The 57,671-nt window shown below is 67.7% G+C and carries 48 protein-coding genes (2 of these 48 cut by a window edge); 23 read left to right on the top strand and 25 right to left on the bottom strand.

The annotated features are described in order from the left end of the window. From OVY01_RS02265 to OVY01_RS02220, 10 genes are all read right to left on the bottom strand, one after another. Positions 1-312 carry the beginning of a putative bifunctional diguanylate cyclase/phosphodiesterase gene (locus tag OVY01_RS02265; protein ID WP_267845331.1) on the bottom strand. 2,040 nt of this gene lie to the left of the window's left edge, so only the first 312 of its 2,352 coding nucleotides appear in the window; its start codon is at positions 310-312; its stop codon lies beyond the left edge, outside the window. A gap of 265 nt (positions 313-577) precedes the next feature. Then, positions 578-2,626, bottom strand: coding sequence for a M3 family metallopeptidase (locus OVY01_RS02260; protein WP_267845329.1), 2,049 nt, complete (start codon positions 2,624-2,626; stop codon positions 578-580). 188 nt (positions 2,627-2,814) lie between these two features. After that, the gene (gene mdtD / locus OVY01_RS02255) at positions 2,815-4,185 is read right to left on the bottom strand and encodes a multidrug transporter subunit MdtD (protein ID WP_267845327.1); all 1,371 of its coding nucleotides are present in this window, start codon (positions 4,183-4,185) and stop codon (positions 2,815-2,817) included. A gap of 21 nt (positions 4,186-4,206) precedes the next feature. Further along, positions 4,207-5,937 carry a hypothetical protein gene (locus OVY01_RS02250; protein WP_267845326.1) on the bottom strand — a complete coding sequence of 577 codons (1,731 nt, stop codon included), beginning with the start codon at positions 5,935-5,937 and terminating at the stop codon, positions 4,207-4,209. A 90-nt stretch (positions 5,938-6,027) separates the two neighbouring features. Beyond that, positions 6,028-6,813 carry an SDR family NAD(P)-dependent oxidoreductase gene (locus tag OVY01_RS02245; protein WP_267845325.1) on the bottom strand — a complete coding sequence of 262 codons (786 nt, stop codon included), beginning with the start codon at positions 6,811-6,813 and terminating at the stop codon, positions 6,028-6,030. Between the two features lie 81 nt (positions 6,814-6,894). Beyond that, complete coding sequence (locus OVY01_RS02240) at positions 6,895-7,557, bottom strand: amino acid ABC transporter permease (protein ID WP_267845323.1); 663 nt, start codon at positions 7,555-7,557, stop codon at positions 6,895-6,897. Between the two features lie 38 nt (positions 7,558-7,595). After that, positions 7,596-8,405 (bottom strand): transporter substrate-binding domain-containing protein, encoded by an 810-nt coding sequence (locus OVY01_RS02235; RefSeq protein WP_267845321.1) that lies wholly within the window; start codon positions 8,403-8,405, stop codon positions 7,596-7,598. Positions 8,406-8,475: 70 nt separating this feature from the next. Continuing rightward, positions 8,476-9,549: a hypothetical protein gene (locus OVY01_RS02230; RefSeq protein ID WP_267845319.1), complete on the bottom strand. Its 1,074-nt coding sequence runs from the start codon at positions 9,547-9,549 to the stop codon at positions 8,476-8,478. Between the two features lie 211 nt (positions 9,550-9,760). Continuing rightward, entirely contained in the window at positions 9,761-10,510 is a 750-nt protein-coding gene (locus OVY01_RS02225; protein WP_267845318.1) for an SDR family NAD(P)-dependent oxidoreductase, read from the bottom strand. A gap of 36 nt (positions 10,511-10,546) precedes the next feature. Next, complete coding sequence (locus OVY01_RS02220) at positions 10,547-11,041, bottom strand: acyl-CoA thioesterase (protein ID WP_267845316.1); 495 nt, start codon at positions 11,039-11,041, stop codon at positions 10,547-10,549. A 153-nt stretch (positions 11,042-11,194) separates the two neighbouring features. Here OVY01_RS02220 and OVY01_RS02215 point away from each other — a divergent pair, with 153 nt between their 5' ends. The 4 genes from OVY01_RS02215 to OVY01_RS02200 all read left to right on the top strand — a co-directional run bounded on the left by OVY01_RS02215 (position 11,195) and on the right by OVY01_RS02200 (position 15,872). Continuing rightward, complete coding sequence (locus tag OVY01_RS02215; protein WP_267845315.1) at positions 11,195-12,400, top strand: CaiB/BaiF CoA transferase family protein; 1,206 nt, start codon at positions 11,195-11,197, stop codon at positions 12,398-12,400. A gap of 73 nt (positions 12,401-12,473) precedes the next feature. Further along, positions 12,474-13,985 carry an MFS transporter gene (locus tag OVY01_RS02210; protein WP_267845313.1) on the top strand — a complete coding sequence of 504 codons (1,512 nt, stop codon included), beginning with the start codon at positions 12,474-12,476 and terminating at the stop codon, positions 13,983-13,985. A 58-nt stretch (positions 13,986-14,043) separates the two neighbouring features. Then, positions 14,044-14,898 (top strand): citryl-CoA lyase, encoded by an 855-nt coding sequence (locus OVY01_RS02205; RefSeq protein WP_267845311.1) that lies wholly within the window; start codon positions 14,044-14,046, stop codon positions 14,896-14,898. Continuing rightward, on the top strand, positions 14,895-15,872 hold the full coding sequence (locus tag OVY01_RS02200) for an SMP-30/gluconolactonase/LRE family protein (RefSeq protein ID WP_267845309.1): 978 nt from the start codon (positions 14,895-14,897) through the stop codon (positions 15,870-15,872). The genes OVY01_RS02205 and OVY01_RS02200 overlap by 4 nt, the downstream gene beginning before the upstream one ends. 58 nt (positions 15,873-15,930) lie before the next feature. On the opposite strand, the gene OVY01_RS02195 is transcribed toward OVY01_RS02200, so the two are convergent. Both OVY01_RS02195 and OVY01_RS02190 read right to left on the bottom strand, forming a co-directional pair. Continuing rightward, on the bottom strand, positions 15,931-16,779 hold the full coding sequence (locus tag OVY01_RS02195) for an IclR family transcriptional regulator (RefSeq protein WP_267845308.1): 849 nt from the start codon (positions 16,777-16,779) through the stop codon (positions 15,931-15,933). Between the two features lie 61 nt (positions 16,780-16,840). Beyond that, positions 16,841-17,737: a LysR family transcriptional regulator gene (locus tag OVY01_RS02190; RefSeq protein WP_267845306.1), complete on the bottom strand. Its 897-nt coding sequence runs from the start codon at positions 17,735-17,737 to the stop codon at positions 16,841-16,843. 97 nt (positions 17,738-17,834) lie between these two features. On the opposite strand from OVY01_RS02190, the gene OVY01_RS02185 reads away from it, so the two are divergent. The 13 genes from OVY01_RS02185 (at position 17,835) to OVY01_RS02125 (ending at position 32,728) form a co-directional block, all read left to right on the top strand. Beyond that, positions 17,835-18,854, top strand: a complete 1,020-nt coding sequence (locus tag OVY01_RS02185) for an NAD(P)-dependent oxidoreductase (RefSeq protein WP_267845304.1) — start codon at positions 17,835-17,837, stop codon at positions 18,852-18,854. A gap of 14 nt (positions 18,855-18,868) precedes the next feature. Then, positions 18,869-19,567, top strand: a complete 699-nt coding sequence (locus tag OVY01_RS02180; protein WP_267845303.1) for an RraA family protein — start codon at positions 18,869-18,871, stop codon at positions 19,565-19,567. Positions 19,568-19,676: 109 nt separating this feature from the next. Continuing rightward, the gene (locus OVY01_RS02175) at positions 19,677-21,155 is read left to right on the top strand and encodes an MFS transporter (protein ID WP_267845302.1); all 1,479 of its coding nucleotides are present in this window, start codon (positions 19,677-19,679) and stop codon (positions 21,153-21,155) included. A 56-nt stretch (positions 21,156-21,211) separates the two neighbouring features. After that, positions 21,212-22,408 (top strand): SMP-30/gluconolactonase/LRE family protein, encoded by a 1,197-nt coding sequence (locus OVY01_RS02170; protein ID WP_267845300.1) that lies wholly within the window; start codon positions 21,212-21,214, stop codon positions 22,406-22,408. A 388-nt stretch (positions 22,409-22,796) separates the two neighbouring features. Further along, the gene (locus OVY01_RS02165) at positions 22,797-23,702 is read left to right on the top strand and encodes a DoxX family protein (protein ID WP_267845298.1); all 906 of its coding nucleotides are present in this window, start codon (positions 22,797-22,799) and stop codon (positions 23,700-23,702) included. A gap of 72 nt (positions 23,703-23,774) precedes the next feature. Continuing rightward, positions 23,775-24,287, top strand: coding sequence for a GlcG/HbpS family heme-binding protein (locus tag OVY01_RS02160; RefSeq protein ID WP_267845297.1), 513 nt, complete (start codon positions 23,775-23,777; stop codon positions 24,285-24,287). Positions 24,288-24,403: 116 nt separating this feature from the next. Beyond that, the gene (locus tag OVY01_RS02155; protein WP_267845295.1) at positions 24,404-24,901 is read left to right on the top strand and encodes a sugar dehydrogenase complex small subunit; all 498 of its coding nucleotides are present in this window, start codon (positions 24,404-24,406) and stop codon (positions 24,899-24,901) included. A 6-nt stretch (positions 24,902-24,907) separates the two neighbouring features. Continuing rightward, complete coding sequence (locus OVY01_RS02150) at positions 24,908-26,521, top strand: GMC family oxidoreductase (protein WP_267845293.1); 1,614 nt, start codon at positions 24,908-24,910, stop codon at positions 26,519-26,521. Then, entirely contained in the window at positions 26,521-27,927 is a 1,407-nt protein-coding gene (locus OVY01_RS02145; protein ID WP_267845292.1) for a cytochrome c, read from the top strand. Before OVY01_RS02150 ends, OVY01_RS02145 begins: the two co-directional genes overlap by 1 nt. A 49-nt stretch (positions 27,928-27,976) precedes the next feature. Beyond that, on the top strand, positions 27,977-28,708 hold the full coding sequence (locus OVY01_RS02140) for a gluconate 2-dehydrogenase subunit 3 family protein (RefSeq protein WP_267845290.1): 732 nt from the start codon (positions 27,977-27,979) through the stop codon (positions 28,706-28,708). A 121-nt stretch (positions 28,709-28,829) separates the two neighbouring features. Beyond that, positions 28,830-30,602 carry a GMC family oxidoreductase gene (locus OVY01_RS02135; RefSeq protein WP_267845288.1) on the top strand — a complete coding sequence of 591 codons (1,773 nt, stop codon included), beginning with the start codon at positions 28,830-28,832 and terminating at the stop codon, positions 30,600-30,602. Next, the gene (locus OVY01_RS02130; RefSeq protein ID WP_267845286.1) at positions 30,602-31,984 is read left to right on the top strand and encodes a c-type cytochrome; all 1,383 of its coding nucleotides are present in this window, start codon (positions 30,602-30,604) and stop codon (positions 31,982-31,984) included. The genes OVY01_RS02135 and OVY01_RS02130 overlap by 1 nt, the downstream gene beginning before the upstream one ends. Before the next feature lie 135 nt (positions 31,985-32,119). Next, complete coding sequence (locus OVY01_RS02125; RefSeq protein ID WP_267845285.1) at positions 32,120-32,728, top strand: LysE/ArgO family amino acid transporter; 609 nt, start codon at positions 32,120-32,122, stop codon at positions 32,726-32,728. A 15-nt stretch (positions 32,729-32,743) separates the two neighbouring features. On the opposite strand, the gene OVY01_RS02120 is transcribed toward OVY01_RS02125, so the two are convergent. Together OVY01_RS02120 and OVY01_RS02115 are read right to left on the bottom strand one after the other, a co-directional pair. Continuing rightward, positions 32,744-33,898 (bottom strand): NADH:flavin oxidoreductase/NADH oxidase, encoded by a 1,155-nt coding sequence (locus OVY01_RS02120; protein WP_267845283.1) that lies wholly within the window; start codon positions 33,896-33,898, stop codon positions 32,744-32,746. Between the two features lie 86 nt (positions 33,899-33,984). Continuing rightward, the gene (locus OVY01_RS02115) at positions 33,985-35,898 is read right to left on the bottom strand and encodes a sodium:solute symporter family transporter (protein WP_267845282.1); all 1,914 of its coding nucleotides are present in this window, start codon (positions 35,896-35,898) and stop codon (positions 33,985-33,987) included. Between the two features lie 205 nt (positions 35,899-36,103). Between OVY01_RS02115 and OVY01_RS02110 the strand changes: the two genes are divergently transcribed. After that, positions 36,104-36,871 carry a GntR family transcriptional regulator gene (locus OVY01_RS02110; RefSeq protein WP_267845281.1) on the top strand — a complete coding sequence of 256 codons (768 nt, stop codon included), beginning with the start codon at positions 36,104-36,106 and terminating at the stop codon, positions 36,869-36,871. A 48-nt stretch (positions 36,872-36,919) separates the two neighbouring features. Here OVY01_RS02110 and OVY01_RS02105 read toward each other — a convergent pair whose 3' ends face one another. The 3 genes from OVY01_RS02105 to OVY01_RS02095 all read right to left on the bottom strand — a co-directional run bounded on the left by OVY01_RS02105 (position 36,920) and on the right by OVY01_RS02095 (position 40,360). After that, positions 36,920-37,648, bottom strand: coding sequence for a TetR/AcrR family transcriptional regulator (locus tag OVY01_RS02105; RefSeq protein ID WP_267845280.1), 729 nt, complete (start codon positions 37,646-37,648; stop codon positions 36,920-36,922). 108 nt (positions 37,649-37,756) lie between these two features. Next, the gene (locus tag OVY01_RS02100; RefSeq protein ID WP_267845279.1) at positions 37,757-38,485 is read right to left on the bottom strand and encodes a response regulator; all 729 of its coding nucleotides are present in this window, start codon (positions 38,483-38,485) and stop codon (positions 37,757-37,759) included. Between the two features lie 6 nt (positions 38,486-38,491). Further along, positions 38,492-40,360, bottom strand: coding sequence for an ATP-binding protein (locus OVY01_RS02095; RefSeq protein WP_267845277.1), 1,869 nt, complete (start codon positions 40,358-40,360; stop codon positions 38,492-38,494). 227 nt (positions 40,361-40,587) lie between these two features. Here OVY01_RS02095 and OVY01_RS02090 point away from each other — a divergent pair, with 227 nt between their 5' ends. Both OVY01_RS02090 and OVY01_RS02085 read left to right on the top strand, forming a co-directional pair. Then, the gene (locus OVY01_RS02090) at positions 40,588-40,833 is read left to right on the top strand and encodes a DUF2866 domain-containing protein (protein WP_267845275.1); all 246 of its coding nucleotides are present in this window, start codon (positions 40,588-40,590) and stop codon (positions 40,831-40,833) included. Positions 40,834-40,877: 44 nt separating this feature from the next. Further along, the gene (locus OVY01_RS02085; RefSeq protein ID WP_267845273.1) at positions 40,878-41,744 is read left to right on the top strand and encodes a winged helix-turn-helix domain-containing protein; all 867 of its coding nucleotides are present in this window, start codon (positions 40,878-40,880) and stop codon (positions 41,742-41,744) included. On the opposite strand, the gene OVY01_RS02080 is transcribed toward OVY01_RS02085, so the two are convergent. From OVY01_RS02080 to OVY01_RS02050, 7 genes are all read right to left on the bottom strand, one after another. Then, positions 41,677-43,104 carry an MFS transporter gene (locus OVY01_RS02080; protein ID WP_432422214.1) on the bottom strand — a complete coding sequence of 476 codons (1,428 nt, stop codon included), beginning with the start codon at positions 43,102-43,104 and terminating at the stop codon, positions 41,677-41,679. The two genes, OVY01_RS02085 and OVY01_RS02080, sit on opposite strands and share 68 nt — an antisense overlap. 149 nt (positions 43,105-43,253) lie before the next feature. Continuing rightward, the gene (locus OVY01_RS02075) at positions 43,254-43,613 is read right to left on the bottom strand and encodes a DUF3325 domain-containing protein (protein ID WP_267845270.1); all 360 of its coding nucleotides are present in this window, start codon (positions 43,611-43,613) and stop codon (positions 43,254-43,256) included. After that, positions 43,610-45,205: a PepSY-associated TM helix domain-containing protein gene (locus OVY01_RS02070; RefSeq protein ID WP_267845269.1), complete on the bottom strand. Its 1,596-nt coding sequence runs from the start codon at positions 45,203-45,205 to the stop codon at positions 43,610-43,612. Before OVY01_RS02070 ends, OVY01_RS02075 begins: the two co-directional genes overlap by 4 nt. 3 nt (positions 45,206-45,208) lie before the next feature. Beyond that, positions 45,209-45,496 (bottom strand): DUF3649 domain-containing protein, encoded by a 288-nt coding sequence (locus OVY01_RS02065; RefSeq protein ID WP_267845267.1) that lies wholly within the window; start codon positions 45,494-45,496, stop codon positions 45,209-45,211. Between the two features lie 162 nt (positions 45,497-45,658). Continuing rightward, on the bottom strand, positions 45,659-46,996 hold the full coding sequence (locus OVY01_RS02060; protein ID WP_267845266.1) for a sigma-54-dependent transcriptional regulator: 1,338 nt from the start codon (positions 46,994-46,996) through the stop codon (positions 45,659-45,661). A gap of 42 nt (positions 46,997-47,038) precedes the next feature. Next, entirely contained in the window at positions 47,039-49,123 is a 2,085-nt protein-coding gene (locus OVY01_RS02055; protein WP_267845265.1) for an ATP-binding protein, read from the bottom strand. A gap of 79 nt (positions 49,124-49,202) precedes the next feature. After that, complete coding sequence (locus tag OVY01_RS02050; RefSeq protein WP_267845264.1) at positions 49,203-50,453, bottom strand: dicarboxylate/amino acid:cation symporter; 1,251 nt, start codon at positions 50,451-50,453, stop codon at positions 49,203-49,205. A 599-nt stretch (positions 50,454-51,052) separates the two neighbouring features. Here OVY01_RS02050 and OVY01_RS02045 point away from each other — a divergent pair. From OVY01_RS02045 to OVY01_RS02035, 3 genes are all read left to right on the top strand, one after another. Beyond that, positions 51,053-54,841, top strand: coding sequence for a DNA translocase FtsK (locus OVY01_RS02045; protein WP_267845263.1), 3,789 nt, complete (start codon positions 51,053-51,055; stop codon positions 54,839-54,841). 3 nt (positions 54,842-54,844) lie between these two features. Continuing rightward, the gene (locus OVY01_RS02040; RefSeq protein WP_267845261.1) at positions 54,845-55,900 is read left to right on the top strand and encodes a GlxA family transcriptional regulator; all 1,056 of its coding nucleotides are present in this window, start codon (positions 54,845-54,847) and stop codon (positions 55,898-55,900) included. 131 nt (positions 55,901-56,031) lie between these two features. Then, positions 56,032-57,357 (top strand): Nramp family divalent metal transporter, encoded by a 1,326-nt coding sequence (locus OVY01_RS02035; RefSeq protein WP_267845259.1) that lies wholly within the window; start codon positions 56,032-56,034, stop codon positions 57,355-57,357. A 27-nt stretch (positions 57,358-57,384) separates the two neighbouring features. Here the strand turns inward: OVY01_RS02035 and OVY01_RS02030 are convergent, their stop codons facing one another. Beyond that, positions 57,385-57,671, bottom strand: the end of a protein-coding gene (locus tag OVY01_RS02030; RefSeq protein ID WP_267847637.1) for an EAL and HDOD domain-containing protein. It continues 1,069 nt past the right edge of the window; only the last 287 of its 1,356 coding nucleotides appear in the window; its start codon lies beyond the right edge, outside the window; it ends in the stop codon at positions 57,385-57,387.

Here is a 57,671-nt window from a genome sequence, read left to right as displayed (position 1 = left end):
GACATGCAGGTTGCGTATCCGATACGTCCGAAGCGCCATTTCCCGCGGTCTGGCCCGGCCTCGCCAGATTACGCTGCGGCGGAAGGCGGCCCCGTAGATCATGATGAAGAGCGCGGCAAATCCCACCAGATAGCCGTGCGGGGCCGAACGCCAGAAGGCGAGGCAGATGCCCAGCGCGGCCAGCACGCCGACGCAGCCGATCGCGCCGCCCAGACTCGCCAGGGTATCGACCTGCTCGACGCGCACGCGCCCCGCCAGATGGGGCGGAACCGCCGGAACGAAACGACTGAAGAAGGAGGACAAATGTCTCATGCGCGGCTCCCATGGGCCGCCGCGAGTCCGTGACCCCTCTCGTGCGTCTTTCCTCTCTCCATGACCGCTGCTTCCGTTGGGTGATTCCGCCTGCGGTGTGCGCGGCGCGCGCGGGAACCTCGGCGGTAGGCGCGCGCCCGGCGTCGATTTCCTGCTTCTCCCCCGATTACGACACGAAACGGGAAATCTTTAGCACCGGACACCGGACACCGGACACCGGGCGCCGGACACCGGGCGCCGGACACCGGGCGCCGGGCGCCGGGCGTCAGGCCGCCACGGGCAACAGGCCGCGGCGCGCCAGCATGGCCTCGGGCCGGGGGTCGCGACCCCGGAAATCCCGATACGCCTGCGCCGGGTCCTGGCCGTTGCCCGCGCCATAGATGTGACGGTGCAGCCGCCGCGCCGCCTCGGGGTCGAACGGGTCGCCCGCCTCCGTGAAAGCGAGATAGCCGTCCGCGTCGAGCACCTCGGCCCACATGTAGACGTAATAGCCGGCCGCGTAGCCATCTCCCGAGAACAGATGCTGAAAGTGCGGCAGGCGGTGCCGCAGGCCGACGTCGGCGGGGACGCCCAGCCGCGCGCGCTGCGTTTGCTCGAATTGCTCGATGTCCACCGGCGTGCCCGCAGGCAGCGCGTGCAGCGCCATGTCGATCAGCGCCGGGGCGACGTATTGCAGGGTCTGCCACCCCTGGTCGAACTGTCTGGCGCGCACGCACCGTTCGATCAGGGCCTCGGGCAGCGGCTCGCCGGTCTCGACATGCCGCGCGTGACGGCGCAGCACCTCGGGTTCGAGCGCCCAGTTCTCGAAAATCTGCGAGGGCAGTTCGACGAAATCGCGCAGGACGCTGGTGCCGGCCAGCCGCTCGTAGGGCACTTGCGAGAGCAGGCCATGCAGACCATGGCCGAATTCGTGGAACAGGGTCTGCACATCGTCGAAGCTCAACAGGGTCGGGCTGGCTTTCGCGAAATTGTTGTTGTTGATGACGATCGGCAGGGTACCGCCGTCGATGCCCGACTGGCTGCGGAAAATATGCATCCAGGCGCCGCTGCGTTTGGTCGGGCGCGCGTAATTGTCGCCGATGAACAGGCCAACGGGTTGCGCCTGCGCGTCGCGCACTTCCCAGAGCCGCGCGTCGGGATGGTACAGCGTGGGATTCGCGATCTCCACGAAATGCACGCCGAACAGGCGGGTCGCGCAGTCGAACATCGCGCCGATCATCGCGTCGAGGGAGAAATACGGTTTGACGACGGCGTCGTCCAGTGCATAACGCTCGGCGCGGATCTTTTCCGCCAGATAGGGCCAGTCCCATGCCGCGATCGGCAAGGGTTCCCCAAGCTGCCGGGCCAGGTCCTCGAGGTCCGCGCGGTCCCGGTCCGCCTGTTGCAGCGCGGGCTGCCAGGCGCGCATCAACAGTGCGTCCACCGCCTCGGGCGTGCGGGCCATGCGGTCCGTCAGAACGTAATGCGCGTAGCTCGGGTAACCGTGCAGGGCCGCCTGTTCCTGGCGCAGGCCGACGATCTGCGCGGCCACCGGGCGGTTGTCGTGCTCGCCCGGGTGTGCGCCGCGTTCGCTGCGCGCCCGCCAGACCCGCTCGCGCAGGGCCCGGTTCGACGAGAAACTCAGGAACGGTTCGACCATCGACGGCGAAAGCGTCAGCACATGGCGTCCCGCCGCCAGCCCGCGCTCGAGCGCCGCCTCCCGCGTGGCCGCGATCAGCGATTCCGGCAAGCCGGCGAAGTCTTCCGGCGTATCCAGCGGCAGCAGGAACGCGGCTTCGTCGGCAAGGACGTTTTGGCCGAAACGGATGTGGAGCGTTGCGAGCGTTTCGGCGTTCGCCGCGTAGCGCTCGCGATCGGCGTTTTCGAGAAGGGCGCCGGCGCGCACGAAATCGAGATGGAGGCGTTCGAGCAACCGGCGCTGGATGGGCGACAGGTCGCCGGCCTCGCGCCGCACCGCGTCGATGCGTGCGAACAGTGGCGCATGCAGGTAGATGGCGTTGCGGTGTGCGGCGAGGCGCGATGCCAGACGGCGTTCCACTTCCTGCAAGGGTGGGGACGTCTCGCTCGATGCCAGGTTGTCCAGCAGCAGTTCCAGGCGCTGTGCCATGCGGCCGGCGCGATCGAAGGCGGCGATCGTATTGTCGAAGTCGGGCGGCGCGGCCTGCGCGGCGATCGCGTCGAGTTCGCGCATGTGCTGCGCCAGCGCGGTCTCGAATGCCGGTTCGAAGTGGTCGATGTGCAGCGCGGCGAAGGGCGGCAGGCCATATGGCGCGGGCCACTCCGCGAACAGGGGATTGGACGGGACAGGGGACATGGGGGCCAGGGACATGCGGGAACGCTCCGGAAGACATGCGCGCCGGAAACGGAAACAGGCGCGCGTTGCGGCGGGGAAACGGCGCGGCGGGGAAGCGCTGCGGATCGGGCCATTTTACGTCGAAGCCCGTTATCGATGGGGCGGGCCGGGCGGCAGTGCCACGCGGCGGTGGCGTAACGGGCGCGTGTTTACGGGCGCCGCCGTGGCGCTTCGTTTACGTGCCGAAACACGAAAGCCGACAGCAGCGTGATGACGCCGACGACGGCGAAGCTCACGCGAAATCCGGCGGTGGTCGAACCCAGCATGTCGGAGAAGATCCGCACCAGCGCGCTGCTGATGGATACGCCCAGGCCGATCGCCAGCATCTGCACCATCGAGAACAGACTGTTGCCGCTGCCGGCCTCGCTCGCCGGCAGCCCTTTCAAGGTCACGCTGTTCATCGCGGCGAACTGCATCGAGTTGCTGCCGCCGAAAATGGCGAGCACGATGCAGGTCAGCACAACGGGCGTATCCGCCGACAGACCGGCGAACGCGACGATCGACGCCCCCACGATCACGGTATTGACCAGCAAAAAGGCACTGTAGCCGTAGCGCTTGATGAGCGGCGCGATCCAGCGCTTGGTGACGGTGCCCGTGAGCGCGGCCGGCAGCATCATCAGGCCCGAGTGCAGCGGCGTATAGCCCAGCCGTAGCTGGAAGAGCAGCGGCAACAGGAAGGGCACGGCGCTCGAACCGATGCGGCACAGCAGGTTGCCGATCAGCCCGATGCTGAAATTCGGTTCGCGAAACAGCGAAAGGTTGAACAGCGGATGTCTGCGCCGCCGCGCATACGGAATATAGAGCAGCGCGGCGGCGATGCTGGTGCCGATCAACCCGGCGGACCAGACCAGCGGATGGTCCTCGCTCGGGCTGTCCAGACCCAGCGAGAAGGTGACCATGCACAGGGACAGCAGCGCGAAGCCGACGAAGTCGAACGGTTGCAGGTCCGCCGCCTTGTCGTCCGCCAGGAAGCGCCGCACCGCGATCATGCCGGCCGCGCCGATCGGGATATTGATCAGGAAGACCCAATGCCAGGACAGTGCCTCGACGAACCAGCCGCCCAGCGTCGGGCCGAGGATCGGGCCGACCTGTCCGGCGATCGAGATGGTCGCGAGCGCGGCGACATAGGCTTCGCCGGACACCCGGCGCAGCACGGCGAGCCGGCCCACCGGCAGCAGCATCGATCCTCCCAGACCCTGCAACACGCGCGCGAACACCAACTGGTTCAGCGTATGCGCGCCGGCGCAGGACAGCGAGCCGATGACGAAGAGCAGGATCGCGGTGAAATACACCGTGCGGGTGCCGAAGCGGTCGGCCAGCCAGCCGGAGGCGGGGGTGAGCAGCGCCATCGTCAACGTATAGGCCACCACCACCGGTTGCATCGCCAGCGGCGAGACGCCGAGCTGGTGCGCCATCGCCGGCAAGGCGGTGTTGACGATCGTGGTGTCCAGCGCCTGCATGAAGAAGCCGGTGGCCACGATCCACAGGAGGGCGGTATTCGAAGAAGGTGTCGAGGGCATTTGTCTGTTGGGCATCGCGATTCACCCGCGTTTGGCGCCGGCCCGCCAAAGCGCTTCCTCGTAACGCGCGAGTGTGCGTTCGAGGGGCGCGAGCTGTGCGACGAGATCCGGCATTCTCCCCTCCCGTCCGGATAGCAGGACCTCGTAAACCCGTTCCTGGAGTTCGTCCATCGTTTGCGCCAGGGGCTGTGCCCAGGACGATGTCGACCGCTGCGCGATCGTCTCGCGTGTCTTCGCGAGCCTCGCGGCGTAGTGTTCGATGTTCGGCAAAATATATTTCCAGGTGCCCGTATCCAGCGTTTCGATCCGTGCGCGCATCACTTGCGCGAGTTCATCGAGACCGTGGTAGACATCGTCAGCGTCAACGAGCAGGTCGTATTTGGCGCTGGAGACGGGGCCCCGCCGCGAGGTTTCCAAGGCGGGGTTGAACCTGCCTGCTCTGCCGAGTTCATTGTCGACCGCGCGCGCCAGCTGCCCGTTCATCGTCACGGTATGCGGCCGGTACGGCGCGCCCCGAATTTCGAACAGGAGAAGGCCCTGGCGCTCGTCGACTCCCATCGCGCCCATCCCATAGTCGATGGAATGATCCCCGGAATGCAACGGATAGCCGGCCGGCGGCGACAGCAGATCCTTGAACAGGGTACCTTCTTCGCGTCCCATCATCGTGGATGCCAGCCAATCCTTGACGCTCGGACCACGTTGCCGGTGATCGGGGTTTGCGTCGTGATGACGGTAGGGCTTCGCGAAAACCCGCTGACCCGGATCGTGCATGTGCAGCGCTTCCATCATCATCGGCACCTGGACGGGGGGCGTTTGCGGCGCGAGGAACAAGGCGCGCACGGCTTCTTGCTCCCGAGGCGACAACAGCTTGGAGAACGCGGCACAAAAGTCGCTGCGCGCCATCATGCGAAACAAAACATGCACCGTTCCCTCCGTGTACGCCGTGCCCTGCGCACGTTCCAGGTACATGACGACGAGCCGGACAAAGGAGCACGCCCTCGGCGGCAACGGCTCGCCGGTGCGCAAGGCATAAAAATCCGCGACCGACCGCGTTTTCAGGCGTATGCCGTCGGCCTGCCGTCTCGTCAGCAATTCGTCGATCAGCGTTGCGACATGATCCAGTCCGACGCCGTACGTCGACTGCAAGCGTCCGGGCATGCGTGCATCGTTCAAATGCAGCACCGCGTCGGTCCTGGCGTCGGGCGCCACGTCTTTCAACCGGACGGTCATGTTGCCGGCAAGCGCGCGTGCGCGAATGGTCGCCGTCATCGCCGTGATCTCTCGTATCGCCGCGCGCACTTCCGTTTCGCTGGCGAGCGGCTCGGTGACGAATTCGAGGTCATATCGGCCCGCGGCGACGCGATCGCACTCCAGTTTCCAGTGAGGCCGCTCCAGCAGAATGAAGCCGCGGCGAAGCGCGTCGCCACCTGCGCCGGTCGTCACGTGGAGGCTGGGGACCTCGATTTCCAGTCCGAATTTCGCTTCGAGCGACGGACTGAATGCAGGAGGCGAGGGGCGTCCCCGCACGCTTGCATCGGGCAGACTCGCGCCCGGACGGCGAGTCCGTGGCTGCAAGCCTTTCGGATTCCCCATGCCCGTGCGCGCCGGCACGCGGCGCGCGAGGCCATCGAAACGCTCATCGGGCAGAGCGGGCCTGGACGTACGCTCTGGATACGGCGCTGCGGCGTCCTGCCTGCGCGTGGGCACGTTCGCCGGATCGACCGCAATGAATTTCCGGATGAAATTTTCCATGATCGGAGCCTGGTCGTGAAGTCGCGCGTCGGCCGCGATGGTGCTGCGGCAGCGTGAGGTCGTGGTGTCGTTTTGTCCGAGACAGGCGGCTCAGATGACCGGATTTTTCGCGCCGTCGAGCGGGATGATCGCACCGGTCACGTAGCTGGCGCGCTCGCTCGCCAGGAACAGCGCGACGTTGGCCACTTCCTCGGGGCGGGCATAGCGCCCGATCGGCACCGCCGCCTCGCCTTTCTGGCGTGCATCCTCGCGCGAGCCGCCGCTGCGGCCGGCTTCCAGATCGAGTGCCTCGTTGACGCGCTCGGTCAGCGTCGCGCCCGGGTTGATCGCGTTGATGCGGATGCCCAGCGGCGCGTAATGGCTGGCGAGTCCCACGCTCGACAGCATCAACGCGGCGTTGGCCGCGCCGCCCGAAAGGTGAATCGACGTCGGCACCTTGCCGCCCTGGCCGATGATGTTGACGATCGCCCCGCGCCGGCGCGTGCGCATTTTCTTCAGCACGGCTTCCTGGGTATTGGCGACCGGAAAGTACTTCGCTTCCATCCCGGCGCGCAATGCCGCGCCGTCGAGCTGATCGGGATCGTAGCGGCGGGCGGCGCCCGCGCTGTTGACCAGGACGTCGATCGGGCCGACGTCGTGTTCGATCCGGTCGATCACGCGCATCGCGTCGTCGTAGTCCGAGAGGTTCGCCGCGTAGCACAGCGCTTCCAGCCCGGCCTCGTGCAGCGTCAGCCGTGCGGTTTCGAGATTGGCGGCGTCGCGCGAGATCAGCACGATGCGTGCGCCCTCGAGTGCGAATGCCTGGGCGCAGGCAAGACCGATGCCTTTGCTGCCCCCGGCGATGACGACGATCTTGCGGGAAAGTTTCAGGTCCATTGCGGAGGTCACCAAAAAGAGAGGACAGCGGCGGCGCGGAACGTCGCGCCCGCCGAATCGGTCAAACGGTTGCTACGGGCGTTATGCGTTCCGCCCGGGCTGCGACAGACGGCGCTCGACGCGCCGCTGCACGAACTCCAGCGCGGTGCACAGCACCCAGTAGACCGCGGCGGCCGTCAGGTAGAACGGCAGCGTGTAGAAGGTCGAGGCGATCAGCTCTTGCGCGCTGCGCAGCAGTTCGGTGACGGTGATGACCGAGACGAGCGACGTGTCCTTGATCAGGCTGATCAGGCTGTTCGCCAGGCTCGGCGTGGCGAGCCGCAACGCCTGCGGCGCGATGACGTGGCGCAGTGCCTGACGCCGGTTCAGCCCCAGGCTGGCGGCGGCCAGCCACTGCCCGCGCGGAATGCCGAGGATCGCGCCGCGCATGCTTTCCGACAGATACGCCGCGGCGTTCGCCGACAAGGCGATGACGCCGGCGGGCGTGGGATCGAGCGCGATCCCCACTGCCGGCAGGCCGTAATAGACCACGAAGATCTGCACCAGCAGCGGCGTGCCGCGCATGAGGCTGACGTAGGCGCGCGCCAGGAAAACGAGCGCGCGGTTCTCGCTGATGCCCATCGTGGCGATGACCGCGCCCGCCAGCAGTCCGAAGAACATCGACAGCAGCGCGAATTTGACCGTCAATAGCGCGCCCAGGCCGAGGACCGGCAGGGACTGGAGCAGGACATCGCTGAAATTCATCGGGCGTCAGGGGATCGCTAGGTCAGTGTGTCAGTGTGTCAGTGTGTCGACGCGGTCAGCGGCTTCGACACGTCCACACCGAACCATTTGTCCGACAGCTTCGTCAGCGTGCCGTCCTGTGACATCGCGGCGAGCGCGGCGTCGACCGCCTTGGCGAATTGCGGATTGCCCTTGCGGAACGGAATCGCCGTCGCCGCCGGCGCGCCCGCGGTGCCGCTGGTACGCAACGGCAGGTTCGCGTGCTTGAGCAGATAGGCCAGCATCAGGCGGTCGTTGAGCGCGGCGTCGATGCGTCCGGCGGCCAGGTCGCGCAGGTATTCCGGCGCGCCGGGGTAGGTACGGATGTCGATGCCGGGCACCGCCTTCGCCATGTCGTTGTAGTTGCTGCCCAGCGAGACGCCCAGCTTGTGACCCTTCAGGTCGTCGAGCGAGTTGAACTGACGCTTGTCGTCGCTGCGCTGGATCAACTGGCCGATCGAATAGGTATAGGGCGTCGAGAAATCGAGTTGCTGCTGGCGTGCCGGCGTGACGCCCACCTGGTTGACGATGACGTCGTACTTGCCGGCTTGCAGGCCGGCGATGATGCCGCTCCATTCGGTCGTGACGAAGGCGGCCTTCACGCCCAGGCGGCGCGCGAGTTCGCGCGCGACGTCGACATCGTAACCTTGCAGTTCGCCGGACGGCGTCTTGAAACCGAACGGCGGGTAGGTACCCTCGAGGCCGATTTCCAGCGTGCCGCGCTGCTTGACGGTATCGAGCAGATCGGCGGCGTGGGCGACGCCGGCGCTGACCAGCGTGATGCCGAGCAGGCCGGTCAGTGCGATTTTCTTCAGAAACGATGCAGTCATGGTCGTCATCCTCTTCTTTTCTTATGGGACCGTCATCCTAGCGCATCGCGCGCCATCGTGCGGTGTGCGCTCAACTCGCCGGAACGGTGATGACGGGTGTCTTCACTTCCTGATTCGACTGGGCCAGCGCCATCAGATTCTGCACGATGGTCAGCGCGTATTTCGAATCGAAGTCCGATTGCAGAACCCAGTACACATTGCCGCGATAGGTGATTTCGACATACGTGTCGGCGGGCGCCTTGGGTCCCGAATGGACGACCACGGTCGGACGGGTCTCGCCGCCGATCAGCGCGACCGTCGGCATGGTCGCGCCGCTTTTCACGTCGGCCGCCGGCACGTCGACCTGGGCGCCGAGGTTGCTCAGGATGCTCAGCACCGAACGCGGCACCATCGGAATCGTGTCGCCCCGGTCGAGCGTCTGGCCGTAGATCACCTGATACGTTTTCGTCTTGTCGGAGAGGCGCAGCAGGCGCCGCACGGTGGCGAGATCCTGCGCGGTCTGGGGCGATTCGCCGCTGGGCGTGGCGCCGAGCGTGATCGAGACGCCGCCGACATGGTTGACCTCGCTGTACGCGACGGTCAGCTCGCCGGCGAGTTGCAGGCGGCGCAGCACGTGCAGCAATTCGAAGAATCGCGGCGAGCCGTTGCCGTTCGGACCGCCCAGCGAGGAGCCATTCTGCAGGCCGCCGACCGACTGCGCGGTCAGGCGCAGCAGCAGGTCGATCGGCGTGCCGCTATCGGCCAGCGGCAGGAACAGCGTCGGCGGCAGCGGCCGGATGAAGGCGGTCGCATACGCCTCGCCGGTGGTCGGCGTAAAGGTGAAGGTCGGATGGTTCGAGTACGACATCGTGCTGTTCGCGTTCGCCCGGGCGTAATTCAGGCTGCTCTGACCCGCGGTGACCAGTGCCGTGGCGCTGGCGTCGAACGAATAGGCAGCGATGATCTGGCTGACGTTCAGGAAGCCGGGGGTGTCGGCATAACGGAGTCCGACGACCGCGGACAGGATCTCGCGCTTCGTCGCGTCGCCGAGTGCGCGCGCGTAGTCCACTTGATCGGCGCGCAGGCGCTGCGCGCCGAGCGAGGTGCAGCCGTTGATGCCGATCGTGGCGCAAAGGGCGGCGAGCAGGAGAATCTTTTTTGTCATGAAATAACCGAAACGGGATCCGCGGAAATCAGGAAGGCCTCTATCGTACTGGAAGATCGCCGCACGCGACGCCCGCGCGATGGCTCCCGTGAAGGGATTCGGCGGCATGGCGAGCGGGAAAAGGAAACTGGCGGGGGGCAGGAGGAAACGGGGCAGGGGCGCAGGATCGGGCACGGACGGCACGCCGCCGGGGCGGCGCGCCAGTGCGGAATTAGTGATCCCGCTTCACGGCCAGCGGACCCGGCGCCTGGCAGATCGGCATCATTTCGATCGCATTGATGTTGACGTGCTCGGGCAGCGACAGCAGCCAGCTGACCGTATTGGCGATATCGTCGGCGCTCAGCGGCTCGGTGCCCTGGTAAACGGCTTTCGCCTGATCGGCGTTGCCGCGAAAGCGCGTCTGCGAAAACTCGGTGCCGCCGCACAGTCCCGGCTCGATCGACGACACGCGCACCTTCTTGCCCACCAGATCGCTGCGCAGGTTCAGGCTGAACTGGTGCACGAAGGCCTTGGTCGCGCCGTAGACGTTGCCGCCGGGATAGGGGTAGGTGCCGGCCGTCGAGCCGATGTTGATCACCGCGCCGCTGTTGCGCGCGACCATGCCCGGCAGCGCGGCGTGCGTGCAGTAGATCAGACCCTTGATGTTCGTATCGATCATCGTTTCCCACTCGTCGAGCAAGGCGCGGTCCGCCGGCTCCAGTCCGAGGGCCAGACCGGCGTTGTTGATCAGGCCGTCGATCTGGCCGACCGCGCCCTCGGCCCAGGCGAATGCGGCCTCGACGTCGCTGCGTTTCGTCACGTCCATCACGCGTGGGATCAGCTTGTCGCCGAGTTCGGTCGCCAGTTCCTGCAGACGCTCGAGACGGCGTCCGGTGGCGATGACGGTGTGGCCGTCGGCGATCAGACGGCGGGCGATGGCTTGTCCAAAACCGGCGGTCGCGCCGGTAACGAGAATATTCATGTCTTGGCGAAAAGGTAGGTGGGATGCGTCCTTATCCTAACGCGGATCCCGCGCGCGCGGGGCGGCCGTCAAAATACCGGCGTCCGGCGGATTATCGGCACGGGGGTCGGACCCGGCGGACCCGGCAGGCTCGGTGCTGCGCATGCGCGGCTCGTCGTCTTCCGAATAGACGATATGGGTCTTGCCGTGCGGCTCGGGCAGGCCGTTCTCGCCCAGATTGACGAATACGATGCGCTCGACCGTCAGGATGCTCTTCAGCGTGACCTTGTTGCGCACCTCGCAGCGCAGGCTGATCGACGTGCGGCCGAAGTGCGTTGCGGTCATGCCGAGTTCGATGACATCGCCCTGACGCGCCGAACTGACGAAATCGATCGACGACATGAACTTGGTCACCACCCGCGGATTGCCCAACTGGCACATCGCGTAGATTGCCGCTTCCTCGTCGATCCAGCGCAACAGGCTGCCGCCGAACAGGGTGCCGTTGGCATTGAGGTCTTCGGGCTTGACCCATTTGCGGGTATGAAAATTCATCACGTTCTCCGGAGGGGCCTGGCCGGCGCGGCTCGGCGCCTATCGCTTACCCCTATAGGCGCTGCATGACGCGCGGCGTAAATTGAAATTTCACTCAATAATAGAACGACGTTCTGTCTAGTAGAACGAGTGTCGTTCGCTGCCCTCCATTCTATGTCGCCGCTTTCCGGAGTACGTGTTCTCGATCTGTCGAATGTCCTGGCGGGTCCCTTCTGCACTTACCAGCTGGCCCTGCTCGGCGCCGAAGTCGTCAAGATCGAAAATCCGGAAGGCGGCGACCTGGCGCGCCGGCTGGGGGCGGACGTCGCGGCGTCGGCACGGGGCATGGGCGCGTCGTTCGTCGCCGTGAACGGCGGCAAGGAATCGCTGACGCTCAATCTGAAACACGAGGCCGGCAAGGCCCTCCTGCGCCGGCTGGTGCGCGATGCCGACGTGCTGGTCGAGAATTTCCGGCCCGGCGTCATGGACCGGTTGGGGCTGGGCGCCGCCGAATTGCTCGCGGTCAATCCGAAACTGGTCTATTGCGCGATCTCCGGTTTCGGCAATGACGGGCCGATGTCGCATCGCCCCGCCTACGACCAGATCATCCAGGGTTTCTCCGGCGCGATGAGCGTCACCGGCGACGACGACAGTGCGCCGTTGCGGGTCGGCTATCCGGTCTCCGACACCGTGGGCGGACTGACCGCGGCGCTGGCGATTTGTGCCGCCGTGCTGGCAGCGCGGCGCGACGGGGAAGGGCGCGTGATCGACGTATCGATGCTCGAATCCACGCTGGCGACGATGGGCTGGGTGGTGTCGAATTACCTGAACGCCGGTGTGGCGCCGATCCCGATGGGAAACGAGAACTTCACCGCCGCGCCGTCGGGAACCTTCGTCTGCGGCGAGGGCCTGTTGAACATCGCCGCGAACGAAACCCGGCAGTTCCTCGCCTTGTGCGAGGTCATCGGCCTGCCCGAACTGGCGCGGGACGCGCGTTTTTCCGAACGCGACGCGCGCAAGCGGCATCGTGCCGCGCTCAAGCGGGAAATCGAAACGGCGCTCGCGGCAGCCAGCGCCGCGCACTGGGAGACGCAGCTCACGGCCGCGGGCGTGCCCGCCGGGCGCGTGCTGAGCGTGCCGGAAGCGCTCGCGCAGCCGCAACTGGCCGAGCGCGCCTTTATCCGTGAACTGGACGATGGCGGGCACGTCCAGCGCGTCACGCGCGCGGGTTTCCGGATGAGCAATGCCGCCGGCGAGCGCGACGCGGCGGGGCCGGACCGACCGGCGCCGCGGCTCTCCGCCCATACCGATGCCTGCCTGCTGCGGCTCGGCGTGCCGCCGGACGAAATCGCGCGGCTGCGCGCCGCCGGCACGATCTGACGTCCGCTTTCCTCTTCTTTTTTCATCCCGCCACCGGCGTGATCCCATGCGGTACCGACTGGAACAGCCCATCATGGAAGCGATCAGATCGCCGGACCCGGCGCACCGCACGCGCGACGCGCACGGCCAGGACGCCGCAAGCCGCGACGCATCGGCCGTGCCCGACGCGCTCGCCACCCCGGAGGCGATCGCCGCGCGTCTCGACCGGCTGCCGGCCACCCGCTACGTGTGGCAGATCGTGATCCTGCTGTCCCTGGGCGGATGCTTCGAATTCTACGACCTGTTCATGACCGGCTATATCGCGCCGGGATTGATCGGCAGCGGCCTGTTCGCGAAAAGCACGACGTCGGTGTTCGCGATGAATTCGATTGCCGCATTCGTCGCGGCCACCTTTCTCGGTCTGTTCATCGGCACGCTGGGGCTGAGCTTTCTGGCCGACCGCTACGGGCGGCGCCGCGTGTTCGTCTGGGCACTGATCGGCTATACCGCGGCGACGGTGGCGATGGCGTTTCAGCACAGCGCGGCGGGCGTCAACCTGTTTCGCCTGCTCGCCGGTCTCGGGCTGGGGCTCGAAATGGTGACGATCAACACGTATGTGGCGGAACTGATGCCGAAGGATCTGCGCGGCCGCGCCTTCGCCGTCACGCAGGTGATTCCGTATTGCGCGGTGCCGACGGTCGCCCTGATGTCGTGGTGGCTCGTGCCGCTGCGGCCGCTCGGGCTCGACGGCTGGCGGTGGGTCGCGCTGGCCAGCGCGCTCGGTGCGCTGGTCATCTGGACGCTGCGCCTGGGCATACCGGAAAGCCCGCGCTGGCTGCTCAGCCGCGCCCGGGTGGCCGAGGCCGATGCGGTGACGCGCGGCATCGAGGCGATCGTCGCACGCCAGTACGGCGCGCCGCTGCCCGCGCCGCGCGGCGTGGAGGCGCCCGCGGCACGCACCGCGCCGCCCGCCTCGCGCGCCCGGCAGACGTCCGGCAACGCCTCCTTCGCCGTCATCCTCCAGGCTCCGTACCGCACGCGCACGGTGATGATGTCGTTGTTCAACGCCATATCGGTGATCGGCTTCTATGGCTTCAGCAACTGGATACCGTCGCTGCTGAGCGCGAAGGGTTTCAGTCTGGTGCACAGCCTCCAGTACTCCTTTCTGATGTCGGTCGCGCTGCCCCTGGGGCCGCTGCTTTTCCTGTATTTCGCCGACAAGGTCGAACGCAAGTGGAGCCTGGTGGCCGCCTGCGGCGCGATCGCGCTGCTCGGCATGGTGCTGGCCGCCCAGACGACGGCGCCGGGGGTGGTCGTGTTCGGCTTTTTCCTGAACCTGACGCTGCCGATCATGACGTATTCGTTCCAGGCGTATCAATCCGAACTGTATCCCACCGAGGTGCGCGCGCGCGCGATCGGCTTCGTCTACTCCTGGAGCCGCCTCAGCGCGATTTTCTCGGGTTTTCTCGTCGCCTTTTTCCTGCGCGACTTCGGTACCCACGGCGTCTTCGTGATGATCTCGTCAAGCATGGTGCTCTCGATGCTGTTGATCGGCGTGCTCGGGCCGAACACGCGGGGCCGCTCGCTCGAAGAGATCGATGCATGAGAGCAGCGCGCATGACGCCCGCGCCACCCGCCCACCTTCCTCAAGGACGATCCTGAAAATGACTGTGCCCGCCGATGCCGCGACACTGGCCGCCGACTACTGGCGCACCTCGATCATCGATATCCATCCGGGATCGATACACGTGCGCGGCTACCCCATCCAGGAACTGATCGGCCAGATCAGTTTTCCGAAAATGATCTGGCTGATGGTGCGCGGCGAACTGCCCGATGACGGTCAGGCCGCATTGCTGGAGGCCGCGCTGGTGGCGTCGGTCGACCACGGGCCGCACGCGCCTTCGATCGCCATCTCTAAAATGGCCGTGAGCTGCGGGCTGCCGTTGAACGGCGCGATGGCTTCGGCGATCAATGTGCTCGACGACGTTCACGGCGGCGCCGGACAGCAGGCGGTCGAACTGTACCAGGCGATCGACCGGGACATCGTCGCCGGGACACCGCTGGACGCGGCGGTGGCCCGCGGCGTCGACGCGCGCATCGCGCTGCATGGCAAGTACCTGCCGGGGTTCGGCCACCGCTTCCATCCGGTCGATCCGCGTGTCGCGCCTTTGCTCGCGATGACCGATGCCGCGGCGGCGCGCGGGGTCGTGCCGGGCCGTTACGCCGGGATCGCGCGCGGCATCGAGGCCCTGCTGACGCGCCGCAAGGGGCGGGCGATCCCGATGAACATCGACGGCGCGACCGCGGTCATCTACGCCGAGCTGGGTTTCGCGCCGGAGCTGGCGCGGGGCATTTTCTGTCTGTCGCGCGCGGTCGGCATCCTGTCGCATGCCTGGGAGCAGACCGGACGCGCCGAGCGCAACAAGGGGCCGATGCCGCGGCAGATGGCCTACCGTTACGACGGGCCCGCCGAGCGTCACCTCGCCGCCGACGCGAAAGATGCAGGAGAGCCCGCATGAGCTGGGCACCGCCGCCTCCCGTGCTGGACAGCGCAGTCCACGCCGCCCTGCCGGCGTCGCTGCGCAAGCCCGGCGTGGTGACGGAATGGTCGCGCGCGAACAAGGGCGGCGCCGCGGTCGACAGCTTCATCGAGGGGCCGTGTTTCGATCCGCAGGGTAATCTGTATATCGTCGACATCCCGCATGGCCGGATTTTCCGCATCGCCGCGAGCGGGATGTTCGCCGGGTCCCCCGCATCCGGCGTTGCGGCCGCGCCGGAGTGGCAACTGGTCGCCGAGTACGATGGCGAGCCGAACGGCCTGGCCTGGCATCCGCAGCACAAGCTGCTCATCGCCGACTACAAGAACGGGGTGCTTGCGCTCGATCCGACGTTCGACCCGACGCTCGACCCGGCGCACGGCGGCAGCCTCCGGACGCCAACGGTCGTGATCGCCCGGCGCAACGGCGAGCGGTTCAAGGGGCCGAACGACCTGATCGTCGCGCGCAATGGCGACATTTATTTCACCGATCAAGGTCAGACCGGCCTGAGCGACCCGACGGGACGGGTCTACCGTCTCGCACCGAGCGGCCGGCTCGACTGCCTGCTCGCCAACGGGCCGAGTCCGAACGGGCTGGTGCTCGACGCGGAAGAGAAGGTGCTTTTCGTCGCCATGACCCGCGACAATGCGGTCTGGCGTCTGCCGCTGCAGGCCGACGGCGGCACCAGCAAGGTCGGACGCTTCGCGAGTTTCCACGGGACCAGCGGCCCCGACGGCCTGGCGATGGATGCCCACGGGAATCTGTTCGTCGCGCATGCGTCGCTGGGGTCCGTCTTCGTGCTGACCCCGCATGGCGAGCCGCTGGCGCGGATCGCCTCGTGTGCGGGCCGGACCCTCACCAACGTCGCCTTCGATCCACGCGACGCGCAGCGGCTGTTCATCACCGATTCGAGCACCGGCAGCGTGCTGAGCGCGCGTTGCGCCCTGGGCGGCTGAACGCCCGGCTTGGCGCGGCCCGCACGACCGGAACGCGATGATCCCGTTGCCTGCCGTCCTATCGCCGCCCGATGGCGTCGCGCAACGGCGCGGCGTCGCCGCCCAGCGCTTCGCTGCTGCGCGCCGCGATCGACAGGAAACCGTCGAGGACACGGTCGGCAAACGCCTGGTCGACCCGTGAACTGGGCCCTGCCAGCGTCAATACGCCCCGCAGTGCCTGCCCCACGCCGAAGACCGGCGCGGAAATGCCGGCGGTGTCCCGGTCCCGTTCGCCGACGGACACGCAATAGCCCGCGGTGCGAATGCGCGCGTAGCGCTCGCCGCTCTCGCCGGCGAAGGCGAGCAGGGTGAGGCCGCCCGAGCCGGAGCCCAGCGGCAGCACATCGCCCTCGCGTACGTGGAAACGTACCGCATGCCGCGAGTCCACGCGGTGCAGACAGACGCGCATGTCCCGGTCCCGCACATAGAAGGCGGCACTTTCCCCGCTGAGTTCCGCGAGTTCGCGCATCAGGGGCAGGAGGATATCGCCGAGCTTGAGGCTGCGTTGATACAGCGCGCCCAGCGCGAAGCAGGCCGGACCGATGCGATAACGGCCATCCTCGAACCGGACCAGCAGCCGATGATGAATCAACGAGTCGGCCAGGCGCAGCAGCGTGCTCTTGTACAGGGTGGTGCGCGCGGCCAGTTCGGCCAGCGTCAGGCCGTCGTCGTCGGGCTGAAACGCCTGCAGGATCGCGCAGGCACGGTCGAGCACCGCCACGCCCGAGCTGTCTGCCGCGTTCGCCGGGGCCGGTACGGCATCCGGCGTGGCGGGGGTGAGGTGGCGCCCGGTGCCGCGGTTTTTGGCCGGGGCGCGCCGCGGCGCATCGGATGACGTCGGGCGCGCGCCCGGCTGAGACGATTTCATGACATCCGCTCGCTGGAAGAAGGCTGAAAAGGGGCCGAAAAAGATTCGGTGATTTTAGAGGCTAATCGTTCAGCCCGGCACCCTGCGTTTCCGCGATCGCGATGAAGCGGCGCGTGGCCGGCGTGAGGTAACGCTTCGCGCGAAACAGCACGCCGAAATGCCGGTCCATCGTCGTCAGCGGGTTCGGCACCTCGATCAGCCGCGCGCCGGGGCGGCCCTCGGTGAGGTTGCGCCGGGACAGAAAGCTCAGCAGGCGCGTCTCGGCGATCAGGCGCGGCAGGGCGGCGATCGAACTCGCCTCGATCTGCACGTTCGGCGCGGCGAGCCCGTGCGCGTCGAATTGCCGTTCGAGCCATTGCCGGGTCGCCACGGTGCGCGCGGGCAGCACCCAGGCGCTGTGCGCGAGCGCGGCAAGGGACGGCGTCTTGCCGGCGAACGGATGCGCGGGGCTCGCCGCCACCACCACCTGATCGCGCGCGATCGGCCGGCCGACGAATTCGCGTTCCTCCGCCAACAGCGGCCCGACGACGATGTCGAGCTGATCGTCGCGCAACATCGCGCGCAAGACATCGTTCATGCCGATCTGAATATCGATCGTGACGCCCGGGGACTCCGCCAGCAGGACGCGGCAGATGCCGGGCAGCAGGAATTCGGCGACGGTGGCCGCGGCGCCGACGCGGATATGGCCCGCGCCCCCGCTCGCGAGCGACGCGATATCCTGCTGCGTGCTGGCCAGCAACTGGTTCAGCAGCCGCGCCCGTTCATAGAGCAGGCGACCCGCCTCGGTGAGCCGCACGCCGCGGCCGACGCGTTCCAGCAGCTGTCCCTGGCAGATTTTTTCGAGACGGTCGATGCATTTGGACAGGGCGGGCTGCGTGACGTCGAGCGCCTCGGCCGCGCGTCCCAGGTGTTCCAATTCCGCCACCATCGTGAAATACCGGAGATCGCGCGTTTCCAATACATTCCCCAGAGGAATTGAAATATAAGATACAGACAATAGATTCTATCGTTGGCGAGGTCAATAATCGGGTCACAGGAATTCAGGGAGACCCGCCGTGACCTATCGTTTTCTGATGACGGCGCCGACGCTGGCCGCTGCCGGTCAGCGCCTGCTGGACGAGGCAAGCTGTTCGGTCGTCTATCTCGGCGGCGCCAATGCGTCCGATGCGTCCGACATGCCCGACGCCGCCGAAGAAATCGCCCGCCTGATGGGCGAGCATGCATTCGATGCCGTCATCTCCCGCACCGTGACGCTCAGCGCCGCCGCCATTGCCGCCTGTCCCAGCCTGAGGGTGATTTCCAAGCACGGGGTAGGGGTGACGAACATCGATGTCGCCGCGGCCACCGCGCGCGGCATCCCGGTCTACACCACGCCCGCCACCAATGCCCAGTCGGTGGCCGAACTGACGCTCGGATTGATGCTGGCGGTGGCCCGGCGTCTGACTTTTTTCGATCGCGAACTGCGTGCCGGCCGCTGGACGCGCGTCGGCGACGGCGTGGAACTCGCGGGCCGGCGCCTGGGCCTGGTCGGCTACGGTCAGATCGGCCAGCGCGTCGCGCGCTTCGCGCGGGCGCTGGGCATGGAGGTGGCGTTCTTCGATCCGGCCCTGCCGGCGGATCCCGTTCGCGACGGCACCCGGCGCGACCCCGACGGCGGCATACGGCGATATGCCGAATTGTCCGACCTGCTGGCCGTGTCGGACGTGCTCAGCCTGCATTGCCCGGTGACGCCGGACACGCGCGGCTTGCTGAACGCCGCGGCGCTCGCCCGCCTGCCCGACCGGGCGATCGTCCTGAACACCTCGCGCGGCGAACTGATCGACGAAGCGGCGCTGGCGGCAGCGCTGGAAAGCGGCCGTCTCGCAGGCGCGGGGCTCGATACCTTTCAGGTGGAACCGTTGCCCGACGGGCATCCGTTCACGCGTTTGCCGAATGTCGTCACCACGCCGCATGTCGGCGGGTCAACGCCCGCCGCGCTCGACGCCGTGGCGGTCAGCGCCGTGCGCAACTGCCTGGATTTTCTCGACGGCGCGCCGGTGAACCCCCGCGCGTGCGTCAACCCCGAAGTGCTTTGAAAAGGAGACAGGACATGACATCACCACGCGAATCCGGCTGGCCGGCGGGCTTTTACATCGGTACCCGCGAGCAGGTGCCGTCGCGGGAACTGGTCGAGGCGTTTCGCAATGTGCCGGTGCCGCATGCCAGCGACTGCATGGGGCGCAGCACCGGCGCGCTGGGGCTCAAGGCCTATCACGGGGAGCTGACCCTGGGTCTGTGCGGTCCTGCCATCACCGTGCGCGTGCGCCCCGGCGACAACCTTTTCCTGCACAAGGCGATCGAGATCGCGCAGCCGGGCGACATCATCGTCGTGGACGGCAGCGGCGACCTGACGCAGGCGCTGATCGGCGGGCTGATGCGCACGTCGGCGCTCGCGAAGAAAATCGGCGGCTTCGTCATCGACGGCGCGATCCGCGATGTGGCCGAGTGGGCCGAGGGCGTGATACCGGTTTTCGCGCGCGGCCATGTGCATCGCGGCCCGAGCAAGGAAGGTCCGGGCGAACTCAATGTGCCGATCGCCTGCGCGGGGCTGACGGTGTCGCCCGGCGACCTGATTCTGGGCGACGCCGATGGCGTGGTCGCGATTCCGTACGACCAGATCGAAGCGCTGCTGCCCAAGGTGCGGGCCCACGCCGCGAAGGAAGAGAAGATTCGCGCGAGCAACCGGTCCGGGACGTCGGACCCGGAGCGTTTCAACAGCATCCTGCGCGGCAAGGGCTGCCCGGTGTGAATCTGCGCACCGGATGATGCGGGTGGTTCTGCGCATGTTCCGGTGCGTGGCGAATCGATAAGCGCTGCCCGAGCAGCCATCGCCGACGAGTCCATACAGGAGACAGACAATGAAAAACACGCGCAATGCGTCGTTGCGGATGTCCGCGCACGGTACGCTGCCTGCCGGGAGCGCCGCGCTCGCCGACGCCGCCCCTGCCAACGCCGCGCCCGTGGATGCGGCGCAGATCGCCGCGCGCCTGAACCGGCTGCCGGCGAGCCGTCCGATCTGGTGGATCATCTTCGCGCTGGCGCTGGGCGGCTGGTTCGAAATCTACGACGTGTTCCTCACCGCCTATATCGGCCCCGGTCTGGTGAAGGCGGGCATCTTCGTGCATGGCGCCACGTCGTTCTTCGACATGGGCAGCCTGGGCGCTTTCGTCGCGGCGCTGTTCTGCGGAGTCTTCATCGGTACCTTCGCGGTCGCCTTCGTCGCCGACCGCATCGGCCGCCGCCGCGTGTTCGTCGGCGCCCTGCTGTGCTACGCGCTGTCCAGCCTGATCATGGCGCTGCAAAGCGACCCCGCCTGGATCATCGTCTGGCGGGTGGTCGCCGGCATCGGCGTCGGCGCCGAACTCGTGACCATCGACGCCTACGTCTCCGAGTTCGTGCCCGCGAGCATTCGCGGTCGCTCCTATGCGTTCGTGCAATCGGTTCAGTACACCGCGATTCCGACGATCGCCTTCCTGGCGTGGCGCCTGGTGCCGATCGCCCCGCTGGGCTATGACGGCTGGCGCTGGGTGGTGTGGATCGGTTGCCTGGGCGCGGTGCTGGTCTGGTTCATCCGTCTCGGCCTGCCGGAAAGTCCGCGCTGGCTGTTGCAGAAAGGGCGGGCGGCGGAAGCCGCGGCGATCGTCGCGGACCTGGAGCGCAGGATCGAACGCGCGACCGGCAAGCCGCTGCCGCTGCCGCTGGCCGAGAAAACCGTGCTCCGGGTCGAGGTCGCGAGCAAGGGAGAATTGTGGCGCGCGCCTTACCGGCGGCGCACCATCATGCTGCTGGTGTTCAACTTTTTCCAGTCGATCGGCTATTACGGTTTCGCGAGCTGGGTACCGACGCTGCTCGCCGCCAAGGGCGTGACCTTCACGCACAGCCTGCTGTATTCGCTCGTGATCGCATTCGCGAACCCGATCGGTCCGCTGCTGGCGATGCTGTTCGCCGACCGCGTGGAGCGCAAGTGGCTCATCGCCGGCGCCGCCGCGGCGATGGCGCTCGTGGGCATCGTTTTTGCGCAGCAACGCGTCCCCGGCATGCTGATCGCGCTGGGTCTGCTGATGACGCTGGCCAGCAACTGCATGACCTTTTCCTATCGCACCTATCAGGCCGAACTGTTTCCCACCCGGGTCCGCGCGCGGGCGATCGGTCTGGTGTACTCGGTGAGCCGTATCAGCGGCATGCTGTCGGGCTTTCTGATCGCCTTCGTGCTGCATCGCCTGGGCGTGAGCGGCGTGTTCACGCTGATCGCCGGCGCGATGGCGGTGGTGGTGTTGACGATCGGCGGTTTCGGGCCGCGCACGCTCGGGCGCAGTCTCGAAGAGATCTCGCGCTGAGGCACGTGCCGCCGGGACGACGCCATAGCAGAACTTCACAAGGAAACCATTCGATCATGACGTTGCATTCGACATCGCGCTTTGTTTTGCGCTTCAATTTGCGCCTGCCGCGCCGGGTGCTGGGCGTGTCCGCGCTCGCCGCCCTGGGTCTGGCGTTCGCCCTGCCGGCGCCGGTGCGCGCCGCCGACATCCTGCCGCCCACGCTGCCGACGCACGAGGACGCGCGCCTCGAATCGGTGGCGACGTCGGATCACATCTGGAACGGCGTGACCGTCACCCGCGACGGCCGCATCTTCGTCTCCCTGACCCAGTCGGAAGGACCGGGCGCCAGCCTGGCCGAAGTGGGCAAGGACGGCAGCCTGCGTCCCTATCCCGACGCCGCCTGGAATCAGTGGGGCGACGGCACGGATCCGACGCATCACTTCATGCACGTGAACGCGCTGCGCATCGGTCCGGACGGCATGCTCTGGGCGGTCGATTCCGGCAACAAGGGCATCGGCGGCGGCACGCATGCGGTGCCCGGCGCGGGCAAACTGGTGCAGATCGATCCGGCGACCGATCAAGTCAAACGCATCTATGCGCTCGTCGCGCCCACGCAGAAGGACGGCAGTTATTTCGACGACGTGCGTTTCAATGGCCGGCACGCCTACCTGACCGATCCCGGCGCGGTGGGACTGGTCGTGCTCGACCTGGATACCGGCGCGTCCCGCCGGGTGCTCGACGGGCATCCGCTGTCGATCGACCACGCCCCCATCTACGCGGACGGCGTGAAGCTGCATCTGCCCAACGGCAAGGAAAAGCGGGTGGGGCTCGACCAGCTCGAAGTCTCGCCCGACGGCCGCTATCTGTACTATCAGCCGATTCCCGGCCCGCTCGCACGCATCGCGACCCGCTATCTGGACGATCCGGCCCTGTCGCCCGCGCAGGTCGACGCCCATGCCGAACGCTGGCTGGACACCTGGAGCACGGGCGGCACGGCCACCGACGCGGCGGGCAATATCTATGCGTCCGATCTGAATACCCGCAGCGTCAGGCGCATCGCTCCGGACCGGACGGTGACGACCGTGATCTCGGACCCGCGTCTGACATGGATCGACGCGATGTGGGTGCAGGACGGCTATCTGTATATGCCCGCCGCCCAGATCAACCGCACGCCTGCGACGACGGGCGGCAAACCCTCGACGGTGCAATACCCGGTGCATCTGTACCGCGTGCGCATCGGCGCGATGCAGGCGCCGATCGATCATCCCTGACGCGAGGGCGGGCCTGGGATGGCCGATGGGAAGGCGACCGCCCGACAAAAAACCGCATGCGGCATATCGTCGCATGCGACGGTGCGCCACCTCCCGAATGGTCCCATTCCTTTCGTTTTGAAAGCATTCGCCATGTGTCGCGATTTGTCGTCGTCTTTACCGTATTTTGTACCGTTCAGTGAGTTTTGCGCGGACGGCATGGGGCGGTTTCGTCGCGTGGCATGAGCGCGGCACGCGGCGGAGCAGGACTATTCCGTCAGCGTATTGTAAGGTCGAAAATGCGCACGATGTCGCGATCGGCATATGATGCGCCCTCGTCACGAACTAACCAGATGGTTCATGAGCGGAGTGGAGGTGTTCCGCTCGCCAGCATTTTATCGGGATCCGCATGTCCGCCAGTCTGTCTTCGCCCGCGCGTTTCGGGCCGGTATCCGCCACGTTGCGTCCCAGCCGCCTCGGCGCCGGTTTCGTCATCGTCCCCACGGTGCCCGCGCTCGTCGGCGCGGTGAGCGCCGCGTTCACCGCGCCGATGCTGGCGCCGCAGGCGGCCGGCTTCATGGTGGTCTGGTTTGCCCTGTCCCTGGCGTGCGCGCTGCTGTCGCACCGGTGTTTCGTGCCGGGCTTCCTCGGCGGGTTGCTGTTTCTGCTGGGTGGCTGGCGTATCGCGGGGCCGCTGGGACTGACGTGGGTAAGCTGGCCGGCGGACGTCGCGGCCGCGCTGTATTTTCTGCAGTTCATCGACGCCGCGATGACGGACCGGGCCCGTGGCGACCGCGCCTGGTTGAGCCTCGCGCAGTGGCAGTTGACCTTCGTGCGCATCTACATTGCGTTCGACATGATTCCGCATTTCACCGAGAAGCTGTTCGCCGGGCCCGTGCCGTTTCATGAAGACGCGCTGATTCTCGCGCACTACGGCATGTCGCCGCCGGAGTGGTTCGTGCTGGCCGGCGGTCTGTGCGAACTGGCCGTGGCGGTGGGCCTCGGCCTCGGCATCCTGACGCGGCTCGCGGCGCTGGGCGCCGCCGCGTATTTCCTGATCACCTCGATGATCGGTCATCACTTCGGCCGTGGCTTCATCTGGAACCTGAATGGCGGCGGCTGGGAATATCCGCTGCTGATGCTGTCCCTGTTCCTCGGTTTCGTGATCACGGGCGGCGGCCGTTTTTCCGTGGATCATCTGCTCGCCGCGTCGGGGCGCGTGCCGCGCTTCGTCAGCCGGCTGGGTCTCGAACGCGCGCTGCTCGACGCGCGCGCGGCGGCCGCGCCGGACAGCCGCGAAGCGGCACGGCACTGAATCGGACCGACCGGGCTGAACCCCTGTCGCCGTCCCGTCGTTCTTTTTTTCTCTTTTTTCAGCGAGGCATTCATGACGTCACTCTTCCTGCGTACCCGCCTGGTTTCCTGCGCGCTTGCCGCATCCCTGGGCGCGACCCTGCTGGCGCCCGCACCGGCGCGGGCCGCATCCCCGATGCAGCCGGGCGAACTGCCCGATGCCGCTGCCACTGCCGCGATCGACGCGGCGGAAAAGACCGCTTTGTCCCTGAACGCGCGTGTCTGCATCGCCGTGGTCGATAGCGCCGGCACCCTGAAGGCGTTCAGGCGCATGGAAGGCGCGGCCCCCGGCTGCGTGGATTCGGCGATCAACAAGGCGCGCGCGGCGGCGGTCTATCGCACGCCGACGCTCTCCTTCATGGAGCGCGTGAATCACGGCGAGCCGGCCCTGACGACGCTGCCGGGCATGGTGCCGCTGGGTGGCGGCGTCCCGGCGAAGGCGGGCGCCACCTGGCTGGGCGCGGTGGGCGCGGCGGGCACCCTGAACCCCAACGAAGTGAAGATCGCGACCGCGGGCGCGGACACGCTGTCGCAGGCCGGTCAATAACATCCGGCAGGATGCCTGGCAAGCCGCGCACGACGGCGCCGGGAAGAAAACGCGCAAGCCGCGCAAGCCGCGCACGACGGCTCGGGGAAGAACATGAACGAGGGGAGGGACGGACGATGATCGATTATTCGCGGCGCCGCCTGCTGGGATACGGCGCGATGGTCGTCACCGCCAGCTTCGGCGGCAAGCTGCTCACCGGGCGGGCCCGCGCCGCGACCGCCATGCCGCGTTCCGCCGACCTGGCGCCGACACCGCGCTTCCTGGCCTTGTCGCGCCTGCTGACCGGCTATGCCGAGCCCGATGCCGGGCTGGCGCGCCGCCTGTACGCGGCCTTGCACGACGATTTCCCCCTGCTCGACACGCAGCTCGACCAGCTCGCCGCGCTGCTGGCGCGGGCGCCGTCCGGTCCGTTCGTACCGACGGGGCAGCCGCAGCTGGCCACGCTTTACCAGCAACTGCTCGGTGGCTGGTATCTGGGCGTGCTCGGCCCGAAGAGCGCGCCGCGCTGCATCGCCTTCGAAAACACCGTCAGCTACCGGGTCGTGCAGCGCACGCTCACGCCGCCGAGTTATTGCGTCGGCGAGCCCACCTTCTGGGCATACAAGCCCGCCTGAGAAACCATGTCAGACACGAATCTATCTGCCGACGTCGTCGTCATCGGCGCGGGTATCGCCGGCTCCCTCGCGGCGCTGAAAATGGCGCGCGCCGGCGCCCGGGTGCTGGTGCTCGAATCCGGGCCGCCGCTGTATCGCGACAAGATCGTCGAACGGTTTCGCAACTCGCCGCTCAAGGGCGACTTCATGGACCCGTATCCGGCGATGCCGTGGGCGCCGCAGCCGAAATTCCAGCCCAAGGACAACGGCTATCTGATCCAGAAAGGCCCGGCGCCGTATCAGGCGATGTATCTGCGCGGCGTCGGCGGCACCACCTGGCACTGGGCCGGACAGGCGTTCCGCATGCTGCCGAACGATTTCCGCATTCAATCGCTGTACGGCGTTGGACGGGACTGGCCGATCGGCTATGACGACCTCGAGCCCTTCTACTATGAGGCCGAGCTGGAAATCGGTGTGTCGGGAGAGATCGATCAGGGCTCGCCGCGCGCCCACCCGTATCCGATGCCGCCGATTCCCTTGCCGTACGGCATCCAGCGCATGAAGGAGCGGCTGGCGGGCAGCAAGTTCCAGGTGTCGGTGGAGCCGCAGGCGCGCAACAGCGTGCCCTACGACGGCCGTCCGGCCTGCTGCGGCAACAACAACTGCATGCCGATCTGCCCGATCAACGCGCAGTACAACGGCGGCATCGGCGCGCGCAAGGCCGAGGAGGCGGGCGTGCGCATCGTCGCCAACGCGGTGGTTTACCGGATCGAGGCGAACGACCGGGGCCGGATCGAGGCCGTGCATTACCTCGACCCGAACAAGGTCAGCCACCGCGTGACCGGCAAGACCTTCGTGCTCACCGCGAACGGGGTCGAGAGTCCGAAGCTGTTGATGATTTCCGCCAGCGCGCGTTATCCGAACGGGATCGCGAACCGCTCCGGGATGGTCGGCCGCAACCTGATGGACCACCCCGCGAGTTCGGTGGAATTCTTCGCCGACGAACCGATCTGGTTCGGCCGGGGACCGCAGCGTCCGGCGGGCATCAACAATTACCGGGACGGCGCATACCGCAGCGAGTATGCCTCGACGCGCCTCGACATCGCCGCCACCTCGCCGGTGCGGTATCTCACCGAAAAGCTCATCGCGCAGGGTTATCACGGCGCCGAGCTCAACGAAAAGCTCGAATACCAGGCGGCGCATTACGTGTCTTTCAAGAGCCTTTTCGAGATGCTGCCCGATCCGGCGAACCGTCTGGTGCCCAGCAGCACGGAGAAGGACGCATGGGGCATCCCGCGGCTCGAAGTCCATTACCGGTTCCCGGAATACGTGAACAGGGCCTACGACCATTGCCGGGACGACTTCCAGGAACTGGTCCGGCTGATGGGCGGCAGGGAAGCGGTCTACAGCCCGCGCGGCGTCTATTCGAACAACCAGCACATCACCGGGACGATGCTGATGGGCAATGATCCGACGAATTCCGTCGTCGACAAGGACTGCCGCGCGCACGACCATGAAAACCTCTTCATCGCCGGCACCGGCATCATGCCCAGCAGCTCGACGGTGAACTCGACGCTCTCCGGCACGGCGCTGGCGCTGATGATGGCGGGCAACGTCCTGAAGTCGCTCCGGGCCGCGTGATGACCTCCTCGAATCCTGTTGCTTCGTTTTCCGCCGTGCGTCCGGTCCCGCGTCCCACCCCGCATCCTGGCACGCGTCCCGTCCCGCATCGCGGCCGCGCCGGACGGCGGCTGGCGCGCCGCGCGGTTTTCGCTGGCGTCGTCGCCTGCCAAACCGCATGGCTGCCGACGGCGCACGCCGGCGACGCCACGCAGATCGCGCGCGGCGCCTACCTGGCGCGCGCCGCCGACTGCATCGCCTGTCACACCGCAGCGCATGGCCAGCCTTTCGGTGGCGGCTATGCCATCGACACGCCGTTCGGCAAGATCACGTCGACCAATATCTCGTCGGACAAGACCTACGGCATCGGCAACTGGAGCGACGCGCAGTTCGTGCGCGCGGTACGCGAGGGCGTGGGCGCGCACGGCGAGAATCTGTATCCGGCGATGCCGTACGACGCGTTCACGCAGTTGCGCCGGGACGATGTGCTGGCGATCAAGGCCTATCTGATGTCGCAGCCGCCGGTGCACGCCGCCACGCGCGCGAACACGCTGTCCTTCCCGTTCAACCAGCGTTGGACCCTGTGGTTCTGGAATCTGGTGAATCTGAAGAAAGGCGCGCTGCGCGACGATCCGCAACGCAGCGCGGAGTGGAACCGGGGCCGCTACCTGGTGCAGGGTCTGGCGCATTGCGAAACCTGCCACACGCCGCGCAACGTCACCCTGGGCATGGACCGTTCGCGCGCGCTCGGCGGCGGCGATCTGGGCGCCTGGCGCGCGTACAACATCACCCCCGACAGGACCGCCGGCATCGGCGGCTGGTCCGATGCCGAACTGATCGCCTACCTGCGCGACGGCGACGCGCCGGGACGCGCCTCCGCCGCGGGTCCGATGGCCGAGGCCGTCGAACACAGCCTGCAATACCTGAGCGCCGCGGATCTCAAGGCGATCGTCGCCTATCTGAGAACCGTGCCCGCGCAAGCGGGGCCCGACACCGCACCCCGCTCGCGCCAGGGCCAGCCCGCGCACGACTATGAAATGCTGCGCGGCGCCGATGCAGCGCAACTCGCCCGGCACGCGGGCGCGCAGCTGTTCCTCGAACATTGCGCGACCTGTCACGCCGCCACGGGGGCCGGCAGGGGGGCAGGCTATGCCGCCTACCCGTCGCTGTTCAATCACAGCACGGTGGGCGCGTCGAATTCGACGAACCTGGTCTCCGTGATCCTGTGCGGCGTGAAGCGCGACATGCAAAGCGGGCAGGTGGCGATGCCGTCGTTTGCCCACGACATGACCAACGAGCAGATCGCGACGTTGGCGAACTACCTGACGAGGCAATTCGGCACCCCGGCCACGCACACCACGCCGGCCGATGTCGCGAAGCTTCGCTCGGGCGATCTGCAGCCTTACCCGGATCTGCTGCAGCAGTGACGCGGCGGTCCGACATTCGACACATCATGCCTATTGCAGGGAGTACAACGTGCGCAGACGCGGATTTCTGATTTCGCTGGCCTTGCTGGTCGGCGGCGTCACGGTCGCCAAGGCGAAAGTGATATGGGGCGGGATGCCCTGGACGCATCGCGGCGCCACGGGTCCGACGCCGGTGGCCGCCGACGGCTGGAAATTCTTCAACGCCGATGAAGCGGCGATGATCGAAGCGATCGCCGACCGCCTGATCCCGGCCGACGATCTGAGCATCGGCGGCAGGGAAGCCGGTTGCGCGGTTTTCATCGACAGCCAGCTGGCCGGCCCGTTCGGTCGGGCGGCAACCCAGTTCCGGCTCGGCCCGTTCCAGGACGGCACGCCGCAGCAGGGCGCGCAGTTCCATCAGACGCCGGCGCAGCGCTACCGCACCGGCCTCGCCGCGCTCGACAAGTACTGCGCCGCGCGGCCGGGCGGCAAGCGTTTCACCGCGTTGAGCGGCGCGCAGCAGGACGACCTGTTGCGGCAGCTCGAGAAGGGCGAGATCACGCTCCCGGGTCTCCCCGACACGAAGGCGTTCTTCGGCCTGATCCTCGGCAACGTCCGCGAGGGCTTTTTCGCCGACCCGATCTATGGCGGCAACAAGGACATGGCCGGCTGGAAAATGCTCGGTTTTCCGGGCGCGCGATACGACTACCGGGAGGAAATCGGCAAGCGCGGGCAGAAGCTCGACATCCAGCCGGTCAGCCTGATCCGCAACGCCGGCAAGCCAGGCCAGAAAGCGGTGTGAACCCGCGGGGTCGAACCGGCGGGCCACGCGGGCGATACGCGTGTGCCCTCGCGCACTCCCCAGGCACCCCTCACGCACCCCGCGCGGGCGCCCCCCAATACAAAAGCAAGGAGAATCCAGCATGGCGCAGAAGCGACCCAAGGCGGATGCAGTCATCGTCGGCCTCGGCTGGGCCGGCTCACTGATGGCCAACGAATTGACCCTGGCCGGGTTGAACGTCGTCGCGATCGAACGCGGCGCCTGGCGCGACACCAGCACCGATTTCCCGACCTCCATCGACACCGACGAGCTGCGTTTCGCGCGCCGTCGCGAGTTGATGCAGCCTCCCGGCGTCGAGACGCTGAGTTTTCGCAACAACGTCACGCAGACGGCGTTGCCGCTGCGCGACTGGAACACCTATCAGTTCGGCTGGGGCGTGGGCGGCGCCGGCACGCACTGGAACGGCATGACCTGGCGTTTCCTCGAAACCGATTTCATCACGCACAGCCACACCCTGGAGCGCTACGGCGCCAAGCGTTTCCTCGATGGCATGCAGGTGCAGGACTGGGGCGTGACGTACAAGGACGTCGAGCCGTTCTATGACAAGTTCGAACGCCTGGCCGGCACCTCGGGCCGCGCGGGCAACATCCAGGGCAAGATCCAGGAAGGCGGCAACCCGTTCGAGGGACCGCGCGCGCGCGACTATCCGTTGCCGCCGCTGGAACGCACGCAGGTCGCGATGCTGTTCGACAAGGCGACGCGGGGTCTGGGCTATCACCCGTTCGCGGTGCCGGCGGGCAACACGTCGGGCGCCTATGTCAATCCGCTCGGCGTGCACATGGCGCCCTGCACGTATTGCGGCTATTGCGAATTCTTCGGCTGCGGCAACTGGTCGAAGAGCAGCCCGCAGGCGTGCATCCTGCCGGCGCTGATGGCGCGCAGGAATTTCAGCATCATTCCCGAGGCGGAAGTGCTGCGGGTGAATCTGACGGCCGACAAAAAGATGGCCACCGGCGTGACCTTCATCGACGCGGACCATCAGGAGTGGGAGCAGCCGGCGGACATCGTCGTGCTGTCCGCCTACCAGATGGACAATGTGCGGCTGATGCTGCTCTCCGGCATCGGCAAGCCCTATGACCGGGACACCGGCGAAGGCGTGGTCGGACGCAACTACGCGTACCAGACCATCGCCGGCGCGTCGATCTTCATGAAGGGCGAGAACCTGAACCCCTTCATCGGCGCGGGCGCGCTCGCGCAGGCGATCGACGACTTCAACGGCGACAACTTCGACCACAGCGACCACGATTTCATCGGCGGCGGCGTGGCGCTCGTGCACTCGACGAACGGCCGGCCGATCGGTCTGGCCGGCGGCGTGCCGCCGGGCACCCCGCAATGGGGCAGCGAATGGAAGAAGGCCTACAAGGAGGCCTACCAGAACTACAACTCGATCTATTGCATGGGCAACAGCTACCCGCATCGGGATGTGTTCCTCGATCTGGATCCCACCTACAAGGACCGGCACGGCCAGCCGCTGCTGCGCGTGACCTTCGACTGGATCGAGAACGACAAGCGCTCGGCGAAATTCATGGCGGACCGCTCGGTCGAGATCGGGCACGCGATGGGCGCGCAGACGGTGGTGCGTTCCGAGCCGACCGCGCGGCCTTTCTCGCCGATGGACAATCTGTCCTCGCACACCACCGGCGGCGCGGTGATGGGGGACGATCCGAAAACCAGCGCGGTGAACCGCTATCTGCAAAGCTGGGACGTGCCGAACACTTTCGTCTGCGGCGCTTCGGCGTTCGCGAACAATGGCGGCTATAACCCGACCGGCACCGTCGGCGCGTTGACGCTGCATGCCGCCGACGCGATCGTGCAGCAGTATCTGAAAGCGCCAGGCGCACTGGTGAGGGTGTGATGGCGACACGCAACGTTTCCCGCCGGATGCTCGCGATCGGCGCGCCGGTGCTGATCGGTATCGCGGTGCTGGCCGCGCTCGTCGGCTATCGCGGCATGCAGGCGCATCGTAGCCAGGGCGACCCGGCCCTGCTCGAGCGGATCGCACAGTACGGCCGCACGGCCGGCGCCGACGCGGACGCGGTCACGCGCGGCAAGTACCTCGCCGCGGCCGGCGATTGCATCGCCTGCCATACGGCGGCGAACGGCAAGGCCTTTGCCGGCGGTCTCGCGTTGAACACGCCGTTCGGCAAGATCGTCGCGAGCAATATCACGCCCGACAAGACCTACGGCATCGGCGCCTGGAGCGACGCGCAATTCGTGCGCGCGGTCAAGGCGGGGGTCGCGCCGCATGCGAAGCTGCTGTATCCGGCGATGCCGTACAACCTCTACGCGAAGGTCGGCGACGAGGATATCCTCGACATCCTCGCCTACCTGAAGACGGTACCGGCGGTGCATGAGCCGATCACCGCGAACGCCTTGCCGTTCCCGTTCAACATCCGCCTGCTGATGTTCGGCTGGAACCTGCTGTTCTTCGACCGCACGCCCTTCCAGCCGGACCCGAAGCAATCGGTGGAGTGGAATCGCGGCGCCTATCTGGTCGCGGGTCTGGGGCATTGCACCGCCTGCCACAGCGCGAAGAACGCGCTGGGCGGCGACAGCGACTATCTGGAAGGCGGCGATCTCGAAGGCTGGCACGCACCGGAGATCAGCGGCAACGGCTATCTGGGTCTGGGGAAATGGTCGGTCGCGGACATCACGACCTACCTGCATACGGGCGGCAATCGCGTCGGCGTCGCGGCCGGCCCGATGAGCGAGGCGGTCACCGACTCGTTGCAGTTCATGAACGCGGCCGACCTGAAGGCGATGGCGGTGTATCTGAAGAGCGTGCCGGGTTCGGGCGCGACGCCGCCGGCGCCGCTCGCGGCCGGCGACGCGACGATGGCGCTCGGACGCGACCTGTACCGGGCGAACTGCGCCGCCTGCCATCGCGCCAATGGCGCCGGCGTCGACGCGATGGTGCCGTCCCTCGCGGCCAATCCCGGGGTGCAGGCGCCGGGCGCGAACAACGTGATCCGCACCATCCTGGTGGGCGGGCGTGGCGCGGTCACCGGGTCGAACCCGACGGGCGCGCAGATGCCCGGTTTCGCGTGGAAGCTGTCCGACGCGGAAATCGCCGCGCTGGCGACCTATGTCCGCAACGACTGGGGTAACGCCGCCGCCGCCGTCGGCGAGACGGACGTCGCGCGTCTGCGCCACCCGCTGGACGCGGATACGCAGATGCAACCGCACCCGGCGCTGAGTTCGGGGGCGAAGTCGGTGGCGCCGTCGGAGGCACAATAAGCGTCCGCCTGGCGCGCATCCGGCGCGACGTATTCGCGCTCGCCGCGCGGTCCCGCGCGCGGAAGGGGCGCGGGACGTGTAGACTCCGTTCGGGCCGTTTTTTTGCAATCTCGATAGGAATGCCGGATGTATCCAATGGCGCTGCAATCCGTGGTATCGGGCTTTGGACTGAGCGCGGGTCTGATCATCGCCATCGGTGCGCAGAATGCCTATGTGCTGAAGCAGGGGCTGCTGCAGCGCAACGTCTTCGTCATCGTGGCGCTCTGTTCGATCTTCGACGCTTTCCTGATCGGGCTGGGCGTCGGTGGCATGGGGTATGTCGTCCACGCGCATCCGGGATTGATGGCGGTCGTGCGGTACGCGGGCGCGATCTTTCTCGTGGCGTATGGCGTCAAGGCGTTTCGCGCGGCGTGGCGCGGCGGCGGCCATCTCGAGGCGGTCGAGCAGCCGTCGCGCTCGACCTGGCAGACCGCACTCCAGGTTCTTGCGCTGTCGGCGCTCAATCCGCATGTCTATCTGGATACGGTCGTGCTGCTTGGATCGATCGGCGGGCGGCTTCCATGGCCGGACCGCGCGTGGTTCGCGGGCGGCGCGATGTCGGCATCGATCGCGTGGTTTTCGTTGCTGGGTTTCGGCGCGCGCTTTCTCCGGCCGGTATTTCGCAAGGAAAGCGCCTGGCGCATGCTGGATATCGCCATCGGGATCATCATGTTGTCGATGGCGGCCTCGCTGCTCTTCGCCTGAGGCGCGCTCCGTGCGCTAGCGTGACGCCTGACGGGCGGGAATGGGGCCGAAACCGCCGCAATTGACCTCGTCGCGCGTGCGTTTCAGGGCATGACCGTACTGGATCGGCAGCATATCGTACGGGGCATCCTGTCCCAGAACCAGCGCCGCGTAGAGCGGCCAGTGCGGATTGGCGATCGTCGGCCGCCCCAGCATCACCAGATCGACCTGATCCTCCCGGATCAGCGCATCGGCGTATGCCGGATCGGCCAGGTTCCAGCTGACCGCCACGGGCAGGGCGGTCTCTTGACGGATGCGCGTGGCCGCCGGGACCATGAAGCCGCGTTCGGTCCATGGCACCGCCTTGCCGCTGTCGCTATTCATCCCCATGCTGATGTCGATCAGATCCAGCCCGCGCGCCGCCATGCCGCGCACGAGTTCGATCGATTCCTCGATCGTATGGCTGTCCTCGTGGTAATCGAAGGCACCGATCCGCGCGGTCAGCGGCAGGCGTTCCGGCCACACCGCGCGCACCGCTTCCAGCGTCTCGTGCAGGAAACGCGCACGGTTTTCCGAACTGTTCCCGTATGCATCGGTCCGGTCGTTCGCCATGGGGGAGAGGAAATTCGCGCCGAGAAAGCCGTGCGCGTAATGCAGCTCCACCCACTCGAACCCGGCACGCAGGGCCCGCTCCGCGCCACGCGCGAAATCGCCCTTCAGCCGTTCGATATCCTGGAGATCGGCGGCGCGGGCGGCGCGCGGAAACCGGGCGCCGCCATAGGGAATGGTGGACGGGCCGATCGATTCCCACCCATCCGGATGATCCTCCGGCAATTGCGCATACCCGTCCCAAGGGGGCGTGATGCCCCCCTTGCGGCCCGAGTGGCCGAGCTGGACGCCGGGCACCGCGCCGGTCGAACGAATGAAATCCGCGATGCGCCGCAGCATCGGTATCTGCTCGTCCGACCAGATACCGGCGCAGTTCGGCGTCATGCGTCCTTCCGGAGACACGGCGAGCTGCTCCATGACCACGAGGCCGGCCCCGCCCGCCGCGCGCGCGCCCAGATGGACGAGGTGCCAATCGTTCATGATGCCGTCCGTGCCGCAGGAATACTGGGTCATGGGCGAGATGGCGATCCGATTGCGCAGCCGCACATCTTTGAGTTGGAAATCGCTGAATAAACCAGGCATGAAATGCTCCTATCCAAGGGCAGGGGAATGCGTGATGCGAAAATTCAGGCGGCAGCGCGAAACGGCTCGCGCGCGGCGCGCGCGACTCATTCGACGGACCCGACGAGGATGTCGCCCTGCATGCGCCGGTACTGTTCGTCGAAGCCGGCGCGGTCGATACGTCCGCGGCGGCTGCGATCCAGCAGCGATACGATCACGCACACGGCGAAGGCGGCCGGCAGCGCCACCAGCGTGGGCGGATCCATCGGGAAGACCGGGGCGGCGTGACCCAGGACCTTGACCCAGACCGACGGGCCCAGAACGGTCAGCAGGACGGAAAGCGCCAGCCCGGTGCAGCCCCCCGAAACCGCGCCGCGCGTCGTCAACCCGCGCCAGTACAGCGAAAGCACGAGCAGGGGAAAATTCGACGCGGCGGCGATGCCCACGACGAGACCGATGAGGTAGGCGATGTTCTGCTGGCGGAAAGCGATGCCGAGCACCACGGCGAGCAAGCCCAGAATCAGGGTCGCGAGGCGGTAGATCCCCACTTCCGTTCGCTCATTGGTGCGGCCGCGCCGGATCACGCTGGCATAGATATCGTGCGAAACGGCTGCCGCGCCCGACAGCGTCAGCCCCGCGACCACCGCGATGATGGTGGCGAACGCGACGGCGGCGACGAGACCCAGCATCATTTCGCCTCCCACCACGTGGGCCAGATGCACCGCCGCCATGTTGCCGCCGCCGCGCAGCGTGCCGTTTGGCAGCACATATTCCGGATTGCCGGTCACCAGCGCGACCCCGCCCACGCCGATGACGGTGATCATGCTGAAGAAGGCGCTGATGCCGAGAACGCCGTAGAACATGGACGTGCGGGCGGCGCGGGCATTTGGCACGGTGAACATGCGCATGAGCAGGTGCGGCAATCCCGCGCTGCCGACGAACATCGCCAGACCGAGCGACAGGGTCGAGAGGGGGGCGGAGGCGAAATGCGTGGGCGCCAGCATGTCCGCGTGTTTCGGGTGCAGCACGATGGCGGCCGCCATGAGCCGATCGTAGCTCCACTGGAAACGCGACAGGATGAGCAGGGAGATCACGGCGCCGATGCAGAGCATCAGCACCGCCTTGACGATCTGCACCCAGCTCGTGGCCATCATGCCGCCGAAAATCACGTAGCACACCATCAGCAGGCCGACTGCGATCTCGGCATAGCTATAGTCGATCCCGAACAGCAGCTGCACGAGTTGTCCCGCGCCCACCATCTGTGAAATCAGGAAGAAGATCGCGATCACCAGCGTGCTGGACGCGGCGAAGGCGCGCATCGGCACGGGCGAGAGCCGGTAGGACAGCACATCGGCGAACGTGAAGCGGCCGAGATTGCGGATCCGGTCGGCGAACAGGATGCCGATCAGCGGATAACCGACGGCGTAGCCGGTGGCATACACCAGGCCGTCGAAACCGCTGGCGAAAATCAGGCCGGAAAGACCGAGGAAAGCGCCGGCGGAGATCGTGTCGCCCGCGATCGCCAGCCCGTTCTGCCCGGCGCTGAGATGACCGCCCGCCGAGTAGAAATCGCGTGCCGCGTGGGTGTGGCGCGCCGCCCACCAGGTCACGACGAGGGTGAAGGCCACGAGCGCCAGAAAGAAGCCGATCGCCTCGTGATGGGCCGCGCCATGCAGCGTCGCGGCATGCGCCGGCCTGCCCGGCAGCGCGATGACCAGGAGGCCGGCCACCAACGGCAGGGCGCGGGGCAGACGTCGACGGGTGAACAGGACGTACAGCCCGTTGAGCACGGTCGCGTAGGCGATGAGGCCCACGCCGAGCGCCACCCAGATGGAGGTCGGGCCGTCCTGCCCGATCGGCGTCGCCAGCATCGCGGGCCGGTACGCGGCGAACCAGAAAAACGTCGCCACCGGCACGAACAGCAGGCAGACGAACAATGCGCTGAGCCGGACGGAGCCGGCGCGGTTCGCGCTCGTATCGCGCCCGACGCAATCGGGCCGGGCGTTTTGAGGGTCTGACATAATACCTCTCGAAGGCGAGGAAGTCGGCGCGTCCGGCCTGTTGGCGCAGGCCTGGCGGCAATCGTCAATTACATATCGTTTGATCCAATTTCAGTATACGGTATTCAATTTTCGATCAATTTAATTCTGCATGCGACCCGTCCCGCGTGGGATCGGCGTCCGCATGACTCGCGGAGACATGCACAGATCCTGTGTATTTATCGAGATGAAAAAGCACACTGCGATGGTCGGCATCGCGCCGGTCCGGCCGCTGGCCGAGCAAGTCTACGAGACGATCCGCGACGCGATCTGCGTGGGGGAATTCGCCTCGGGGGCGCGCATGTCCGAGGACAGCCTCGCGGCGGCGCTCGATGTATCGCGTCAACCGGTGCATCAGGCACTGCGGCAACTCCATCGCGAGGGATTCCTGCAGGAGGCGGGGCGGCGCGGATTGGTGGTGGTGCCGATGAGCATCGAACTTGCCGAGCATGTCTTCGACTTGCGCGCCGCGCTCGACGAAACGGCGGCCGCCAACGCCGCGCGCCGGGCCGATGCGAGTACGCGTCAGCAGGGCGAGACCATTTTGCGCGCGGGGCGGCGCGCGGTGGCCGCCCGGGACATCCCGGCGATGATCGATGCGGACTTCCGCTTCCACTGCTATATCTATGAACTGTCGGGCAATCCGCTGATCGAGACGTTCGCGACCATGAACTGGCACCATGTACGCCGCGTGGCCACCGCCCTGTCGACGCGGCTGCTCAGCCTCGCGCCGCTATGGCAGGAGCACGAGGATATTTTGGTGGCGGTGCGGGACGGCAATGCGGCGGCGGCCGGTTCGCTGGCGCGCCACCACGTGGAAAAGGTGGCCGGGACGCTGAAGACGTTCGGCACGGCGCCGTTTGACGCTGCGTCGGGCGCCGCTGCGTCGGGCGCCGCTGCGTCGGGAGGCGAGGCGGCCGATGCGTTGTCGGGGAAGCGGGTGCGAGAAGTCTAGCGAACCCCGTGCAGACCGGTCACCCGGAACTCGCCCGGCAAGGGTCCGTCACCGGTCCGTTCGACCCGCCGCGTCCACGCACACGTACCGCATCACCGTCTCGACCAGCATTGCCCGCTGATGCATGCGATGGCGGGGGCTGAGCGGGTCGCGCCCGGCGACGGTGCCGAACGTATGGCGGTTCGCGATGCGGTGAAAGCAGAAGCTGCTGATCAGCATGTGCAGATCGATGGCGTCCAGCCCTTCGCGAAAAACGCCCGCCGCGCTGCCGCGCTGCAAAATCGCATCGATCATGCGGATGATCGCCACGTTCTTGCCGCGAAACGTCGGCGAACGCTTCAGATGCTGGCCGGCGTGCAGGTTTTCCATCGTCACCAGGCGAATGAAATCGGGATGCCGGTCGTGGTAGTCGAACGTCGTCTCGACCAGCGCGCGCATCGCGGGCACGGGTTCCTGCTCGGTCAGGCCCATTTGCCGCTCGACGTCGCGAATGCCGCCGTAGACCTTTTCGAGCACGGCCTCGTAGAGCTTTTCCTTGCTCTCGAAGTAATAGTAGATCATCCGCTTCGTGGTCAGCGTGCGCGCGGCGATCGCGTCGACGCGGGCGCCCGCCAGTCCCAGCCGCGCGAACTCCTGGGTGGCCACGTCGAGGATGTCGCGTCGGGTCTGTTCGGGGTCGTGTCGGCGGGCCGGCGTGGCGCGTGAACCGGTGGGTTGCCCGATGGGTCGCCCATCGTCGGCAGGGGAAGTGCGGGCTTTCTCGGCGCCGGAACGCATGTCGTGACAGGAAGGTGGTCGATGCACCATTGTACTGTGACCCTCGCCGAATCCGCCGGCCCGTTCCCCGCCGGATGAGACGGCGGTGTCGATGGAAGGTATGCCGGTTTACAGGTCGAGACGATAGCCCACGCCATAGACCGACGCGATCGGATCGCTGCCGGGCCGCAGCGCCTGGAGCTTGCGGCGCAGGTTTTTCACATGGCTGTCGATGGTGCGGTCGGTGACGACGCGGTGGTCGTCGTACAGATGGCCGAGCAGATATTCGCGCTGGAAGATGCGTCCGGGCGATTTCGCGAGCAGCGCCAGCAGGCGCAGCTCGACCGGCGTGAGTTTGAGCGCGACGCCGTCGAGCCGGGCGCTGTACGCCGCTTCGTCGAGCCACAGTCCGGGGGCGCCCTGCTGCGGCGCGACCGCGACGCTGGCCGTGGCCGCGGCCGCGGGCGACGGCGCGCGCGCGGGGGCGCTGGCCATGCGACGCAGGATCGCCTTGACGCGGGCGACGACCTCGCGAGGGCTGAAGGGCTTGCACACGTAGTCGTCGGCGCCCAGTTCCAGACCCAGCAGGCGGTCGATCTCGTCGACGCGGGCGGTCAGGATGATGACCGGCAGCGTGGAAAATTGCCGCAGCTCCCGGCAGATGTCGATGCCGCTGCGCCCGGGGAGCATCAGATCGAGCAGCATCAGGTCTGGCGGCTGGCGGCGGATGTGCGGAATGACGTCCTGGCCGTCGGCGAGCGATGTGGTCGCGAAACCGTCGACGTGAAGGTAGTCGGCGAGCACCACGGCCAGTTTGGGTTCGTCCTCGACGATCAGGATGTGCGGGGGGGTGTTCATGGCGTTCTAGTGGGGCTCGGCGGATTCGACCGGGAAATGCGCGACGATCCGCACGCCGCCCAGCGGGGACGGCGACGCATCGATCGCCCCGCCATGCGCGGCGACGATCGCCCGGCACAGCGCCAGCCCCAGGCCGGCGCCGCCGCTTTGTCGGCTGCGGGACGCATCCACCCGATACAGGCGGTCGAACAGGCGCGGCAGCGCGGCGGCCGGGACGCCGGGTTCGGAGTCGTGCACGTCCAGGCGCCAGCCATCGTCGGCGACGGAGATGAGCACGTGCACTTCCCCGCCCGCGTCGGTGTAGCGCAGCGAGTTCTGCAGCAGGTTCTTGAGCAGTTGCATGAAGCGGCCGGGATCGACCTCGAAGGGTCGCGCCGCGCTGGACGGACCGTCCGGCTCGGGCAGCGTCAGGCGCAGCGTGAGCTGCTTCGCCTTGTAGGGTTCGCGGAAGCCGTCCACCGCCGCGGCCGTGAGCGCGCCGATATCCACTGGCTCCTTGTGATAGCGCAGTGCGCCGACATCGCTCAGGGAGAGTTCGTACAGGTCCTCGATGATGGTGTTCAGCAGGGTGACTTCCGTTTGCAGGGACGTCAGCGACTCCCGGTCGAACGCATGGACGCCATCCTCGATGGCCTCGAGTTCGCTGCGCAGCACGGCCAGCGGCGTGCGCAGTTCGTGCGAGATGTCGGCGATGAAGTCGCGCCGCGAACGCTGCGTGGTCTGCAACGAGTCGGCCAGCACGTTGAAATCGCCCGCGAGCCGGTCCAGCTCGTCGCGTCGCCCCGCCGGCACGCGGGCGGTGAAGTCGCCGCTGGCGAGCCGGTGCGTGGCGGCCATCAGGCGCTTCACGGGCGCCAGGATGACGCGTGCGAGCAGGAGCGCGACCAGCGCCGCGAGCACCACCGACACGCCCGCGATCTGCAGGGCGGCCCGCATCTGCTGCTCCTGAAAGGCGATGTCCGCCGCGTCGGAGAGCATGTTCGGGCCGCCGGCGGACAGCCAGCCGATGGTACGGCCCTGATAGACGATGGGTTCCAGGCCGCCGTTCATGAGGGAACCGTCCACGTTGCTGGCCACCAGTACCTTGTCGCTGTCGAGCAGCGTGGCCGGGGGACGCAAGCCTTCGTGACGCGGCGGACCCATCGGCCCCATCGATGTGCCCGGGGGCGTGCCCGCGTTTCCCGGCGGGGCGAAAGGCGGCAGGCCGCCGTCCCACAGGGGTGCCGTCAGGGGCTGCGATGCGGCGGACGACGCCGTGGTGGCGAGCTGTGCGACGGCGGCGGCCGGATCGCGCGGCGGCTCGACGACGAGATCGGACGGCAGGCCCGTCGCGTTCGCATTCGGCCGCGGCATCCGCATGCTCCAATGCGGACCGTGCTGCGGTTCGCCGGCCAGGCCGTCGAGCAGATGATGCACGGTGCCGCTACCGGGGAAGTCGCGCCAGCTCGCGTGCTTGCTCACCTCGGCCTCGGCGGCGTCCTGGCGGCGCAGGTCGTCCTGCGCGGCATCGAGCAGGGCGATCCACGCGTCCGGGTGACCGCGCAGGAAATCCCAGTTGCCGCCATGTGCCGCGTACGCCAGTTGCGCGCGTGCGCTCACGGCCTGAACCCGGCCCGCGTCGCGGGCCCGCACGTAGCGCAGGAAGCCGTTCTCGAAACTGACGCGAATCGCGTAGCCCATGGTCAGGGAGATGACGAGACAGGCGACCAGAACGGCGAGGAACATCTTCATCGTGATGCTGAAGCGCACCTTCGCCCGAGGTCGCCGATACCGCCGTTTCAGCAACGCGGCACCGATGCGCCGGCCGCCGCCCGCCGCGGTGGGAGAGACGGACGGGGCGCGGTGTTCGCGAAGATCGGAGGCATGGCTGTCCATGTCGGCAGTTTAATGGAGCGCGGGAGGCTTGCCGATGTTTACGGCGAATCTCCACGGGTTCTCCATCTTTTCTCCATCGTCGCTGCGTATTGCCTGATTACCATGCAAGTGTCGTATCCCGTCATGGCGCCGCCCGTACGTTCCGCGTCGCCGCTTTCTGGAAAACCCGCATGCCAAGCGCCCCGTCCGCTCCTCGCCGCACCTCCCGCCAACAGGCGCGGGGATCCATGTCGCCAGAGCCGATTCCCCTGCGCAGCTGCCAGGTGTCGGAGCCCCTGATGCAGTTGTGGGGTGAGTGCTGCCGCATCATCGAGTGGACCCACCCCGAAGGCGGGAGCACCCGGCTGGCGGTACCGGGCAGCGCCACGCCGGCCCAGATCGAGCAGCAACTGCGCGGCCACCGCGCCGGGCTGCGCTATGTCGCCAACGACGGCCTCGCGCCGTCGCGTGGTCACGTGCTGCTGGGGTATTGATTCCGGCCGCGCGGGTCCCCCGCGCCGCCTTACTGGAGAACCGGATGAATCTGCAAATCTTGCTGGTCGGCCCCACGCGTGAATGGAGCACCGATCTGGTCGCCTTCCTGGGCGGTCACGGCGTCGATGTCCTGCTGTCGAACGACCCGGCGCAACTCATGCGGCGCGTCGCGCTGGATGCGCCGGCCCTGATCCTGCTTTGCGACAATCTGCCCGGTGCCACCAGCGTCGGTCTGCTCGAAGCGCTGCGCCAGGCCGGTTGCGATACCTCGGTCATCATGCTGGGCGAACGCGTCGACGCCATCGAGAAGATCATCTGCCTGGAACTGGGCGCGGACGATTATCTCGATATGCCGTGCAATCCCCGCGAGCTGTTGTCGCGCATCCGCAATGTCATGCGCCACCGGCCGCGCACCGCGCCGGCGACCGGCGCCACGGCCGACGCGAGCGTGTTCGGCGATTTCCGGCTGGACATCGCGCGCCGCGCCCTGCTGCGCAACGGCACGTTCGTGAGTCTCCAGGGCAGCGCCTTCGCCTTGCTGCAACTGTTCGTCGAGCACCCGATGAAGGTCCTGTCGCGCGCCAGCCTGATCACGCTGCTGCAGGGCCGCGGATCGGGCGCCTGCGAGCGTTCGCTCGACGTGCTGGTCTGCCGGCTGCGACGCGTGATCGAGACCGACCCGGGCCAGCCGCGCTTCATCCAGACGGTACGGGGTCACGGGTATGTCTTCAATCCCCGGGGCGGCGATTCCGCGGGCGCACCGGTCGGTAACGGCGGCCGGGCACGCGCGGTCGCGTCGGACGCGCGTCGTGCCGCGTCCGCCCCGGCGAGCCGCGTCGAAGTCAGTGGGAAATTTTTTCAAGCGCCACGTTCCGGGTCCGTGGCCCCAGCAGTCCGATCACGAGCATGACGATGAGCATCGCGCCCGCGATGAACAGAAATACCCCGCCGACGCCGAAATGGCCCAGGACGGAAGCGATGGCGAAGGCCGTGAAGATCGCGGAAAAACGGCTCCACGAGTAGACGAAGCCGACCGCCTGCGCGCGGATCGAGGTGGGGTACAGCTCCGACTGATACGCGTGGAAGTTGAACGACATGACATTGTTCGCCAGCGTGATCCCTACGCCCATGAGGATCAGCAGCACGCTGGACGTCACCTGACTGAACAGCAGGCCGCAGACCATGCTGGTGCCCGCCATCGCGATGATCATCGTCTTGCGCTCGAAACGGTCCGCGATGAACAGACCGATGATCGGACCCAGGGGCGCAGCGATCGCGATCACGCTGGAATACATCAGGCTGGTGGTGATGGTGATGCCCTGCTTGATCAGCAGGGTGGGTACCCAGTTCGCAAAGCCGAAATACCCGATCGTCTGGAAGACATTGAAGATCACCAGCATGATCGTGCGGCGACGGTACGGCGGCAGCCACATGTCGCGAAAGCGCGCGCGCGCGGCCACCGGCTCGGGCGGCAGCGGCGGCGGCAGCGGCCCGCCGTGCTCCGCGGCCACGCGGCGTTCGAGCGCGGCGACGATCGCCTCGGCCTCGGCAAGCCGGCCTCGCTGTGCAAGCCAGCGGGGACTTTCCGGAAGATGGCGGCGGATCCACCAGACGAACAGCGCGCCGTGCGCGCCGATCAGCACCACCCAGCGCCAGCCGTCGAGGCCCCAGAAATGCCGCGGCACCAGCAGATAGGCGAGGAAGGCCGCGACCGGCACCGCGACGAAACCGATCGCCTGCTCGCACGCGAATGCCCGGCCGCGAATCTGCTTGGGCACGAGTTCGGCGATATACGTGCCGATCGTGACCAGCTCGACGCCGATACCGATGCCTGCGATGAAGCGCCAGATGTTGAGTCCGGTCGCGGTGTCCTGGAAGGCCATGATGACGTTCGCCACCGTGTACCAGAGCAGCGACCCGGTGAAGATGCTGCGTCGACCGAAACGATCCGCCAGAAAGCCGCAGGCGATCGTGCCGACGAACAGCCCGGCGAACAGCGCGGCGATGAATCCGGCGACGCCGGTGGTGCCGAACAGCCCCGGCGTGCTCGCGGTCAGCAGGCCGCTGCGCACCAGGCCCGGGGCCACGTAGCCGGTGAACAACAGATCGTACATCTCGAAGAAAAACCCGAGACTGAGCAGCACGACGAGTTTCCAGATGCTGCGGGTTGCGGGCAGGCGGTCGAGGCGGGCGGACAGCTCGCTCGCGGTGGCATGCGTCGTGGCGTCTGTCGTGGCCCCCGGAGGCAATCCGGGCGCCACGGGCGACATGGCGGCGAACGCGCGGGATGCGGGTCGGGACGAACCCATCGTAGGTCTCCAGGAGACGTCTTCCTGCACGCCGGGCGCGCGGGACGTTTCGAATTGAACGGGTGGCGCGGATGTTCGGGGCGCCATGTTCCGCGCGGGAATTGGCCTTGCTAGGCGCCGTTCAGCCATTGCGTGGCACCGAACACCGCCAGCGCGACGGCGGGCGTCAGCCACGTGAGACGGCGCGCCAGGACGGTATGGTAGCGCAGCAGCCCGGTGAAGGCGATGGCCGCGGCGGTGACGACGGCGAACCAGGCCACGCAGCCGATCGGTCCGCCCCAGGCGTGGATGCAGGCGGCGGCCGACAGGACGAGACACAGCGTGCCCAGCGCGCGCAGCGCCGTGACGCCGCGCGCGCCCGGCGGCCGGGCGAACGCGTGGTCGCGGTGGCGTTCCATCGCCAGCCCGTAGCCTGCGCACCCGGCATAGGCGAACAACAGTGCAGGCGTCGCCAGGATGGCATCGCTCATCGCGCGGGATCCGCGAGATCCGCGGGATCCGCGGGACCCTTGTAGCGCCGCGTCGGCCGGCCAGCCGGCGGGCGGCGCAGACGGCGCGCGATCAGCGCGCACGGCAGCGCCAGCGCCAGACAGACGGCATCGAACCACGGCATCACCCAGGCGCCGATGCTCAGACGATCGAGCAGCGGCAGCACCCCGAACAGCAGCGCCCCGGCGCACCACTGCTCGATCCACGCGCGGTGTCGCACGCGACGCGACGGCAGCAGCGGATGCAGCGCCGCCAGCAGCCAGGCAAGGAAGAACGCACGCACTTCCCAGTCGGCGCGCGTCGACAGTCCGGCCGGCAGCAGGCGGTTCGCCCAGAAATAGACGGCGATCGCGATCGGCAGACCGGCGATCGTCGCGATGTTCAGGTGTTCGACCAGATGGGTGCCGAACCGCACGCGTCCCGTCCTGGTCTGCTTCTGCCGGTATTTGACCGCCCACATCAGGAGCCCGGTCGCCACCATCGCCGCACCGGCGAGCCCGGAGAGGAAAAAGCACGCGCGCAGCGCGGGGTGCGCGAACTCCCCCTGGTGGATGCCGGACATCACGCCGGCCGTCATGCTGGCCGCGCCATGCGGGCCCACGCGCGACAGGCGTGTGCCGGTGATGCCGTCGAAGGTGAGGCTTTGCGTGGCGTTCGACAGGCGGTCGTCGGCGCCGCGCATGAACTTCATGCGTGCCGCGGCGTCGTTCGGCCGGTCGATCCAGATCTGCCGCAGCGACGAGCCGTCGAATTCGTCGATCGCCGCCCGGGCCAGCGGCGCGATCGCCGTCAGGTGTGCGGGAATGCCCGCCGGCGCGCGCGTCGCCTGAAAATCGTAGGCATCGGCGATGAAGCGCGTCTGCCCCTCGGGGCCCGGATAGCGCGCATGCATGCCCCAGGGCATCAGCATCAGCATGATCGTGGTGAGCCCGGTATAGGTGATCATCAGGTGATAGGGCAGCGCGAGCACCGCCGCGACATTGTGCGCGTCGAGCCAGGACCGCTGCCCCTTGCCGGGCCGGAACGTGAACAAATCGGTGAAGATGCGACGGTGCGTGACGATGCCGCTGATCAGCGCGACCAGCATGCACATCGCGCAGAAGCCGACGATCCAGCGGCCGATGTACCACGGCAGGTAGTGCAACTGGAAGTGGAATTCATAGAAGAACTGGCCCCCGGCGGTGGCGCGGGGGGCGTTCGCACCGGCCGCCGCCACGCCCTCGCGCGTCTCCAGCGGCGCGGTGCTGAACGTGCCGTCGTGCTCCCAGCCGATGCGTCCGGCGTTGCCGCGGCTGTCCGGGAAATCCACCAGCCAGCGCGACGCGGTCGGCCCGACCCGCTGCAATTGCAGGACCGCGCGTTGCGCGAGCCGCGTCTGGGTGTCGGCATCGACGGCGCCCGGCGACGGCGCCGCTTGCGCGGCGAGCAGTCTCTCGGGCTGCATCCACTCGGTGATCGGCGCGCGATAATAGCTGGCCGAGCCCATCACGAAGATCGCGAAGAGCATCCAGCCGACCACCAGGCCGACCCAGGTATGCAGCCAGGCCATCGATTGGCGAAAGCCGTTTTTCATCGCTCAGCCCGCCAGCGCGTGGCGGCCGAGGGCACTCACGCCGCCGACGACCGCCGCGGCCACGGCGAGTCCCAGGCAAGCCCGCAGCGCGCTGCGGGCGGCGAAGGCCCAGACGACCGCCGCCGCGTAGATCGCGAAGCTGGCCAGCATGCCCGCGACCACCGCTTCGTCGGGCAGCATCTGGAAGAGCAGGGCGATGCAGACGGCGCCCTGCGCCGCGAGCGCATAGCCGCCGACGATGGCCGCCAGCACGCGTACCGCGATCGCGAGGCGATAGCGCGTGGTGATCATCGCGCGGTCCGCGTGCCGGGGCGCGCAAGCCGATGCGGGCAGACCGGCAGGAAAGACATGAGCATGCAATGGCGCGTGGGTACAAGAATGAGAATTATTACTGTCAAGCGCATGTCGTGCAACGTTTATCTGGGCCGCCGTATCCGCCGGGCAACCCCGCCTTCAGCTATCCCCGCGCGCCTGCAGGCTATAGCGTTTGATCTTTTCGTACAGCGTGGCCTTCGGCAATTGCAGCTGTGCCGCCGTCGCGGTGACCGAGCCCTTGTTCTGCCGCAAGGCATCGCCGATCAACGCGCGTTCGAACTGTTCGGTACGCTCCTTGAGCGAGCGCGCTTCGGGGAGCGTGCCATCGGCGTCGGCGGTTTCGGGAATGCCGAGCACGAACCGGTCGGCCGCATTGCGCAATTCCCGCACATTGCCGGGCCATTCCCGTTGCAGCAGTTCCGCGCGCCGCCGCTCGCCGAGCAGGGGCGCCGGGCGCTGGTAGCGCACCGCGGCCGCCAGCACGAAGTGCTCGAACAGCGGCACGATATCGTCGCGCCGCGCCGAGAGCGGCGGCAGCATGACGGTGACGACGTTCAGACGATAGAAGAGATCGCGCCGGAAACCGCCCGCGGCGATCAGCGCTTCCATGTCGCCCTTCGCGGCTGCCACGATACGGCAATCGACGCGGATCGCTTCGTTCGCGCCGAGCCGCTCGATCAGCCCGTCCTCCAGCACGCGCAGCAGCTTGACCTGGAGCGCCGGCGACATGCTTTCGACCTCGTCGAGGAACAGGGTGCCGCCCGACGCATATTCGAGCTTGCCCAGGCGCCGTTTCATCGCCCCGGTGAAGGCGCCGGCTTCATGGCCGAACATTTCCGTCTCGAACATCGTTTCGGGCAGCGCGCCGCAATTCAGCGCGACGAACGGCCGGTCGCGGCGCGGCGACATCTCGTGCAGCTTGCGCGCGACAACTTCCTTTCCCGCGCCGGTGTCGCCGCTGATCAATACTGGCACGTCGGTCGGCGCGATATTGACGAGGATGTCGCGCACGCGTGCCATCGCCGGGCTCGAACCGATCAGGCGCGTGCCGCCTTCCTCGCCGGCGGCCAGTTCGCGCCGCAACGCCCGGTTTTCGAGCCACAGCTTGCGATGCGCGAGCGCGCGGTGCACGGTGTCGAGCAGGCGGTCGGCCGCGAAGGGTTTCTCGATGAAATCGTAGGCGCCGTCGCGCATTGCCCGCACCGCCATCGTGATGTCGCCGTGTCCGGTGACCAGGATGACCGGTACGTCCGGCGCGACCTCATGGCAGTGGGTCAGCAAATCCAGGCCGCTGATGCCTGGCAGTTTCACGTCGCAGACCACGATTCCGGGCAGTGCGGCGTCGATCAGCGGCAGGGCCGATTCGGCGTTCGGATAGCCCGCGACCGCCACGCCCGCCAGTTGCAGGCTCTGCACGTTGGCGCGCCGGACGAGTTCGTCGTCCTCGATGAAAATGACCTTGAGACCGTCGTGCATGAGAAGACTCGGTGAAGGCTGCTATGCGCGCCGGGAAAAAATCTAGGGACCGTGCAGCAGCGACTGTCGCGCGGCGCCGTCCGCGCGGCGCAGCGTGAGAATGAACACCGCGCCGGCGGCGGCGGGCGCCGCGCTGGCGAGCACGTGCCGGTTGACCGCGCGCAAGGTGCCGCCGTACTCGCTGGCGATCGCCGCCGAGATCGCCAGCCCCAGGCCCAGTCCCTCGCCGCTCTCCTTGGTGGTGAAGAAGGGCTCGAACAAGTGCGCGAGCACGTCGGCGGTCATCCCCGGGCCGTTGTCCAGGACCGCGATCGTCACGTGCGACGGCGTGGTCGACACCAGCAGGTCGATACGCGGTTGCGGCCGCGCGCGCAAGGCATCGGCGGCATTGCCGATGACGTTGATCAGCAACTGTTCGAGCCGCAGCTGGTCGCACCATACCGCGGGCGTGTCGGGCATCGTTTCCGGGTCCATCGGCAGACGCCGTGCCCGCGCCAGCGCCAGGTCCGCATCCGGCAGGGGCCAGGGTTCGCGCGGCGCCGCGCCGTGCAGGCCGGGCGCGAGCGCGATGGAGGCCGCGCCCGGCGGGCGGGCGGCGGCATCCGGGGCGAAATCGGACGGCGCGTCGTCGAGCCGGCAGACGGGATCGTACCAGACACCGAGCGCGACCGCGTGCAGACGGCCCTGGAGCACCGTCAGCGCATTGGCGATGGCACGCGGCACGGGGGTGCGGACGTCGCGCGGTCGCGCCTTGCCGACGAACAGCTTCAGTTGGTTGGTGATGCGGCCCATGCGGTCCGTCAGCGAGGCGATGGCCTCCAGGTTCTCCGCGGCGGCATCGCGCTCGTCGCGTTGCAGCAGGATCCGGGTGTTGTCGGAAAACGTGCGCAACGCCGCGAGCGGCTGATTGAGTTCATGGGTGATGCCGGCCGCCATCTGGCCGAGCGCCGCGAGCTTGCTGGCCTGCACCAGTTCGCGATGCGCGGCGCGCAGCTCCTGTTCGGCGCGCGTGCGCTCGCGCACTTCCGTGTGCAGCAGCGCGTTCGCCGCGGAAAGATCGGCGGTGCGTTCGTCCACGCGCTGGTTCAATTCCGCGTAGGCGGTGCGCAGCAGGGCGCCGCTGCGGAGCATGTCCTGGATGCGCGCGCGGCGCGTGCGCAGGTAGAAACGCAGCAGGAACAGGCAGAGCCCGCTGAAGGCGGTGATGGCGGTCGCGTAGTTGGCGCCGGAGACCACCGGATCGAGCGACGTGAAGACGGTGAGCTGCCAGTGCGGTTCGGCGAGCTGGCGGGTGCTGGCCAGATAGCGGGTGGCGTGGCCGCGTTCGCCCACGCGTACGATACGCGCGTCCGGCGCCAACACCTGCTCGGTGACGATGTTCAGGGGCCTCAGGCGTTGCTGGGCATATTGCCGCGAGGCGTCGACCGCCGCCGCGACGTTGGCCGACAGGGGTGTCAGCGTATGGTATTTCCACGCCGGTTCCGACGACAGAAAAATCACGCCATGATCGTCGGTGACGATCAGCGGCTCGCCGGCGTCGCTGCGTTGGAACCATTCGAGATCAAGCTTCACCACGGCCACGCCGATGATGGCGCCGTCGCGCGCGCGCACCGGCTGCGAAACGAAATAGCCCGGCTCGGCGGCACTCGTGCCGATGCCGAAGAAGCGGCCCGCGCGGCCCTGGATCGCGTCCTGGAAATACGGACGGAAAAGATAGCGCCGGCCGACGAAACTGACCGGCCCCTGCCAGTTGCTCGCCGCGATGCAGTCGCCCGCCGCGTCGATGATGTAGGTGGCGCTCGCCTGCGCTTCCCGATTGACCCGCGCGAGAAAGAGGTTGGTGCGCTGAATCGCCTGCGTGGCGTCTTCGGCCCCAGGCGGCGCGGTGTCCCGCGCGGCGCTCAGATGCAGGCTTTCCTGCACGTAGGGGTGGGTCGCCAGCAGATAGGGGAGGATTGCGTAGCGGTCCAGCGCCGACTTCAGATTGATGTCGACGCGATCGACGCCGGCTGCGGCGTGTTCCCGCAGGCGCACGATGCCCTGCTGCCAGCTGATGGTCCAGGTCGCCAGGCAGGCAAGGAGCAGCGCGGCGACGAGGGCGACGGAGAGGGTGAGGCGACGGATCACGATCGTCAGATTTCAGCGCACACGAAGCAGGGGCGGCCTGCCCGAGCGGGCAGGTCTTCGCGCGATCGACCGCGCAGCGTCAGAGGCGCAGTTCGGTTTTCAGCTTGGTGCGGTCGAGTTCGTTTTCCCAGCCCGATACCACCACCGTCGCCACGCCGTTGCCGACGATGTTCGTCAGCGCGCGGCACTCGCTCATGAAGCGGTCGACGCCCAGGATCAGCACCATGCCCGACAGCGGGATGGTGGGCACCACGGCGAGCGTCGCGGCCAGCGTGATGAAGCCGGAGCCCGTCACGCCGCTGGCGCCCTTGGACGTCAGCATCGTCACTGCCAGCAGCGTCAGCTGCTGACCCCACGACAGATCGGTGTTCGTCGCCTGCGCGATGAACAGCACCGCCATCGTCATATAGATGTTCGTGCCGTCGAGGTTGAACGAATAACCGGTCGGCACCACCAGCCCGACGACCGAACGCGCGCAACCCAGCTTTTCCAGCTTGAGCATCAACTGCGGCAATGCCGCTTCCGACGAACTGGTGCCCAGCACGATCAGCAGTTCTTCCTTGATGTATGCCAGGAAACGCACGATCCGGAACCCGGCCAGGCGGGCGATGACGCCCAGTACCACCAGCACGAAGATGAGCGAGGTCAGATAGAACGAGCCCATGAGCTTGAGCATCGGGATCAGCGAGCCCACGCCGTACTTGCCGATCGTGAACGCCATCGCACCGAACGCACCCAGCGGGGCCAGACGCGTGATGATGCGCACGATCGAGAAGAAGACCGCCGAGAATTTCTCGATCAGTTCATTCAGCGCGTGACCGCGTTCGCCGATGGAGGCCAGCGCGCTGCCGAAAAGAATGGCCATCAGCAGGATCTGCAGGATCTCGTTTTGCGCGAAGGCCGAGACGAAGCTGTCCGGAATGATGTGCATGAAGAAGTCGACCGTGCTTTGGCCGTGCGCCTTCGCGGCGTACGAAGCGACCGCGCTGGCGTCCAGGGTCTTGACGTCGACGTTGAAGCCGGAACCCGGTTTCAGGATGTGCGTGGCGGCCAGGCCGATGACCAGGGCGAACGTCGACACCACTTCGAAATACAGCAGCGCCTTGCCGCCGACGCGGCCGACCTTCTTCATGTCGCGCATGCCGGCGATGCCGGTGACGACGGTACAGAAGATGATCGGACCGATGATCATCTTGATCAGCTTGATGAAGGCGTCGCCGAGCGGCTTCATGTCGATGGCGAGCTTCGGATAGAAATGACCGAGCGCGATGCCAAGGGCGATGGCGATCAGCACCTGGATGTACAGAACCTTGTAGAAGGGTTGTTTCACGACGACTCCATATGTCTGGCTTGACTGAATTTTTTCCGCCGGCGGCTGGCCTGCGCGGCAAGGGGTGACGGCGGCGCGCCGCGGGTCATGCGTTGCGGACCGACCGGCTCGCGATGAGGAACGGGGGAGCGACGGACGCGGTCCTGACGGCCGGCCCGGACGCGGGACGACCCCCGGGCCGGTCGGCGGCGGGAATGAAACGGTGCATGCTGGTCTCCTCTCGTTGCTTGTTGTCATGACCGCGCGGTGCGGTAGCTCTTTTTAGCAAGACCGGTGCCAATCGCGCGTCTTCAGAAAACCGTTGCGGGCCGGGCTTCGCCGCGCCGATGCCGAAACGCGTTTATGGTTTTTCGGAAAATTCACAAGGCGCGTGTCCGGTTCGCCGGACGCACGCGGCGCCGTTCGACGGCAATTCGATCGATGCCGCGTGCAGGCCGTCGGCAAACGGGTAAACTTGCAGCAATGTCGCGCGGGAAAGCGCCGCGCAGGAAAGCGCCGCTCGGGATTGCCTCCCGGAGGCGCGGTTCCGCGCGGCGGCAGCGCTACAGCACAATCCCGGCCGACGCTCGGGCGTCGGTTCGCTCATCCAGATTTCTCGCATGCTCAATGTAGTTGTCGGTTTATTCGGTTTTTCCGCGTTTCTGATACTTCCCTTCTTCTGGCGATTGGGTCGCGCGGTGTTCAACGCTACGCGTTCCGGCGGCGGGCGGGACGGCGGCGGCATCGCGGCGCTGTGCCTGGCGCTGGTCGTGGTGTTGATCGCCGCGGCCACGTTCGAGGCCGGCTGGCGCGGTGGCGCGGCGGGATCGGTAGGGCAGGGCGCGCATGCCTTCCTTGCATCCCGCGTCGGCGGCGGCGCGGCGACCGCGCTGGCGTTCGCGATCACGCTGGCGGTCCTGCCCTGGTATCTGGGATGGGGCTGGCGGCGGGTGGTCGGTGCGTTCGCGGCGCTCAGTGATTCGCTGGGGTTCGGCGCGCCGGGCTGGGCACGGGCGTTCGCCGAGCATGCGCCGCGACGTGCGAGCCGGCAGGCGCGGCGCGCGGATTCGCGTCACGACGCGCGCCAGGAGTCCGGGGTCGACGCGCGCGCGCAGGGGTGGTCGGATGCGCGCACGGATTCGCGCGCCGAGGGGCGCCGCGAGGCCTGGACGGCATCGCGCGGCGCGGTCCGTCCGTCAGCCTGGCCGCCTGCCCAGGGGGGAGCCGGCACGGGTGCGCCGGCCACGCTGCATGCCGGTGAGCGAGTCGACCATGCCTTGCCGCCCGCGTCGTCGCTTTCGTCGCTGCGCCCGTCGATGCCCTCGTCGACGAAGCTGGTGCGCGCGGGTGCGGTGGCGCGCGTGCTCGGCAAGGGGAGCAAGCCCGAGCCGGTCGTATTGCGCGAACCCAATCGGGGTTCGGCGGTGCCGGAGGGCGCATACGATTGGCGTCGCGCCGCGGCGCAGACTGCGCGCGAACGGGAAGTGGCCGCCGCGCGACCGGTGACGCGCGGCGCCAGGCCCTGGGTGCCGGCATCGGCGTCACGGCCGGCGGCCGTGCCGCCGGAGCGGCCGCTGTCGCCGCTGTCATCGTCCGCGGGTATGCCGCTGCCGGCTTCCGCCCCGCGCAGTGCGGAATCGCGGATCGTGACCCGGCCGGTGCCGGACGCCGTGGCGATCGCGCCGCGCGCCGCCGCGTCGTCGCCGGCCGCACGTGTGGACCCGGGCCGGCGTGCGCCGGCGGGCGGCCTGCCGCATCCGGTCGAGGAACGGCGTGAGCCCGCGTGGAAGCGTCAGCCGCCACCGGCTCCGGCCGCTGCACGATCGGCGCCTGTGGGGGGAAGCGAGGCGCCGCCGACGCCCTGGGTGTCGATCATCGAGCGTGCGGATACGGCGCCCGCGTCCGCGCCGGCATCCTCGCCGATGCCCGCGCGGACGAACCCGCCCTCTATGGCGTCTTCGACCCCACCCGTGCCACCGCCAGTGCCTCCCGCCGTAACGATATCGACCGCGCCGCTGGCGTGGACGCCCGTGCCGGCGGTCGAGCCGATTCCGGCGCCTGCGCCTGCGCCGGTGCTCGCGCCAACGCCCGTGCCAACGCCCGTGCCAACGCCCGTGCCAACGCCCGTGCCAGTGCCAACGCCTGTGCCTGTGCCTGCGCCTGCGCCAACGCCTGCGCCTGCGCCTGCGCCAACGCCAACGCCAACGCCAACGCCAACGCCAACGCCAACGCCAACGCCAACGCCAACGCCTGCGCCAACGCCGGCCCCGGCACCCTTGTCGCCTGCGCTTGACCCCACCTCTGTCGCCGTGGCCGAGCCTGCGTCCCTGGCGCCTGCGCCATCGTCGTACGTTGCACCGCCGGCAGTGCAGCTGGATTCGCTGGCGGTGACGCGGGATGTCGTCCGGGAAACGGATGCCTGGCGACCCGCGCTCGCCGGCGAACCCGGGACCGCGATGACGTCGGATACGGCGCCCGGCACCCGTGTTCCGCCATGGGAGGACGCACCCGTCCATGCGTTCGCCGCGACGCCGCCGAACGTCGCGCGAGAGGCCGGCGCGACGCCTGCTTCCGGTAGAAGCCCCGGCGCGATCGACCCGTCGGAGGCCGCGCAACCGCAACCGCTTGCCGTCGAGCCGCCGCGGTTCATGGACGACCCGCGCACGCGCCTGGAGGACGACGAGCCGCTGGCGTATCCCGAGCCACCGCTGGCGTCCCCGGCACCGAATGCGTGGCGAGTGCCGGCGGCACCCCCGCCGGTCCACGCGGCGCCGCCCGCGGTCACGCCGCCATCTTTCGCGGCGGCGCCGTTACCCGGCGCGCCGGCAGCCGGCGTCGCCGTCGCGTCCGCGAACGGCGCGCCGGCGGCCACCGCGCCCCGCGCCGCGCCAACCGAGGCGTTTTCCAGCCTGCTGCCCGAGGCGCCGAGCGTCGATCTGCCCGGCCTGGACCTGCTCGCGCCGCCCGGCGACGCGGTGGAACAGGCATCCGAGGAAGCGCTCGCCGAAACCGGGCAGCTCATCGAGCAGCGTTTGCGCGAATTCAAGGTGCCGGTGAGCGTCGTCGGCGCGTCCGCCGGACCGGTCATCACGCGCTTCGAGGTCGAGCCGGCCATCGGCGTGCGCGGCAGCCAGATCGTCGGCCTGATGAAAGACCTGTCGCGCGGGCTGGGACTCACGTCGATTCGCGTCGTCGAGACGATTCCGGGCAAGACCTGCATGGGTCTGGAACTACCCAATCCGCAGCGTCAGATGATCCGCCTGTCGGAAATCATCGCATCGGACGCCTACCAGCACCACGATTCGCCGCTGGCGATCGCGATGGGCAAGGACATCACGGGGGCGCCCGTGGTCATCGATCTGGCGCGTGCGCCGCACATGCTGGTCGCGGGGACCACCGGCTCGGGTAAATCGGTCGCGGTCAACGCGATGATCCTGTCGCTGCTGTACAAGGCGACGCCCGACGAACTGCGCATGATCATGATCGACCCGAAGATGCTCGAACTGTCGGTGTACGAAGGCATTCCGCATCTGCTCGCGCCGGTCGTGACCGATATGCGGCTGGCCGCGAACGCCTTGACGTGGTGCGTGGCCGAGATGGAGAAGCGCTATCGTCTGATGTCGGCGCTGGGGGTGCGCAATCTCGCCGGATTCAACCAGAAGATCCGCGCCGGCATCGCCGCCGAGCGGCGCCTGACGAATCCCTTCTCGCTGACGCCGGATGCGCCGGAGCCGCTTGCGCCGCTGCCGATGATCGTGGTCATCATCGATGAGCTGGCGGACCTGATGATGGTGGCCGGCAAGAAGGTCGAGGAACTGATCGCACGGCTGGCGCAGAAAGCGCGGGCGTCCGGCATCCATCTGGTGCTGGCCACGCAGCGCCCGTCGGTGGACGTGATCACCGGCCTGATCAAGGCGAACATCCCCACCCGGGTTGCGTTCCAGGTGTCGTCGAAGATCGACTCCCGGACGATTCTCGATCAGATGGGCGCGGAATCCCTGCTGGGCCAGGGCGACATGCTGTTCCTCCCGCCGGGCAGCGGCGACCCGCAGCGCGTGCATGGCGCCTTCGTCGCCGATGACGAAGTGCACCGCGTCGTCGAGCATCTGAAGCAGTTCGGCGAGCCGAATTACGAGGAAAGCATCCTCGCCGGGGGCACCGTCGATGGCGTGGGGGGCGATGCGAACGGCGGCGAGGGCGGCGACGCCGAAGCCGATCCGCTCTACGACGAGGCGGTGGCTTTCGTGGTGCGCTCGCGGCGCGCATCGATTTCCTCGGTGCAGCGGCAGTTCCGGATCGGTTACAACCGGGCCGCGCGCCTGGTGGAACAGATGGAGGTGGCCGGCGTCGTCTCGTCGATGGGCAACAACGGCGGACGCGATGTGCTGGTGCCGGGCGCGGCCGAGTAGCGCATGACGATGCCCGGGGGCGCCTCGCACGCGGAGACGGATGCGGAAAAGGGCGCCGGCGCAGACGGGGACGCCGCCGCCGGGCGCCGGATTCACATCCTGGCATTCCATGATGTGCAGTTGCTGGACGTATGCGGGCCGCTGCAGGTGTTCGCCTCGGCCAATGCCTGCGCGAGCGCACGGGGCATGCCCCGGCCGTACGATGCGCATGTCGTCGCCGCCGGCGGGAGCGTCCTGTCGTCGGCGGGACCGACGCTGTCGACGCTGCCACTCGCGCGGGCGCCGGCACGGGCCGACACCCTGATCGTCGCGGGCGGCGAGGGCGTCATGGCGGCATCCGGCGATGCGGAATTGCGCGCCTGGGTGCGCGCTCACGCGGCGCATGCGCGCCGTCTGGCATCGGTCTGCTCCGGCGCCTTCCTGCTCGCGGCGGCGGGTCTGCTCGATGGCCGGCGCGTCGTGACGCACTGGGCGCACTGCGACGCGCTCGCCCGCCGCTACCCGTCCTTGCGCGTCGAGCGCGATCCGATCTTCATCCAGGATGGCGACGTGTGGAGTTCCGCCGGCGTGACGGCAGGTATCGACCTGACGCTGGCTTTCGTCGAGGCGGATCTCGGACGTGCGCTGGCGCTGCACGTGGCGCGTCATCTGGTGGTCTTCCTCAAACGGCCGGGCGGGCAAAATCAGTTCAGCACCACGCTGGCGCTGCAGGAGTCGAGCGAGCGTTTCGGCACGCTGTTCGCGTGGATCGCCGACCATCTCGGCGAGGAACTGCCGGTGGGAAGGCTGGCCGAGCGGGCGGGCATGAGCGAACGCAGTTTCGTGCGGCATTTTCGCGCGGATACGGGCAGGACGCCCGCGCGGGCGGTGGAGCGCATGCGTGTGGAAGCCGCCTGCCGTCTGCTCGCCGAGACGGCAGTGCCGGTGAAACGCATCGCCGCGCGTTGTGGTTTCGGCAGCGAGGAGACGCTGCGGCGCGGTGTGTTGCGGATCGTGGGCGTGGCGCCGCAAGATTACCGGGAACGCTTCGGCACGGGCACGGGCACGGGCGCGGGATGAAACGGCGCCGGTGTTTTTCCCGACGGTTCCTTGTAACATGACGACATCGAATCCTGCCGTCGCGCGCGCCGGGCGGCACGCCCGCGCGGACCGTTCGGGCGCGCGGGATGTTCCTCTTCCGGATTTTGCAATTGGCTTACAAGCTTCCTGATACCGCCACGGCACCGTTTTGCCCGTCCGAGATTCGCGGCACCGTCGAGGTGGCCCAGGATGCGCCGCTGTTCCAGCGCCTGCTGAAATTCACCGGCCCCGGGCTGCTCGTTTCCATCGGCTACATGGACCCTGGCAATTGGGCCACGGACATCGAGGCGGGATCGAGGTTCGGCTATGGCCTGCTGTTCGTGGTGGTGTTGTCGAGCCTCGCGGCCATGGCGCTGCAGTGCTTGTCGATGCGACTCGGCATCGTCACCGGGCAGGATCTCGCGCAGCTGTCGCGCGCCCGTTACCGGCCCGCCGTGGTGCGGGGTCAGTGGGTACTGGCCGAGATATCGATCATCGCCTGCGACCTCGCCGAGGTACTGGGCGGCGCGCTGGCCTTCCATTTGCTGCTGGGCTGCCCGATAGCCTGGGGCGTCGCGCTCACCGCGCTGGACACCTTCATCGTGCTCGGCCTGCAGGGAAAACATTTCCGGCATCTGGAGGCGATCATGCTCGGGCTGATCGCCACTGTCGGCATCGGCTATATCGTCGAGCTGTTCTGGATCAAGCCGCACTGGCCGGACGTGGCCGCCGGCCTGATGCCGTCGTGGAAGACGCTCACCGAGCGTGAGCCGCTGTATCTGGCGATCGGCATCCTGGGCGCCACGGTGATGCCGCACAATCTGTATCTGCATTCGTCGATCGTCCAGACGCGCGTAGTGGGACCCGGCGCCGCGGCGAAAGCCTCGGCGATCCGTCTGCTTCGCGTGGACACGCTCTTTTCGTTGACGCTGGCGATGCTGATCAATGCCGCGATCCTGATTCTCGCGGGCGCGGCATTCTATGCCCACGGGCACCGCGGTGTGACCGAGATCCAGGACGCGTATCAACTGCTCGCCCCCATCGTCGGCACCGGCTTCGCCGCGACATTGTTCGCGATCACCCTGCTGGCCTCCGGGCAGAGTTCGACCTTCACGGGAACGGTGGCGGGACAGGTCGTGATGGAAGGCTTCCTGCACCTGAAGATTCCCTGCTGGCAGCGGCGGCTGATCACGCGCGGGCTGGCCCTGATCCCGGCTTTCATCGGCGTGGCGGTCGCGGGCGAGAAGGCGATCGGGCAACTGCTGGTGCTCAGCCAGGTGGTATTGAGCCTGCAATTGCCGTTCGCACTCTATCCGCTGATCCGCATGACCGACGATCCGGGCCTGATGGGCGAGTTCGCGAACCGCTGGTGGACGCGGGCGCTGGCATGGGCATTGTTCGTCATCATCACCGCGGCCAATCTCTGGCTCGCCGCGCAGACGTTCGGCTGGGTGTAGGGGCGGCGGGACCCTGCCGGAAGGAGATCACCGCGAAGCGTGCTGCGTCATCCATCGCGCCGCGTCGATGCTGATGCGCGCGGCGTTCGCGATCTTCAGTCCCGGCAAACGCGCGCATGCCGCCGCGATGCGCGCCGCGTCGCCCGCTTCCACGGCTTCCGCACATTGCAGCATGGCGCCGAGCAGTCCTGCATGGTCGCTGATCGCGCCAATGATCGGCGGCAGGAGCCGGAGTTCCTTCATGACGTCGATGCCGGCCGAACCGAACATCGCTTCGGCCATCGAGAACACGCCGGTCATGAAGGCCTGATCGA

The sequence above is a fragment of the Robbsia betulipollinis genome (assembly GCF_026624755.1).
Taxonomy (GTDB): domain Bacteria; phylum Pseudomonadota; class Gammaproteobacteria; order Burkholderiales; family Burkholderiaceae; genus Robbsia; species Robbsia betulipollinis.
The sequence above is the reverse complement of the archived record's forward strand: the minus strand, read 5'-3'. Positions and strand labels throughout refer to the sequence as shown.

Bases quoted from the DNA above. Each gene is read 5' to 3' on its own strand.
- OVY01_RS02260 (WP_267845329.1), bottom strand. From the start codon at position 2,626: ATGTCCCCTGTCCCGTCCAATCCCCTGTTCGCGGAGTGGCCCGCGCCA.
- mdtD (WP_267845327.1), bottom strand. From the start codon at position 4,185: ATGCCCTCGACACCTTCTTCGAATACCGCCCTCCTGTGGATCGTGGCC.
- OVY01_RS02250 (WP_267845326.1), bottom strand. From the start codon at position 5,937: ATGGAAAATTTCATCCGGAAATTCATTGCGGTCGATCCGGCGAACGTG.
- OVY01_RS02245 (WP_267845325.1), bottom strand. From the start codon at position 6,813: ATGGACCTGAAACTTTCCCGCAAGATCGTCGTCATCGCCGGGGGCAGC.
- OVY01_RS02240 (WP_267845323.1), bottom strand. From the start codon at position 7,557: ATGAATTTCAGCGATGTCCTGCTCCAGTCCCTGCCGGTCCTCGGCCTG.
- OVY01_RS02235 (WP_267845321.1), bottom strand. From the start codon at position 8,405: ATGACTGCATCGTTTCTGAAGAAAATCGCACTGACCGGCCTGCTCGGC.
- OVY01_RS02230 (WP_267845319.1), bottom strand. From the start codon at position 9,549: ATGACAAAAAAGATTCTCCTGCTCGCCGCCCTTTGCGCCACGATCGGC.
- OVY01_RS02225 (WP_267845318.1), bottom strand. From the start codon at position 10,510: ATGAATATTCTCGTTACCGGCGCGACCGCCGGTTTTGGACAAGCCATC.
- OVY01_RS02220 (WP_267845316.1), bottom strand. From the start codon at position 11,041: ATGAATTTTCATACCCGCAAATGGGTCAAGCCCGAAGACCTCAATGCC.
- OVY01_RS02215 (WP_267845315.1), top strand. From the start codon at position 11,195: ATGTCGCCGCTTTCCGGAGTACGTGTTCTCGATCTGTCGAATGTCCTG.
- OVY01_RS02210 (WP_267845313.1), top strand. From the start codon at position 12,474: ATGGAAGCGATCAGATCGCCGGACCCGGCGCACCGCACGCGCGACGCG.
- OVY01_RS02205 (WP_267845311.1), top strand. From the start codon at position 14,044: ATGACTGTGCCCGCCGATGCCGCGACACTGGCCGCCGACTACTGGCGC.
- OVY01_RS02200 (WP_267845309.1), top strand. From the start codon at position 14,895: ATGAGCTGGGCACCGCCGCCTCCCGTGCTGGACAGCGCAGTCCACGCC.
- OVY01_RS02195 (WP_267845308.1), bottom strand. From the start codon at position 16,779: ATGAAATCGTCTCAGCCGGGCGCGCGCCCGACGTCATCCGATGCGCCG.
- OVY01_RS02180 (WP_267845303.1), top strand. From the start codon at position 18,869: ATGACATCACCACGCGAATCCGGCTGGCCGGCGGGCTTTTACATCGGT.
- OVY01_RS02175 (WP_267845302.1), top strand. From the start codon at position 19,677: ATGAAAAACACGCGCAATGCGTCGTTGCGGATGTCCGCGCACGGTACG.
- OVY01_RS02170 (WP_267845300.1), top strand. From the start codon at position 21,212: ATGACGTTGCATTCGACATCGCGCTTTGTTTTGCGCTTCAATTTGCGC.
- OVY01_RS02165 (WP_267845298.1), top strand. From the start codon at position 22,797: ATGTCCGCCAGTCTGTCTTCGCCCGCGCGTTTCGGGCCGGTATCCGCC.
- OVY01_RS02160 (WP_267845297.1), top strand. From the start codon at position 23,775: ATGACGTCACTCTTCCTGCGTACCCGCCTGGTTTCCTGCGCGCTTGCC.
- OVY01_RS02155 (WP_267845295.1), top strand. From the start codon at position 24,404: ATGATCGATTATTCGCGGCGCCGCCTGCTGGGATACGGCGCGATGGTC.
- OVY01_RS02150 (WP_267845293.1), top strand. From the start codon at position 24,908: ATGTCAGACACGAATCTATCTGCCGACGTCGTCGTCATCGGCGCGGGT.
- OVY01_RS02145 (WP_267845292.1), top strand. From the start codon at position 26,521: ATGACCTCCTCGAATCCTGTTGCTTCGTTTTCCGCCGTGCGTCCGGTC.
- OVY01_RS02135 (WP_267845288.1), top strand. From the start codon at position 28,830: ATGGCGCAGAAGCGACCCAAGGCGGATGCAGTCATCGTCGGCCTCGGC.
- OVY01_RS02130 (WP_267845286.1), top strand. From the start codon at position 30,602: ATGGCGACACGCAACGTTTCCCGCCGGATGCTCGCGATCGGCGCGCCG.
- OVY01_RS02125 (WP_267845285.1), top strand. From the start codon at position 32,120: ATGGCGCTGCAATCCGTGGTATCGGGCTTTGGACTGAGCGCGGGTCTG.
- OVY01_RS02120 (WP_267845283.1), bottom strand. From the start codon at position 33,898: ATGCCTGGTTTATTCAGCGATTTCCAACTCAAAGATGTGCGGCTGCGC.
- OVY01_RS02115 (WP_267845282.1), bottom strand. From the start codon at position 35,898: ATGTCAGACCCTCAAAACGCCCGGCCCGATTGCGTCGGGCGCGATACG.
- OVY01_RS02110 (WP_267845281.1), top strand. From the start codon at position 36,104: ATGAAAAAGCACACTGCGATGGTCGGCATCGCGCCGGTCCGGCCGCTG.
- OVY01_RS02105 (WP_267845280.1), bottom strand. From the start codon at position 37,648: ATGCGTTCCGGCGCCGAGAAAGCCCGCACTTCCCCTGCCGACGATGGG.
- OVY01_RS02100 (WP_267845279.1), bottom strand. From the start codon at position 38,485: ATGAACACCCCCCCGCACATCCTGATCGTCGAGGACGAACCCAAACTG.
- OVY01_RS02095 (WP_267845277.1), bottom strand. From the start codon at position 40,360: ATGGACAGCCATGCCTCCGATCTTCGCGAACACCGCGCCCCGTCCGTC.
- OVY01_RS02090 (WP_267845275.1), top strand. From the start codon at position 40,588: ATGTCGCCAGAGCCGATTCCCCTGCGCAGCTGCCAGGTGTCGGAGCCC.
- OVY01_RS02085 (WP_267845273.1), top strand. From the start codon at position 40,878: ATGAATCTGCAAATCTTGCTGGTCGGCCCCACGCGTGAATGGAGCACC.
- OVY01_RS02080 (WP_432422214.1), bottom strand. From the start codon at position 43,104: ATGTCGCCCGTGGCGCCCGGATTGCCTCCGGGGGCCACGACAGACGCC.
- OVY01_RS02075 (WP_267845270.1), bottom strand. From the start codon at position 43,613: ATGAGCGATGCCATCCTGGCGACGCCTGCACTGTTGTTCGCCTATGCC.
- OVY01_RS02070 (WP_267845269.1), bottom strand. From the start codon at position 45,205: ATGAAAAACGGCTTTCGCCAATCGATGGCCTGGCTGCATACCTGGGTC.
- OVY01_RS02065 (WP_267845267.1), bottom strand. From the start codon at position 45,496: ATGATCACCACGCGCTATCGCCTCGCGATCGCGGTACGCGTGCTGGCG.
- OVY01_RS02060 (WP_267845266.1), bottom strand. From the start codon at position 46,996: ATGCACGACGGTCTCAAGGTCATTTTCATCGAGGACGACGAACTCGTC.
- OVY01_RS02045 (WP_267845263.1), top strand. From the start codon at position 51,053: ATGCTCAATGTAGTTGTCGGTTTATTCGGTTTTTCCGCGTTTCTGATA.
- OVY01_RS02040 (WP_267845261.1), top strand. From the start codon at position 54,845: ATGACGATGCCCGGGGGCGCCTCGCACGCGGAGACGGATGCGGAAAAG.